This is a genomic window from Reyranella sp. (assembly GCF_044224635.1).
Taxonomy (GTDB): Bacteria; Pseudomonadota; Alphaproteobacteria; order Reyranellales; family Reyranellaceae; genus Reyranella.
Genome location: NZ_JBGAKA010000021.1, coordinates 1 through 55,726, shown reverse-complemented (window position 1 = coordinate 55,726; position 55,726 = coordinate 1). Strand labels below are relative to the sequence as shown.

General features: G+C 66.7%; 55 protein-coding genes. 25 read left to right on the top strand and 30 right to left on the bottom strand.

All coding sequences use genetic code 11. The annotated features are described in order from the left end of the window. Positions 1-128: 128 nt before the first annotated feature. Both ACILR9_RS19175 and ACILR9_RS19170 read left to right on the top strand, forming a co-directional pair. Positions 129-1,661, top strand: a complete 1,533-nt coding sequence (locus ACILR9_RS19175) for an ABC-F family ATP-binding cassette domain-containing protein (RefSeq protein WP_395711558.1) — start codon at positions 129-131, stop codon at positions 1,659-1,661. 266 nt (positions 1,662-1,927) lie between these two features. Next, positions 1,928-5,161, top strand: a complete 3,234-nt coding sequence (locus ACILR9_RS19170; RefSeq protein WP_395711557.1) for a hypothetical protein — start codon at positions 1,928-1,930, stop codon at positions 5,159-5,161. Between the two features lie 58 nt (positions 5,162-5,219). Here ACILR9_RS19170 and ACILR9_RS19165 read toward each other — a convergent pair whose 3' ends face one another. Next, a complete protein-coding gene (locus ACILR9_RS19165) occupies positions 5,220-5,909 on the bottom strand; it encodes a PAS domain-containing protein (RefSeq protein ID WP_395711556.1) in 690 nt (229 codons plus the stop codon). A 179-nt stretch (positions 5,910-6,088) separates the two neighbouring features. On the opposite strand from ACILR9_RS19165, the gene ACILR9_RS19160 reads away from it, so the two are divergent. Together ACILR9_RS19160 and ACILR9_RS19155 are read left to right on the top strand one after the other, a co-directional pair. Continuing rightward, entirely contained in the window at positions 6,089-7,069 is a 981-nt protein-coding gene (locus ACILR9_RS19160; RefSeq protein WP_395711555.1) for an LLM class flavin-dependent oxidoreductase, read from the top strand. A 46-nt stretch (positions 7,070-7,115) separates the two neighbouring features. Continuing rightward, a complete protein-coding gene (locus tag ACILR9_RS19155) occupies positions 7,116-8,156 on the top strand; it encodes an LLM class F420-dependent oxidoreductase (protein ID WP_395711554.1) in 1,041 nt (346 codons plus the stop codon). Positions 8,157-8,305: 149 nt separating this feature from the next. Here the strand turns inward: ACILR9_RS19155 and ACILR9_RS19150 are convergent, their stop codons facing one another. From ACILR9_RS19150 to ACILR9_RS19130, 5 genes are all read right to left on the bottom strand, one after another. Next, positions 8,306-9,082 carry an ABC transporter permease gene (locus ACILR9_RS19150; protein ID WP_395711553.1) on the bottom strand — a complete coding sequence of 259 codons (777 nt, stop codon included), beginning with the start codon at positions 9,080-9,082 and terminating at the stop codon, positions 8,306-8,308. Beyond that, complete coding sequence (locus ACILR9_RS19145) at positions 9,079-9,864, bottom strand: ABC transporter ATP-binding protein (protein WP_395711552.1); 786 nt, start codon at positions 9,862-9,864, stop codon at positions 9,079-9,081. The genes ACILR9_RS19150 and ACILR9_RS19145 overlap by 4 nt, the downstream gene beginning before the upstream one ends. A gap of 66 nt (positions 9,865-9,930) precedes the next feature. After that, positions 9,931-10,944 (bottom strand): ABC transporter substrate-binding protein, encoded by a 1,014-nt coding sequence (locus ACILR9_RS19140; RefSeq protein WP_395711551.1) that lies wholly within the window; start codon positions 10,942-10,944, stop codon positions 9,931-9,933. Between the two features lie 71 nt (positions 10,945-11,015). Beyond that, positions 11,016-12,776, bottom strand: a complete 1,761-nt coding sequence (locus ACILR9_RS19135) for a glucan ABC transporter ATP-binding protein/ permease (protein WP_395711550.1) — start codon at positions 12,774-12,776, stop codon at positions 11,016-11,018. Positions 12,777-12,994: 218 nt separating this feature from the next. Then, a complete protein-coding gene (locus ACILR9_RS19130) occupies positions 12,995-14,170 on the bottom strand; it encodes a M20 aminoacylase family protein (RefSeq protein WP_395711549.1) in 1,176 nt (391 codons plus the stop codon). Positions 14,171-14,217: 47 nt separating this feature from the next. Between ACILR9_RS19130 and ACILR9_RS19125 the strand changes: the two genes are divergently transcribed. Then, positions 14,218-15,171, top strand: a complete 954-nt coding sequence (locus ACILR9_RS19125) for a threonine dehydratase (RefSeq protein WP_395711548.1) — start codon at positions 14,218-14,220, stop codon at positions 15,169-15,171. Here the strand turns inward: ACILR9_RS19125 and ACILR9_RS19120 are convergent. The 3 genes from ACILR9_RS19120 to ACILR9_RS19110 form a co-directional block, all read right to left on the bottom strand. After that, positions 15,147-16,295 (bottom strand): GNAT family N-acetyltransferase, encoded by a 1,149-nt coding sequence (locus ACILR9_RS19120; protein WP_395711547.1) that lies wholly within the window; start codon positions 16,293-16,295, stop codon positions 15,147-15,149. The two genes, ACILR9_RS19125 and ACILR9_RS19120, sit on opposite strands and share 25 nt — an antisense overlap. 10 nt (positions 16,296-16,305) lie before the next feature. Next, positions 16,306-17,124, bottom strand: a complete 819-nt coding sequence (locus tag ACILR9_RS19115) for a methyltransferase domain-containing protein (protein ID WP_395711546.1) — start codon at positions 17,122-17,124, stop codon at positions 16,306-16,308. 128 nt (positions 17,125-17,252) lie between these two features. Next, entirely contained in the window at positions 17,253-17,726 is a 474-nt protein-coding gene (locus ACILR9_RS19110; RefSeq protein WP_395711545.1) for an Lrp/AsnC family transcriptional regulator, read from the bottom strand. Between the two features lie 112 nt (positions 17,727-17,838). Between ACILR9_RS19110 and phhA the strand changes: the two genes are divergently transcribed. Next, entirely contained in the window at positions 17,839-18,588 is a 750-nt protein-coding gene (phhA, locus tag ACILR9_RS19105) for a phenylalanine 4-monooxygenase (RefSeq protein ID WP_395711544.1), read from the top strand. A gap of 60 nt (positions 18,589-18,648) precedes the next feature. Here the strand turns inward: phhA and ACILR9_RS19100 are convergent, their stop codons facing one another. Further along, complete coding sequence (locus tag ACILR9_RS19100) at positions 18,649-20,745, bottom strand: acetate--CoA ligase family protein (protein WP_395711543.1); 2,097 nt, start codon at positions 20,743-20,745, stop codon at positions 18,649-18,651. Between the two features lie 187 nt (positions 20,746-20,932). On the opposite strand from ACILR9_RS19100, the gene ACILR9_RS19095 reads away from it, so the two are divergent. Both ACILR9_RS19095 and ACILR9_RS19090 read left to right on the top strand, forming a co-directional pair. Beyond that, positions 20,933-21,337: a RidA family protein gene (locus ACILR9_RS19095; protein ID WP_395711542.1), complete on the top strand. Its 405-nt coding sequence runs from the start codon at positions 20,933-20,935 to the stop codon at positions 21,335-21,337. Positions 21,338-21,341: 4 nt separating this feature from the next. Further along, complete coding sequence (locus ACILR9_RS19090; RefSeq protein WP_395711541.1) at positions 21,342-22,298, top strand: cation diffusion facilitator family transporter; 957 nt, start codon at positions 21,342-21,344, stop codon at positions 22,296-22,298. A gap of 130 nt (positions 22,299-22,428) precedes the next feature. Here ACILR9_RS19090 and ACILR9_RS19085 read toward each other — a convergent pair whose 3' ends face one another. The 7 genes from ACILR9_RS19085 to ACILR9_RS19055 form a co-directional block, all read right to left on the bottom strand. After that, on the bottom strand, positions 22,429-23,388 hold the full coding sequence (locus ACILR9_RS19085; protein WP_395711540.1) for a tripartite tricarboxylate transporter substrate binding protein: 960 nt from the start codon (positions 23,386-23,388) through the stop codon (positions 22,429-22,431). A 24-nt stretch (positions 23,389-23,412) separates the two neighbouring features. Beyond that, positions 23,413-24,324, bottom strand: coding sequence for an oxaloacetate decarboxylase (locus ACILR9_RS19080; protein ID WP_395711539.1), 912 nt, complete (start codon positions 24,322-24,324; stop codon positions 23,413-23,415). A gap of 10 nt (positions 24,325-24,334) precedes the next feature. After that, positions 24,335-25,642 (bottom strand): TRAP transporter large permease, encoded by a 1,308-nt coding sequence (locus ACILR9_RS19075; RefSeq protein WP_395711538.1) that lies wholly within the window; start codon positions 25,640-25,642, stop codon positions 24,335-24,337. Beyond that, positions 25,639-26,133 carry a TRAP transporter small permease subunit gene (locus tag ACILR9_RS19070; RefSeq protein ID WP_395711537.1) on the bottom strand — a complete coding sequence of 165 codons (495 nt, stop codon included), beginning with the start codon at positions 26,131-26,133 and terminating at the stop codon, positions 25,639-25,641. Before ACILR9_RS19070 ends, ACILR9_RS19075 begins: the two co-directional genes overlap by 4 nt. Then, positions 26,133-27,125 carry a TRAP transporter substrate-binding protein DctP gene (gene dctP, locus ACILR9_RS19065; RefSeq protein WP_395711536.1) on the bottom strand — a complete coding sequence of 331 codons (993 nt, stop codon included), beginning with the start codon at positions 27,123-27,125 and terminating at the stop codon, positions 26,133-26,135. Before dctP ends, ACILR9_RS19070 begins: the two co-directional genes overlap by 1 nt. A 219-nt stretch (positions 27,126-27,344) precedes the next feature. Next, positions 27,345-27,716: an AAA family ATPase gene (locus ACILR9_RS19060; protein WP_395711535.1), complete on the bottom strand. Its 372-nt coding sequence runs from the start codon at positions 27,714-27,716 to the stop codon at positions 27,345-27,347. A gap of 359 nt (positions 27,717-28,075) precedes the next feature. Beyond that, entirely contained in the window at positions 28,076-29,476 is a 1,401-nt protein-coding gene (locus ACILR9_RS19055; RefSeq protein ID WP_395711534.1) for an aspartate aminotransferase family protein, read from the bottom strand. A 98-nt stretch (positions 29,477-29,574) separates the two neighbouring features. Between ACILR9_RS19055 and ACILR9_RS19050 the strand changes: the two genes are divergently transcribed. Genes ACILR9_RS19050 through ACILR9_RS19030 form a run of 5 tightly spaced genes read left to right on the top strand, consistent with a single transcriptional unit; the run spans position 29,575 to position 33,513 of the window. Continuing rightward, a complete protein-coding gene (locus ACILR9_RS19050) occupies positions 29,575-30,753 on the top strand; it encodes a pyridoxal-phosphate-dependent aminotransferase family protein (RefSeq protein WP_395711533.1) in 1,179 nt (392 codons plus the stop codon). 45 nt (positions 30,754-30,798) lie between these two features. After that, positions 30,799-31,539: a carbonic anhydrase gene (locus tag ACILR9_RS19045; protein WP_395711532.1), complete on the top strand. Its 741-nt coding sequence runs from the start codon at positions 30,799-30,801 to the stop codon at positions 31,537-31,539. A 16-nt stretch (positions 31,540-31,555) separates the two neighbouring features. Further along, positions 31,556-32,335, top strand: coding sequence for an enoyl-CoA hydratase/isomerase family protein (locus tag ACILR9_RS19040; protein ID WP_395711531.1), 780 nt, complete (start codon positions 31,556-31,558; stop codon positions 32,333-32,335). Positions 32,336-32,358: 23 nt separating this feature from the next. Beyond that, entirely contained in the window at positions 32,359-32,760 is a 402-nt protein-coding gene (locus ACILR9_RS19035; protein WP_395711530.1) for a hypothetical protein, read from the top strand. 48 nt (positions 32,761-32,808) lie between these two features. Further along, a complete protein-coding gene (locus ACILR9_RS19030; RefSeq protein WP_395711529.1) occupies positions 32,809-33,513 on the top strand; it encodes a TIGR02281 family clan AA aspartic protease in 705 nt (234 codons plus the stop codon). A gap of 94 nt (positions 33,514-33,607) precedes the next feature. Here ACILR9_RS19030 and ACILR9_RS19025 read toward each other — a convergent pair whose 3' ends face one another. Continuing rightward, positions 33,608-34,351, bottom strand: a complete 744-nt coding sequence (locus ACILR9_RS19025) for a 2-keto-4-pentenoate hydratase (RefSeq protein ID WP_395711528.1) — start codon at positions 34,349-34,351, stop codon at positions 33,608-33,610. Positions 34,352-34,390: 39 nt separating this feature from the next. On the opposite strand from ACILR9_RS19025, the gene ACILR9_RS19020 reads away from it, so the two are divergent. Both ACILR9_RS19020 and ACILR9_RS19015 read left to right on the top strand, forming a co-directional pair. Next, complete coding sequence (locus tag ACILR9_RS19020) at positions 34,391-35,572, top strand: amidohydrolase family protein (protein WP_395711527.1); 1,182 nt, start codon at positions 34,391-34,393, stop codon at positions 35,570-35,572. After that, positions 35,569-36,399 carry an enoyl-CoA hydratase gene (locus ACILR9_RS19015; RefSeq protein WP_395711526.1) on the top strand — a complete coding sequence of 277 codons (831 nt, stop codon included), beginning with the start codon at positions 35,569-35,571 and terminating at the stop codon, positions 36,397-36,399. Before ACILR9_RS19020 ends, ACILR9_RS19015 begins: the two co-directional genes overlap by 4 nt. A gap of 169 nt (positions 36,400-36,568) precedes the next feature. Here ACILR9_RS19015 and ACILR9_RS19010 read toward each other — a convergent pair whose 3' ends face one another. Next, positions 36,569-36,832 carry a glutathione binding-like protein gene (locus ACILR9_RS19010; RefSeq protein ID WP_395711525.1) on the bottom strand — a complete coding sequence of 88 codons (264 nt, stop codon included), beginning with the start codon at positions 36,830-36,832 and terminating at the stop codon, positions 36,569-36,571. On the opposite strand from ACILR9_RS19010, the gene ACILR9_RS19005 reads away from it, so the two are divergent. After that, entirely contained in the window at positions 36,831-37,610 is a 780-nt protein-coding gene (locus ACILR9_RS19005; protein ID WP_395711524.1) for a restriction endonuclease, read from the top strand. The genes ACILR9_RS19010 and ACILR9_RS19005 overlap by 2 nt on opposite strands. 35 nt (positions 37,611-37,645) lie before the next feature. Here ACILR9_RS19005 and ACILR9_RS19000 read toward each other — a convergent pair whose 3' ends face one another. From ACILR9_RS19000 to ACILR9_RS18990, 3 genes are all read right to left on the bottom strand, one after another. After that, on the bottom strand, positions 37,646-38,446 hold the full coding sequence (locus ACILR9_RS19000; RefSeq protein WP_395711523.1) for an ABC transporter permease: 801 nt from the start codon (positions 38,444-38,446) through the stop codon (positions 37,646-37,648). Then, entirely contained in the window at positions 38,443-39,285 is an 843-nt protein-coding gene (locus ACILR9_RS18995) for an ABC transporter permease (RefSeq protein WP_395711522.1), read from the bottom strand. Before ACILR9_RS18995 ends, ACILR9_RS19000 begins: the two co-directional genes overlap by 4 nt. Before the next feature lie 71 nt (positions 39,286-39,356). Further along, complete coding sequence (locus tag ACILR9_RS18990; RefSeq protein WP_395711521.1) at positions 39,357-40,463, bottom strand: extracellular solute-binding protein; 1,107 nt, start codon at positions 40,461-40,463, stop codon at positions 39,357-39,359. 200 nt (positions 40,464-40,663) lie between these two features. On the opposite strand from ACILR9_RS18990, the gene ACILR9_RS18985 reads away from it, so the two are divergent. Then, positions 40,664-41,083, top strand: coding sequence for a hypothetical protein (locus ACILR9_RS18985; RefSeq protein ID WP_395711520.1), 420 nt, complete (start codon positions 40,664-40,666; stop codon positions 41,081-41,083). A gap of 40 nt (positions 41,084-41,123) precedes the next feature. Further along, a complete protein-coding gene (locus tag ACILR9_RS18980) occupies positions 41,124-41,852 on the top strand; it encodes a hypothetical protein (RefSeq protein WP_395711519.1) in 729 nt (242 codons plus the stop codon). Positions 41,853-42,084: 232 nt separating this feature from the next. Here ACILR9_RS18980 and ACILR9_RS18975 read toward each other — a convergent pair whose 3' ends face one another. Continuing rightward, complete coding sequence (locus tag ACILR9_RS18975; protein ID WP_395711518.1) at positions 42,085-42,867, bottom strand: IclR family transcriptional regulator; 783 nt, start codon at positions 42,865-42,867, stop codon at positions 42,085-42,087. A 65-nt stretch (positions 42,868-42,932) separates the two neighbouring features. On the opposite strand from ACILR9_RS18975, the gene ACILR9_RS18970 reads away from it, so the two are divergent. From ACILR9_RS18970 to ACILR9_RS18960, 3 genes are read left to right on the top strand one after another with little or no spacing between them, the layout of a single operon-like run. Then, entirely contained in the window at positions 42,933-44,492 is a 1,560-nt protein-coding gene (locus tag ACILR9_RS18970) for an acyl-CoA synthetase (RefSeq protein WP_395711517.1), read from the top strand. Positions 44,493-44,512: 20 nt separating this feature from the next. After that, positions 44,513-45,652 carry a MaoC family dehydratase N-terminal domain-containing protein gene (locus tag ACILR9_RS18965; RefSeq protein ID WP_395711516.1) on the top strand — a complete coding sequence of 380 codons (1,140 nt, stop codon included), beginning with the start codon at positions 44,513-44,515 and terminating at the stop codon, positions 45,650-45,652. A 24-nt stretch (positions 45,653-45,676) separates the two neighbouring features. Continuing rightward, positions 45,677-46,645: a Bug family tripartite tricarboxylate transporter substrate binding protein gene (locus ACILR9_RS18960; RefSeq protein ID WP_395711515.1), complete on the top strand. Its 969-nt coding sequence runs from the start codon at positions 45,677-45,679 to the stop codon at positions 46,643-46,645. Positions 46,646-46,837: 192 nt separating this feature from the next. Here ACILR9_RS18960 and ACILR9_RS18955 read toward each other — a convergent pair whose 3' ends face one another. Further along, on the bottom strand, positions 46,838-47,713 hold the full coding sequence (locus tag ACILR9_RS18955; protein ID WP_395711514.1) for a LysR family transcriptional regulator: 876 nt from the start codon (positions 47,711-47,713) through the stop codon (positions 46,838-46,840). 108 nt (positions 47,714-47,821) lie between these two features. On the opposite strand from ACILR9_RS18955, the gene dapA reads away from it, so the two are divergent. Beyond that, complete coding sequence (gene dapA / locus ACILR9_RS18950) at positions 47,822-48,697, top strand: 4-hydroxy-tetrahydrodipicolinate synthase (protein ID WP_395711513.1); 876 nt, start codon at positions 47,822-47,824, stop codon at positions 48,695-48,697. 114 nt (positions 48,698-48,811) lie between these two features. Here the strand turns inward: dapA and mscL are convergent, their stop codons facing one another. From mscL to ACILR9_RS18935, 3 genes are all read right to left on the bottom strand, one after another. Beyond that, positions 48,812-49,234, bottom strand: coding sequence for a large conductance mechanosensitive channel protein MscL (gene mscL / locus ACILR9_RS18945; RefSeq protein WP_395711512.1), 423 nt, complete (start codon positions 49,232-49,234; stop codon positions 48,812-48,814). Positions 49,235-49,264: 30 nt separating this feature from the next. Further along, positions 49,265-50,203, bottom strand: coding sequence for an AEC family transporter (locus ACILR9_RS18940; protein WP_395711511.1), 939 nt, complete (start codon positions 50,201-50,203; stop codon positions 49,265-49,267). Positions 50,204-50,277: 74 nt separating this feature from the next. Then, a complete protein-coding gene (locus tag ACILR9_RS18935; RefSeq protein ID WP_395711510.1) occupies positions 50,278-50,688 on the bottom strand; it encodes a hypothetical protein in 411 nt (136 codons plus the stop codon). A gap of 78 nt (positions 50,689-50,766) precedes the next feature. On the opposite strand from ACILR9_RS18935, the gene ACILR9_RS18930 reads away from it, so the two are divergent. From ACILR9_RS18930 to ACILR9_RS18920, 3 genes are read left to right on the top strand one after another with little or no spacing between them, the layout of a single operon-like run. Then, positions 50,767-51,633, top strand: coding sequence for a sulfurtransferase (locus tag ACILR9_RS18930; RefSeq protein WP_395711509.1), 867 nt, complete (start codon positions 50,767-50,769; stop codon positions 51,631-51,633). Positions 51,634-51,660: 27 nt separating this feature from the next. Continuing rightward, the gene (locus ACILR9_RS18925) at positions 51,661-51,954 is read left to right on the top strand and encodes a DUF1330 domain-containing protein (RefSeq protein WP_395711508.1); all 294 of its coding nucleotides are present in this window, start codon (positions 51,661-51,663) and stop codon (positions 51,952-51,954) included. Beyond that, complete coding sequence (locus ACILR9_RS18920) at positions 51,954-53,027, top strand: hypothetical protein (RefSeq protein ID WP_395711507.1); 1,074 nt, start codon at positions 51,954-51,956, stop codon at positions 53,025-53,027. The genes ACILR9_RS18925 and ACILR9_RS18920 overlap by 1 nt, the downstream gene beginning before the upstream one ends. Positions 53,028-53,197: 170 nt before the next feature. On the opposite strand, the gene ACILR9_RS18915 is transcribed toward ACILR9_RS18920, so the two are convergent. The 3 genes from ACILR9_RS18915 to groES form a co-directional block, all read right to left on the bottom strand. Beyond that, complete coding sequence (locus tag ACILR9_RS18915) at positions 53,198-53,599, bottom strand: NUDIX domain-containing protein (protein ID WP_395711506.1); 402 nt, start codon at positions 53,597-53,599, stop codon at positions 53,198-53,200. 80 nt (positions 53,600-53,679) lie between these two features. Then, complete coding sequence (groL, locus tag ACILR9_RS18910; RefSeq protein ID WP_395711505.1) at positions 53,680-55,317, bottom strand: chaperonin GroEL; 1,638 nt, start codon at positions 55,315-55,317, stop codon at positions 53,680-53,682. A gap of 56 nt (positions 55,318-55,373) precedes the next feature. Continuing rightward, the gene (gene groES / locus ACILR9_RS18905) at positions 55,374-55,691 is read right to left on the bottom strand and encodes a co-chaperone GroES (protein ID WP_395711620.1); all 318 of its coding nucleotides are present in this window, start codon (positions 55,689-55,691) and stop codon (positions 55,374-55,376) included. Between the last annotated feature and the right edge of the window lie 35 nt (positions 55,692-55,726).

Below are 55,726 nucleotides of genomic sequence, written 5' to 3'. Positions count from 1 at the left end.
CGGAGGGGTCAGGAGCCTCAGTGGGGCTCTCGACCCCTCCGTCCGCGATTACGCGGACACCTCCCCACGCTTTGCGTGGGGAGGAGAATGAGGCGACGCTCGCGGTCCGGAAGGGCACGAGGATCACGATGGCGTCGCGGCAGGCCGTGCTCGGGATGGAGCGCGGTAGTTTCTTCTTCGGCTCGGTACGCGTCTTCAAGGACGTGTCGTTCCTGCTCGACGGCGCGCGCACGGCTCTGGTCGGCGAGAACGGCGCCGGCAAGTCCACGCTTCTGAAGTGCCTGAGCGGCGAGCTCGAGCTGAATGGCGGCAACGTCATCCGCTCGCGCGGCATGCGGGTCGGCAGCGTGCCGCAGGATGTCCCCGACGGCCTGGCCGGGCGCACCGTGCGCGACGTGCTGAACGACTCCCTGAACAAGGTCGGACTGACCGGCGACCACTGGCGCATCGACATCCTGATGGACGAGATCGGTGTCGAGCCGGCAACCCTGGACGAGCCGTTCGGCAGCCTGTCCGGCGGCTGGCAACGTCTGCTGCTGATCGCCGGCGCCGCCCGCCTGGAGGAGCCCGACATCCTGATCCTCGACGAGCCGACCAATCATCTCGATCTCGCCAATATCAACACGCTCGAGCGCTGGCTCACGGTCGAGTTCACGGTGCCGATGCTGATCGTAAGCCACGACCGCGAGTTCCTCGATCGCGTCACCGAGCGCACCCTGTTCCTGCGCAGCGACGGCGTGCACGCCTTCAAGGCGCGCTTCAGCCAGGCGCGCGAGGAGCTGCTGCGCCGCGACGCGGCGGCGGCCGCGCGCGCCAGGCTGGAGGACAAGGAGATCCGCCGCCTCGAGCAGGCTGCCGCCCGCTACAAGGTCTGGGCGGTCAAGAACCCCGACCTCAACAAGCGCAAGAACGCCGTCGAATCGCGCATCGCCAAGATCGAGAAGGAGCGCACGCAGACCTACGTCGCGCGCGAGCGCCGGCTCGAGCTCGCCGACGGCGACATCGACGCGCGCGTCGCGCTCCGGCTCGCCGGCCTCGAGGTAAAAGCGCCCGGAAGCGAACGCAAGCTGATCGGCATCGAGCGGCTGACGGTCGGCGCCGGCGACCGGATCGCCGTTCTGGGCGTCAACGGCGCCGGCAAGTCGACCCTGCTGTCGGCTCTGGCCGCCGCCTACAACCCGGCGCGCGAGCACTACGACAGCCAGGCGGCGGTGCGGTTCAATCCGGCCTGCCGGCTGGTCTATTTCGACCAGACGATGCGCGACCTGCCGCTCGGCTCGGCGATCCTCGACTACGTGCTCGAAGCGCCCGGCATCACCGAAAAGGACGCGGTCCGCGCGCTCGCCGCGGCGGGCTTCGTCTTCCGGCGGATCGGCGATGCGATCGCGGGGCTGAGCCACGGCGAGCGCGCCCGACTGGTCTTCCTCAAGATGAAGCTGTTGCACCCAAACATGTACCTGCTCGACGAGCCCACCAACCATCTCGACATCGAGGGCCAGGAGGACCTGGAGGAGCAGCTGGAGAAGAGCGACGTCTCGTGCCTGTTCGTGTCACACGACCGCTTCTTCACCCGCAGCGTGGCGACCCGCTTCCTGGAGATCCGCCGCAGCCGCCTGGTCGAGATCGACGACGCCGAGGCCTTCTTCAAGGCTCAGCAATAGGTGCTCGTTCGGGCGATGCCGGCTGAGCCTGAGCAGTGGATTCGCACTCGCCAGGAAAAGCCGTCATCCCGACCCAAGCCACCCGAAGGGCGGCTCTGCTCAGAAAGGAAAGGTCCCCCCGTCTATGCTCGGGATGACAGCAATGTTGTCATCCCGAGCATAGCGGCGCCTTTCCCTTCTTCATTCTACCGCCGAAGACGTGCCTCTTACCTGTCTCCCGCCCTTGTTCGACGGTTGCGGAAGCGACATCATTCGTCGTCAGGACCATGGCCCTCCGGCACGACGCCTTCATCTCCTACAGCCATGCTGTGGACGGGAAGCTCGCCGCAGCCCTCGAGAACGGGCTGGAGAAGCTCGCCAAGCCGCTCCTCAAGCTGCGCGCCCTCGACGTCTTTCGCGACCAGACCAGCCTCACGGCGAGCCCGGCGCTGTGGCACGGCATCGTGGCGCACCTCGAAGTCTCCGAATGGTTCCTGCTGCTTGCCAGCCCGGCGTCAGCCGCCTCCATCTGGTGCAACAAGGAGGTGAGCTGGTGGCTCGAGCACCGCTCCGCCAATCGCATGCTGGTGCTGCTGACCGAGGGCGACATCCTGTGGGACCCCGTCAAGCGCGACTTCGACTGGACGCGAACGACGGCGGTGCCGCGCATCCTGGAAGGACGATGCGAGGACGAGCCGCTCTACGTCGACGCACGATGGGCGCGCGATTCGGACCTGCTGTCGCTGCGCAGCGCGCAGTTCCGCGACATCGTGGTCAATGTGGCGGCACCCATCCGGGGCGTCCCCAAGGACGAGCTGGATGGAGCCGATCTGCGCCAGCTGGCCCGCAATCGACTGCTCGTCCGCAGCGGCGTTGCGGCCGTCACCCTGGCGGCGGGCATTGCCATCTGGCAGGCCGTCGTCGCCGACGAGCAGAGAGTCGAGGCCGTGCGGCAGCGCGACATTGCGATCGCCCGGCAACTCGCAGCCCAGGCCGAACTGATGCGCGCGCAGCAGCCCGATCGCCTGCCGTTGGCCCTGCTGATGGCAACCGAGTCGGCACGCTCGCAGCCGGAGTCGATCGAGGCTCAACAGACATTGCGGGCTTTGCTGTCGCAGTTTCCCCTGCCAGCGACTGTGTTGCAGCACGGCTCGCTCGTCGAGTCGGCAGTCTTCAGCCCCGACATGACCCAAGTTGCGACAGCCGCAGAGGACGGAGCATTGTGGAAGCTGCCGGAAGCGACTCGTATCGCTCCCCTGGCCGGCGCCAGGCACAAGGTCATCTTCTCGCCTGATGGCAGCCGTATCGCCGGGTGCTGCACCAAAGTTGGCGTATGGGATCGCACAGGCGCGCAACAGCTCCTGCTTTCCCCGGCCGACCTGCAGGGGGAACCCGAGAACATCGCCTTCAGTGCTGATGGCCGGCTGCTGGCGATCGGCCTGCGTGCCGCCCAACCTGGTTTTGCCATTTATGATCTGGCGAGCCGCCAGTTCCCTCTGCGCTATGCCATCAAGCTGTCGGGCTACGGGACTGCAATCGCGTTTGCACGGGATGGCACTCTGTATTTCGGCCCGCGCGACAAGATCGAGGTGCACTCAGGCAGTCCGCTTGAACACAAGAAGACCCTGGATCCGCAAATCGGTGCGCTGGATCTGCTCGCCGTCGATCCGACTGGCCGCTATCTCGCCGCCGGCGCGGACCGCAAGATCACCGTGTTCGATCTGACCAAGGAAACGATTGCGGCCCGCTTGCAGGTCCGCGGCTCCGGGCCGGGGCGAATTCGGCAGATTGCATTCGACGCCGCCGGTCGTCACCTCGGCGCGGTCGGCGAGCACGACGTTGGTGCAATCTGGCGCGTAAGGGACTGGGGCGAAGCCGCCATCCCCTCCCATGGCGAGTTCCAGACAATCCACTCCCTCTCATTCGATCCATCCGCGCCGAAGGCCATGACGTGCGGCACTGACGGCAACTGTAGCGCCTGGTCCTTGGTTTCGGGACGCAAGATCCATCAGTTCGCACACGTCTATGCGTTTGAAGGCGCACAAGATAACAAGCGGCAGATGCTCAGCGGCATCTATGGGTCGACCGGCTCCGTCGTCGTCACTGCCGGCACGGACGGCACGGCACGGACGTGGCAAACCTCGACGCCGAGCGAGGCAGGACGCAGCGGCTGCATTTTCGACGAAGTCCTGGTGCGCACCTTCGTCAGCACCGGACGCAGCTGGAGCGGCGAGCTTCTCGCTCCGGTCCAAAGGAATTGCTCGGCCGAGCTTGCCGGGAGGGAACGGTCGCGCGACCTGAAGGTCAGTTCGACGGAAAACGTCGCTGCCTCGCCGCTCCCTGTCGACCTCGTCGAGGTCTGGGACGTGCGCAACGGTGACTCCATGGCTCGACTCGCCCACACCGACCCTGTGGACTGGGATGCAGTGCGAACGATGCTGCGAGGACAAGCTCGCGGCGACCGTGCCGTCTTGTCCATGGTCCGGAGGATGCAGAACGAAGGCAGTGTCAGCGTCCGGGCAATCTCGACCTCCGGCAAGCGAGTGGCCACCGTGCGTGATGCCGACAGGAAGCTGCGGCTCTGGGATACGGGGACCGGACAAGTCACCTATTCCGAAGTTCTGCCGAATAGCGATCCATTGCTGCTCGAGTTCCTGTCGGACGCGTTGCTCCTGCGTGTCGACCCATCCGGCTTGCTGTCGGTGCAAAATTTGCCCAAGGGCGAGGTTGCCTGGTCGGCCCCGGTGGGCAAGATGACTGCTCTGACGTTCAGTCCGGACACACGCCGGATCGCCACGAGCAGTGAATCTTCCACCGTGAAGGTTCATGTGTGGAATGCGACGACAGGTGCCATGCTCCTTGAGCAATCCCCTGAGTCGAAGATCGGCGATCTGGTATTCGATCGATCCGGGCGCTACCTGGTGGCGTTTGGCCCGGAAAGTGTCGTTCCTTCCGGGCTGCCGCAGGGTGTCGCGGCAACCGTATGGGACACTGAAACGAAGAGAGTCGTGTTGTCGGTGCCGAAGGAAGAGGGAATTGTCGCGATCGCCTTCGCTGCGGACGGTGCTCGCTTCGCGATCGTGGGCGACAAGGGCGATGTGAAAGTGTGGGACCTGACGACAGGTACAGTCCGCCGCACTGTCACGGCGGATCCTGGCCCCATCGCGTTCAGCACCAACGGACAATGGCTCGCCCTGGGCAACCGATCCATTCGCGTGCTCGACACGGAGTCCCTGCGGGCGGTCGCGCAGCTGGACATCGGCGGTGAGATCCGGGACCTTGAGTTTCGGGATGAAGATACGCTCATCGCGGCACGCCGCTTCGACAGCGGCGCCACGAAAGGCGTTGTCGAGCTTTATCGCTGGAAGGCCGCCGACTTGCTGGCAGAAGCCTGCCGGCGCCTGCCGGTCAAGGCGGCCGAGGGGCAATGGCGGCAGTTGCTGCCCGACCAGCGCATGCCGACGCCGTGCGCCAACACCACCTCCGTCCCACACTCGAATGGCGTCGTGACGAAAAACTAAATCGGCAACATCATCCGATACGCTCGATGTCGGGCCGCTGAAGGTCCAGATCACCCCTTTATCCAAAAATTGCAGGGTAGGTGCGCGGGCCACGCCGCCCGCGCAGCGTCGTCTCGAGGTCGCTGAAGCGACCCTCGCTGGTCAGCCGATCGCGGATGATGCCGGCCGTGACCGGGTCGTTGTAGAAGCCGAGGTCGCGCACCGTGCGACCGATCACCTGCTCGCGCGCCAACCCGCTTGCCGCGAGCCCCGCCTGATTCATGTCGACATAGCAGCCCTCGCGCAGGGTGATGATCGACATCGGGTGGGCGGTGGCGTTGAATGCCTTGGAGAAGCGTTCCTCGCTTTCGCGCAGTCGCTCCTCGGCCCGCTTGCGCTCGGTGATGTCGATGTCGACGCCGCTGTAGCGGACCGGCTTGCCGGCGGCATCTCGGATGACGCGGCCGCGGCCGAAGATCCAGCGCTGCTGGCCGTCGGACGGCCTCACGATGCGATACTCGACCTCGTAGAGATCACGTCCCTCGGCAAGCGCTTGGCGGAACCCATCGACCACTTTCGGCGCATCTTCCGGATGGCGAATCGCCCTGACTCGATCGTTCGGGAAGGGCTCGTCCGACGGCGGCAGCCCCATGAGCTGGAAGAAGGTGGGCGTGGCTCGGCACAGGTCGGTCGCCAGATCGGTATCCCAGATGCCGATGCCGGCAGACTGCTCCGCCAGTGGCGTGGCTCTCGCTAAGCGCCCGGGCAAGACGCTGCGAATCCCTCTCGTCCTGCGCGAAGACCGGCTTGTCGCCATTCGTCATTGACCGGCGCGCCCCTCCAGTGCACCCGTTGGCAGGGTAGCAGCGGTCGGCGGCGATGGTCACGTCCGATGCTGCGCCGGCCACCTTTCCTCATGGAGGCCCGGCTTCACGGAGGAACCTATCGATGGATCTGCCCCTCGACGATCGGCTGCGCATCGGCATCCAAACGCTTCACCGCCGCACCGAACCGGCCGAAGGACCCTGGCTGCCCGCGATCGACGAGCTTCAGCGCCAGGTCGAGCTGGTCGACCGCTGCGGCTACGATTCGCAGTGGGTCGGCGATCACATCGCCTTCGCGATCCCCATGCTCGACCCGTTCCTGCAGCTCGCACAGGCGGCCATGGTGAGCCGGCGCCTCCAGCTCGGCACCGCGGTCTACCTGGTGCCGCTGCGTCAGCCGGCGTCGATCGCCAAGCAAGTGGCGACGCTCGACCACCTGACCGAAGGACGCCTGGTCTTCGGGGTCGGCGTGGGCGGCGAGTTTGCCAAGGAGTTCGAGGTCTGCGGCGTGCCGGTGGGCGAGCGCGGCCCGCGGCTGGCCGAAAGCCTCGCCGTGCTGCGCAAGCTGTGGACCGGCGAGCCGGCCTCGCACAGCGGCAAGTTCTTCCAGTTCGAGCAGGTGACCATGCAGCCCCCGCCGCGCCAGGCGGGCGGGCCACCGATCTGGTGCGGCGGCCGCTCCGACGCGGCGCTGAAACGTACCGCGCGCCTGGCCGACGGCTGGATGTCCTACGTCGTGACGCCCGACATGTATCGCCAGGGTCTCGACAAAATCGCTGCCGCCGCCAAGCAGTGCGGGCGTGTGTTCGACCGCGGCTTTGCCGCGAGCCATCTCCTGTTCACGCGTGTCGACGATACCTACGAGAAGGCGCTCGACGCAGCGACCCTGTCGCTCAGCACGCGCTACGCCATGGATTTCCGCAAGGCCGCCCAGCGCTACTGCGCCCTCGGAACGCCCGAGCAGGTGGTCGAGCGCATCCGCGAGTTCCATGCCGTTGGCGTCCGCCATCTGATCCTCGATTTCGTCGGCCCCTACGAGGAGCGCTACGACGTGATCGAGCGCTTCGCACGCGACGCGCTGCCGCTGCTGGCGGACCTGCGCTAGGCTCGTTTCGCCACCAAGCTTCATCGCCAATATGGGGACCACATCCATGCGGCTCGGCATGCTGCTGAAATACTCGGGCGCTCCCAACAGCCTGCATCTCGAGGAGGTGCTCGAGGCCGAACGTCTGGGCTACGATTCGGTGTGGAGCGGAGAGGCCTACGGCACCGACGCGGTCACGCCGACCGCCTGGATCCTGGCCCGCACGACGCGCATCCGCGCCGGCACCGGCATCATGCAGATGTCGGCCCGCACGCCCGCCTGCACGGCGATGACGGCGCTGACCCTGCAGGCGCTGTCGAACAACCGGCTGCTGCTGGGCATCGGCGCCTCCGGGCCTCAGGTCGTCGAGGGCTGGCATGGCATGCCGTTCGGCAAGCCGATGGCACGGACCCGCGAGTACATCGACATCCTGCGCAAGATCCTGAGGCGCGATGCGCCGCTGCAGCATCAGGGCGAGCTCTATCAGATCCCCTATGCCGGCCCCGACGCGACCGGCCTCGGCCGGCCGCTCAAGAGCATCCTGCACGGCGACCCCGACATGCCGATCTACGCCGCCTCGATCACGCCGATCGGGCTGCGCACCGCCGGCGAGGTGGCGGACGGCGTGCTGCCGATCTTCATGTCGCCGGAGAAGGCCGATCTGATCACCAAGCCGCTGCGCCAGGGCATCGCGCGGCGGCCGCCCGGCGGCAATCGCCCGCCGTTCGACATCGCGCCCTATGTCCGCATCTGCATGGGCAACGACCTGCAGGCCTGCCGCGACGCGCTGAAGCCCGAGATGGCACTCTATATCGGCGGCATGGGCGCGCGCGCCAAGAATTTCTACAACGACTTCATCAAGCATTTCGGCTACGCCGACGCCGCGGTAAAGATCCAGGACGCCTATCTCGGCGGCCGCCGCAGCGAGGCGATCGCCGCCGTGCCGGATGCCCTGGTCGACGAATGCTCGCTGGTCGGCAGCCCCGACCACATCAAGGACCGCCTGCAGGCCTGGAAAGAGGCCAGCAAGCGCGACGAGGTCGGCTCGCTGCTGCTGAGCGGCGTCACGATCGACTCGCTGCGCATGGTGGCGGAGGCGGTGCTGTAGGCTCTTCTCAGTCTCCTCCCCAGCTTCGCTGGGGAGGTGTCGGCGTAATCGCCGACGGAGGGGTCGAAAGCCCCACTGAGACTCCTGACCCCTCCGTCTCGGATTACCGAGACACCTCCCCAGCGACGCGCTGGGGAGGGGAATGAGATTCAGCTCACCAGCTCGCCTCTGAACGCCCAGCGGGTCATGCGCTTCTCGACCAGGGCGCACACGGCGTACATCAGCACGCCCATGATGGCGATGGCGAACAGGCCGGCGAAGGTGGTCGGCGCATCGTTGCGGGCGCTGGCCGACAGCATCAGGAACCCGATTCCATTGTTGCCGCCCACCGTCTCGGAGATCACCGAGCCGATGAAGGCCAAGGTGATCGCCACCTTGAGGCTGGCGAACAGGTAGGGCATGGCGCGCGGGATGCCGACCTTGGTCAGGATCTCGAGCCGGCTGGCGCCCAGGCTGCGCAGCACGTCGCGCATCTCCGGCTCGATGGTGGCGAGGCCGGTGGCGACATTCACCACGATGGGAAAGAAGCTGATGACGAAGGCGGTGATGACGGCGGGCAGCGAGCCGACGCCGACCCAGATCATCAGGATCGGCACCAGCGCCACCTTGGGAATGGCGTTGAAGGCGATCAGCAGCGGATAGAGGCCGGAATAGACGAAGGGCGAGGCGCCGATCGCCAGCCCCAGCACCAGGCCGCCGGCGATCGCCAGCAGGAAGCCGACGACGGTGGTCCACAGCGTGTCCCAGCAATAGGCCATCAGGATGCCGAAGCGCTGGAAGAAGACGACGAAGATCTTGCTCGGCTTGGGCAGGATGATCTCGGGAACGTCGAAGACGATGCAGGCGATCTCCCAGATCACCAGCAGGCCGACCGTGACCAGCCACGGCATGGCGATGCGCAGCGCCTCGCGCCGCAGATCGGTCATGGCGCGTGCTCCTGGTGGATGCGATCGCGCAGCTCATGGACGAGATCGACGAAGTGCGGTTCGAAGGTGGTGGCGAGCGTGCGCGGCCGCGGAATGTCGATCTTGCGGGAGAGCACGATGCGGCCGGGCCGGCGGCTCATGACGTAGACCGTATCGGCGAGATAGACGGCCTCGCGCAGGTCGTGCGTCACCAGCACGGCGGTGAACTTCTTCTCCAGCCACAGCGCCTGCATGACACCCCACAGCTCCTCGCGGGTGAAGGCATCGAGGGCGCCGAACGGCTCGTCGAGCATCAGCAGGCCGGGCTCGTGGATCAGCGCCCGGCAGAGGTTGGAGCGCTGCTGCATGCCGCCGCTGAGCTGCCACGGATATTTCTCGGCAAAGTCGGAAAGGCCGACGATGCGCAGCAGCGCCATGCCGCGCGCCTCGTACTCGGTGCGATGGCGGCGGAAGCGGCGCTTGTGCGGCTCGACCACCTCGAGCGGCAGCAGGATGTTGCCCATGGTGGTGCGCCACGGCATCAAGGTTGGATTCTGGAATGCCATGCCGACGCCCTTGATCGGCCCGGTCACCTTCTCGCCCGCCACCCGCACCTCGCCGCCCGAGGCGGGCAACAGGCCGGTGACCAGCTTCATGATGGTCGACTTGCCGCAGCCCGACGGGCCGACCACGGCGATGAACTCACCCTTGTCGATACCGAGCGTCGCGTCGGCCAGCGCCAGCGTCGTCTCCTTGCCCAGGCGATAGGTGAGACTGACGCCCTTGAGATCGACGAACGGCATCAGAACTCAGACACCTCCCCAGCGGAGCTGGGGAGGAGAGCTTGCATGACGTCCAACCTCACCGTCCTACTTCACGACCATGCGGTCGGCCTTCGGCGGGAGGTACTTGTTGCTGAAGACCTTGTCGGGCGCCGGGGCAGCCGGCAGGCCGAAGGCTTCGGAGACCAGCTTGACCGAGCGGGCGAAGCGCTCCGGCTCGACGTCGCCCATGCCGTTGGCCTTAACGTAGGGCGTCAGGATGTTGGTCTGCAGCGAGATCTGCAGGCGCTCGGTCTCCAGCGCCTCGTCGATCAGCGGATCGCGCTTCTTGGCGGCGGCAATGCCGAGCTTGTTGTCGGCAATCACGTCCCGCCAACCCTTGAGGGTGGCGGCGATGAAGCCCTTCACGGCCTTCTCGTCCTTGGCCATCTCGGGCGAGATCACGATGCCGTTGCCGTAGACGTCCATGCCGAAATCGACGTAGCGCATGGCGACGATGTCGTCGAACTTCACGCCGCGCGCCTTGAGGTCGAGCATCGAGGAGAAATAGTGGCCGGAGATGAAGTCGACCGTGCCCTGCACCAGGCTCTGCTCGCGCAGCTGCGGCGTCAGATTGACGTGCTCCCACTTGGTGATGCCATTGATCCTGGCGAAGGCCGGGAACAGGCGGAAGCTGGCATCGAACACCGGGGCGCCCAGCTTCTTGCCCTCGAGGTCCTTCGGAACCTTGATGCCGCTCTTCTTCAGGGCATAGACGCCGAACGGCGCGAAATCGTACGCCATGAAGACGCACAGCACTTCCTTGCCGGGGTTCTTGGCATTGTACTCGATGGTGGCATTCACGTCGGCGAAGCCGATCTGGTAGGCGCCGGTGGCGACGCGCTGCACGGCGCCGGCCGAGCCCTGGCCCGGGTCCATAGTGACGTCGAGCCCCTCGGCCTTGTAGTAGCCCTTCTCCAGCGCCACCAGGAACGGCGAGGTCGGCCCCTGGAACACCCAGTCGAGCGTGAATTTGATCGGTGTCTGCGCCGCGGCGGGCAGGCCCAGCACCAGGACGGCAGCCGCCGCCGCAGAGCCCAGCCAGTTGGCGAGTTTGCTCATCTGTCTCATCCCTCGTGAAGTTCCCCGTGCGCCGACTATTAGGCGGGCCGATACGGTCCGCCAAGGGGATATCAGGCAGATTCTATGCCAGCCTGCTGGGTGGCGACGAGGCGGGCAAAGGCGCCGTTGCGCTGGATGAGCTCGCGGTAGCTGCCCTGCTCGGCGATCCGCCCATGCTCCAGCACCACGACCAGGTCGGCGTCGCGGATGGTCGACAGGCGATGGGCGATGATGAAGGTCGTGCGGCCCTGCATCAGGGTCTTGAGCGCCTTCTGGATGCGCGCCTCGGTCACCGAATCGAGGGCGCTGGTGGCCTCGTCGAGGATCAGGATGGGCGGGTCCTTGAGCAGCGCCCGGGCGATCGCCAGCCGCTGGCGCTCGCCCCCCGACAGGGTGGTGCCGCGCTCGCCGACCATGGTCTCGTAGCCCTGCGGCTGGCGCGAGATGAAGTCATGTGCCTCGGCCAGCCGGGCCGCCTCCTCGAGCTCGCCTTGCGTCGCGTCGGGCTTGCCGATGCGCAAATTGTCGGCGATCGAGCGGTAGAACATCGTGCTATCCTGGAAGACGACACCGATATTGCGGCGCAAGGATTCGAGCTTGATGTCGCGATGATCGACGCCGTCGACGCGGATGACGCCGGACTGGGCGTCCCACATGCGATGGAGCAGCGACAGAGCCGTGCTCTTGCCGGCGCCGGTCGGGCCGACGAACGCCACCGTCGACCCTGCCTGCACCTTCAGCGAGAAATGCACCAAGGCTGGCCGCTTGCCGTCGTACGAGAAGTCGAGATCGTCGAACTCGACATCGCCCCTGGCACGACCGATATCGATGCCGCGCGGATTGTCCGGCACGGTCGACTGCGAATCGATGACACGGAAGAAGTCGGCCAGCGCCGGCATCTGGAAGAAGATGCGGCTGACGAAGCCCGAGGCCTGGTCCATGCGGCTGATCAGCAGGGTGGCGAAACCCATGAAGCTCACGATCTCGCCGACCGTCGCCTCGCCACGCACGTAGAGCCAGGTGCCGAGCACGAAGATCAGGATCACGGTGATGGTCGAGGCGGCGCGCGTCAGAACCGAGAGCAGCGCCCACCAGTTGAGCACCGGGAACTGCGCCGCCAGGGTCTCGCGGATGATGCGGTGCATCTCGCCGGTCTCGGCGGCCAGCCGGACGAAGCTCTGGATGAGATGGATGTTGCCCAGCGCGTCGCCGGCGCGACTGGCGAGCTGGCTGTGGTAGTCCTCCACCTCGTGCTGCAGCCGGTCGGTCTTGCCCACCACCCAGGCATTCGCCACGGCGAAGAACAGGATCAGCACGATCAGCAGCGAGCCCAGCCGCCAGTTCATGAACAGGCTGAGCGGCAGCATGACGAACAAAGCGACGAAGGTGGCGAGGTTCTCGCGGAAGAACGACAGCCAGATGCCGAACAGATGGTCGGCGCCGGTCAGCATCACCTTGAGCAGCCGGCCGGAATGCTGGCCGTGGTGGAAGGCGAACGGCAGGATCAGCACGTGCTCGAAGAAGGTCGCCATGGCGCCGAGCCGCCGGCGGTGCGCCATGCGGTCGGCCTGCAGCGACACCACGATGTTGGCGACGATGCCGCCCAGCCCGACGGCCGCCCACAGCACGAGCAACTGGCGCGCCTCGTCCCACAGCTGATCAGCGGTCTTCTCGCGCGCCGTGCTCAAGAGATCGACGACCTTGCCGAACAGCACCGGCTCGTAGAATTGCAGGCCGGCCACGGCGATGTTGGCGATCGCGAGCGCGATCGCGAGCTTGCGCTCGGCCCGCAGCAGCCCGATCACCCGGCTGTAGACGCGGAAGAATTCCATCAACCCTCGCCAGCGATGCCGCTACTCTCTCATTCTCCTCCCCAGCTGCGCTGGGGAGGTGTCGCGTCATACGTGACGGAGGGGTCATGAGCCTCAGTCCCGCTGCTCATGACCCCTCCGCCCCGTATGACGGGGCACCTCCCCAGCGCAGCTGGGGAGGAACATGAGAGAGCGAATGCCCGGCGCAACCGCGGGAGGCGAGCGAGACAAGGCGTGTATCACGCCGCCGGCTCCCCGAGGTAGCGTTCGACCGTGCGCACGAAGAAGCTGACGCCGAACGGGATGGCGAGGTCGTTGAAGTCATAGCGCGAGTTGTGCAGGCTGACCGCCTCCGGCCCGCCGCCATTGCCGAGCCACACCATGGCGCCCGGCACGCGCTCCAGCATGTAGGAGAAATCCTCGGCGCCCATGCTGGGGCGCGAGTTGCCAGATACGGCATGCTCACCGCACACGCCGGCTGCGACGTCGATGGCGAAGCGCGCCTGCTCGGCATTGTTGATGGTCGGCGGATAGCCCGGCTTGTGCTCGATCTCGATCTTGACGCCGTACATCTGCTCGGCGCCGCGGCAGATCTCCTCGATGCGCCGCTGCACCATCGTGCGATTCTCCGGTGTCGTCGTGCGTGTCGTGCCGCCGATATGGGCGTCACCCGGGATCACGTTGTAGGCCGAGCCGGCCTTGAAGAAGCCCACCGTGACGACGGTCGCGTCGATCGGATCGATGTTGCGGCTGACGATGGTCTGCAGCGCCAGCACAATGTTGGCCCCCACGACCATCGGATCAGCGGTGAGATGCGGATGGGCGGCATGCCCACCCTTGCCGGTGATACGGATGTCCCAGCGATCGGCCGCCGCGAGCAGCGGTCCGGGCTTGGTGACGATGTGTCCCAGCGCGATGCCGGGCTTGTTGTGGATGGCGAACACGGCATCGCACGGAAACTTCTCGAACAGCCCGTCGGCGATCATCTCACGCGCGCCGCCGCCGCCTTCCTCGGCCGGCTGGAAGATGAAGTGGACGGCGCCCTCGAACGCGCGGGTTTCACTCAGCACCTTGGCGGCGCCCAGCAGCATCGCCGTATGCCCGTCATGCCCGCAGGCATGCATGCGGCCAGGGTTCTGGGAGCGATGCTCGAAGGCGTTGGTCTCATCCATCGGCAGGCAATCCATGTCGGCGCGCAGGCCGATCGCCTTCAACGAGTTGCCTTTGCGCAGGGTTCCGACCAGCCCGGTCCGGCCCAGCCCGCGCGTCACCTCGAGGCCCCATTCCTGCAGCTTGGCGGCGACGATGTCGGACGTCCTCCTCTCCTCGTAGGCAAGCTCGGGATGGGCGTGGATGTCGCGGCGGATGGCGGCAATCTCGCCCTGGATCTCGAGGGCACGCGGCAAGACAGGCATCGGGAACTCCGGTTGGAACTCGGCGCATCCTAGCCCAAAGTGGCGCGATGTTGTCTCTATCGGAAATCGAGCGCGCGGCCGCCATCGTCTATGCCGCCATGCCGCCAACCGCGCAATATGCCTGGCCGTTGCTGGCGCGGCGCACCGGCTGCGAGGCCTGGGTGAAGCACGAGAACCACACGCCGATCGGCGCCTTCAAGGTGCGCGGCGGCCTGGTCTACATGGACCGGTTGCGGCACGCGACGCCGGGATCGAAGGGCGTGATCAGCGCCACGCGCGGCAATCACGGCCAGAGCATCGCCCTCGCGGCAGCCCGCGTCGGCATTCCTGCCACCATCGTCGTGCCGCTCGGCAATTCAGTGGAGAAGAATGCCGCCATGCGCGCCTTCGGTGCCGAGCTGGTCGAGGCGGGACACGATTTCGACGCCGCGCGCGATGTCGCGGTCCAACTTGCCGGCGAGCGCGGCCTCGACATGGTGCCGTCGTTCCATCGCGATCTGGTGTCCGGCGTGGCGACCTACGCCTACGAGCTGTTCCGCGCCGCGCCGCCGATCGACACGGTTTATGTGCCGATCGGCCTCGGCTCGGGCATCTGCGGCACCATCGCCATGCGCGATGCGCTCAGCCCCGCGACCAGGGTGGTGGGCGTGGTCTCGACCGAGGCGCCGGCCTATGCGTTGTCGTTCGCCGCCGGCAAGGTCGTGCCGACCAACAGCGCCGACACGATGGCCGACGGCATGGCGGTGCGCGGGCCGCACGAGGAAGCGCTGGCGGTGATCCTGAAGGGCGCCGACCGCATCGTGCAAGTGAGTGATGCCGAGGTCATGGCGGCCATGCGCGCCTACTACGAGGATACCCACCAGCTCACCGAGGGCGCCGGCGCGGCGGCGCTGGCCGCCCTGTTGCAGGAACGCGAGCGCATGAAGGGCAAACGGGTCGCGCTGGTCCTGAGCGGAGCCAATATCGACCGGCCGCTCTATCGGTCGGTGCTCGAAGGCTGACCAAGCCTGGCCCGCAGCCTTGCCGGGACGAAGCGTCCCAACCCGAGCTTGAAACGGGCTCGCTTGACGGCAGCCTTGGCATGCAGAAAGAGAAACAACGGCCAGCCGCAGGCACCCGTCAGAACCTGGAACGACGCGATATCGCGCCGGCGCCTGGCCCACACCAACTTGAACGATTGGTCGCCCAGCCGGAAATCGTAGTCGAGCCCGCGCTCCAGGGCCCAGCGCAGACATTCCTCGTTGATGATGTTGCCGACCGAAAAGCGGCTGTAACGCTCGTCGTAGGTCGCGATGAGCGATTCCACGCGCGTGCCGTCGACGATGTTGAACTGCGCTGCCACCAGGACACCGTCGAGGGTGAGAACGAACAGACCGATGCGGCCCAGCGGCAGCGGGCTCGAGGCGAGCGCAACCAGGAAGTCGCGGTAGTCGGAGCGCTGCAGCCATGCGTTCGCGAGCTTGCGTCGCCCCAGCCAGCGTCTCTTGTGGTCGAGGATCCAGTCAACCAGCCCGACTGCCTGGTCCATGCCGAGCTCGGAGAAGCTTACGCAGCCATGGTCGGCGAGCCGGCGCCGCTTGCGCCGCAGTTCGGCGCGGTGTTGAGCACTGACCGACGACTCATAGCTTTTCCAGCTCGGATAGTCGCCGTGCGCAACCCATATGGCTTGGGACGTTGCCGAAGCGAAGACTGGCCGGGTCTGCCGGTGAAGCAGCACGCTCAAGGCCGAGCCCACGGGCAGGTACGGCAGCATGACGATATCGGAATGCCGAATAGCGGCCTGCCACAGCGCCAACAGCCAGGCATCGTGGTCGGCTCCCGGCTCGACGAGGGGCGCACAATATTCGGTCGCTTCCGGGCCGAGCGGTCGGACGATCCGTGCCCCCAATTCGCGATAGGCGACCAGCGGCCAAACAGCGACCAGCCGCCCCTCGGAGCGCAGGGCGACGCCCGCCAGCTTGCGGCCGCGTGGTCGGGCGATGACCTGCCAGGCCACCTCGGCCCATCGATGCGTTTGCGACAACAGGCAACCCGGGCAGCGCCGGGCCAGGGCGTTCCACTCATCGCCAAGGACCATCAGGTCGTCCGCCGAGCGGATCGACAGATACTCCAGCGCAATCACCACCGACCTACCATCAAAGACGCTTGAACAGGAATCCGGCTCCCGTCGTATCTTCAGGTGCGCCCTTGTAGGGCACGACGCCCCACGACATCACCTCGCGCTCGAGGGCAAATCCACAGCCCTTGAAATGCTCGATCAGCTCGTCGCGATTGAGCACATGCGAATAGAAGTCGCCCTGATAGCCCTGGCTGCGCAGGCGCTGGACGACGACGTAGCTTGCGACGCGACGAACGATCGGCTGGCAATTGATGAGCAGCCAGCCACGGGCCGCCGCAGCGAGCCGGGTGGCGATCAACTTCCAGTCCTCGACGTAATGCATCGAGCCGTTGGCCACCACGACGTCATAGGAACGTGCAAAGCAGGCATCGTCGGAGGACACGAACTCGACGCCCGGATTGAGCTCGGCGCCGAGGCGGCAGTTCGTCTCCATTTCCTTGACGACATAGTCGAACGTCACCTCGGGCAGCAACCGACGCGCGACCAGGCCGTAGTGTCCCAGCGCCCCACCCCAATCGAGGACCGACAAGCGATCGCGCCGATGCGCGGCCCGCGCCAGAACGAAGAGGAAGGTGAAAAGCATGTTGTGCGCCGTGAGGTCGGGCTGTTCCGACTTGTACGGCAGCATCGACAATGCCTCCGCCCCCGCGATCCGGTCGGCGATGGTCGGCCAGTTGCGGCGCATGGCCGCCTCGGTCGTTGCGTCGTCCCATCCTTCCTGCAGGTCGCGTGGCCATCGCGGCCCGAAATAGACGCGCTCCGCCGGTCGCATCCTGTCGACCAGTTCGGGCACCAAACCGGGCAGCAGCAGACGCAGCAGCCTCTTGATCCTCATTTCGCTCGTTGCACCGACATTGAGTTCCTCACTTCTCAAAGACCGATCGGGCCGTTGCAAGTGAAAAGCGGTAGACGCCCACGTCCTCGACTTCATCGACCACAACGGCAAGCGTTAGACCGCGATGGTCAGCGCGACAGGACCGGCGCCCAGGCGAGATCGCTCTTCACCGCCTGCATGATGAAGGACGAACGGGTGCCGCGAACACCGGGCATGCGCAGCAGGGCCTTCAGGGCGAACTCGCTGAAGGCCGCGAGATCGGGCGTCTGCACCATCAGCAGGAAATCCATGTCGCCGGTCACCGCATAGCAGGCGACCACCTCGGTGCGCGCCCGGATCGCCGCCTCGAACGCCTCGACGGTCTTCTCGGAATGATCGTCGAGCGTCACCTGGACCAGCGCCTGCAGGCCGAGGCCCAGCGCCCCGGGCGAGATCAGGGCGGCATAGCGGGTGATGACCCCCGCCTCCTCCAGCCGCCTGACGCGCCGCTGGCAGGGTGTTGCGGACAAACCGACCTTTTCGGCCAGGTCGACGATCGGCAGGCGGCCGTCGGCCTGCAGCGCGGCCACAATACGTCTGTCTATGTCATCCAGCTCATTCATAGAGAATATCACTGATTGTTCATAAATTAGTGGATGATATCCCCAAAACTGGACTGCCGAGAGCCGATCTTTGCCGGGATTCACTCCACCCCCCGACACTATATACGGGAGCATGAACGCGCACCCGTTCGAGACCCTGCGAGGCGACTACGCGACCATGACCGCCGACTGGACGGTGGTCCAGCAGATCGACCGCTACAGCGGCGAGGATCAGGCGGTGTGGCGCCTGCTGGCCGAGCGCCAGACGGTGCTGGCGCGGCGGCATGCCTGTCACGAGTTCATCGACGGGCTGGAGATGCTCGGCATCGCTGACACCATCCCCGACTTCGACGCTGTCAACGCCAGGCTGGAGCCGTTGACCGGCTGGCGCGTCGTCGGGGTGCCGGGGCTCATTCCGGACGCCGTCTTCTACGAGCATCTGGCGCATCGGCGATTTCCGGTGACGGTCTGGATCCGCACCCGCGCCGAGCTCGACTATCTGGTCGAGCCCGACCTGTTCCACGATTTCTTCGGACACGTGCCGCTGCTCGGCAATCCGGTGTTCGCCGACTACATGCAGCTCTACGGCAAGCGCGGGGTCGAGGCCGGCGCTTCGATCGATCTGCTCGCTCGCCTCTACTGGTACACGGTCGAGTTCGGCCTGATCCGCACCGCCGACGGTCTGAAGGCCTATGGTGCCGGCATCCTGTCGTCCGCCGCCGAGGTCAGGCATGCGATCGAGGACACCACGGTGGAGCGGCTCGCGTTCGCGGCCGCCACGGTGATGCGCCGGCCCTACGAGATCGACAAGCTGCAGAACACCTACTTCGTGCTCGACGATTTCCGCCAGCTGTTCGAGGCGGCGCAGACGCGGCTGGCGTAGCGATCATCGCTCATCTCATTTTCTTCCCCAGCTTCGCTGGGGAGGGGAATGAGAAGAGCGTCATGGGCGCAGCACGATCAAACCATCCACCGCAACGACGCCCTCGCCGTCGCGCTTGACCAGCAGCGGGTTGATCTCGGCGTCGGAGACGGCAGCGAAGACTTCGTGCGCGAGCGTCGAGAAGGCGGCGACGGTGCGCGCCAATGCTGAAACATCACCGCGCGGCAGGTTGCGGTAGCCGCGCAGGATGGCGAACCCCTTCACCTCCTCGATCATCTGCCGCGCCTCGTTCTCGTCGACCGGGGCAAGCCGCGTGGCGGCGTCCTTGTAGAGCTCGGCCAGCACCCCGCCCAGGCCGACGGTCACGGTCGGCCCGACCAGCGGATCACGCCGGAAGCCCAGGATCACCTCGGCCAGACCGCGCTCCATCTTCTGCACCAGGAAGCCCTCGAGCCGCGCCTGAGAGTTGTGCGCGCGCACCCGCCGCTCCATGTCGCGCGCGGCGGCGGCGGCATGCTGGCCATCCGGCAGGCCCAGCGCCACACCGCCAGCCTCGGTCTTGTGGGCGATGTCGGCCGACAGGATTTTCAGCGCAACCGGACCGCCGATCTCGTCGACGGCGGCAGCGATCCGCCGGGCATCGGCGACCGCGATTGCCTTGGCCATCGGCACTCCCAGCGCTGCGAACAGCGCAGCCGCGCGCCGCTCGTCGAAGCCCGCGCGGCGACCGTCCTCGAGCGCCTCGCGCGCGGCCGCGCTCGGCTTGGACAATTCTGGGACAGGCTGCGGTGTCGGCCGCAGCAGGCAGACAGCCATCGCCTCGGCGCAGGACTCCGGATGACGGAACACCGGCACACCGGCCGCGGTCAGCAACGCCACCGACTTCTCCGCCGATGGCGTGAGCGACACGGCGAACGGCTTGACCGAGCGAGCAAATTTCAGCAGCGGCTCGACGGCGAGCTCGGGATTGAACTGCGCCGACGAGCCGACGACGAAGATCACCGCATCGTTGCCGTCGTCGGCCAGCAGGCGATCGATGGTGCCGGCGACGATCTCGGGCTTGGCGCCGGCCAGGGTGAGATCGACCAGCCTGCCCTCGCCCGCCGCGATGCCGAGCGGCTTCAGCCAGTCGACCAGCTCCCGCGGCGGGCCCACGATGTCGAGCCCGGCCACCGCCATGTTGTCGACCACCATGGCGGCACCGCCGCCCGTCGTGGCGGCGACGGCAACGCGTTTGCCGCGCGCCTTGGGCCGATCGACCAGCAGCGCCGGCACGTCGACCAGCGATTCGAACATCGACACGCGCGCGATGCCATGCCGATGGCAGAAGGCGTCGAACGTCGCATCGGAACCGGCGATCGCGCCGGTGTGCGACTTCGCCAGCTCCTGGCCGATCTCGGACCGGCCGAGCTTGTAGGCGACCATCGGCTTGCCGGCGGCGTGAGCGCGGCGCGCCGCGCGGGCCAGCCGCTCGCCGTCACGCAGGGTCTCCATGAACAGCAGGATGGCGTCGCTGGCCGGATCGTCGACCAGCAGGTCGGCGATCTCGCCGACCGCGAGATCGACCTCGTTGCCGACGGAGATCAGGCGTGAAAATCCGATGCCGCGCGCATCGGCGCGCGACAGCAGCGCGCCGATCAGGCTGCCGCTCTGGCTGACGACGGCCCAACGGCCCTTGCGCAGATGCTCGACCGCGAACGCGGCGTTGGCCGTCAGCGCGACCGGCGGATCGGTGCTCACCGTACCGATGCTGTTGGGCCCGACCAGGCGGATGCCGGTGTCGCGCACGATGCGTACGAGGCCGTCCTGCATCGAGGCGCCCGACGCCCCGGCATCGGCGAAGCCACCGGCCAGGATCGAGGCCACCTTCACGCCGCGCTTGCCGCACGCCGCCAGCGCGTCGACGGCGCCACGGCCATTGAGCAGGATATAGGCATGATCGATGTCGCCCGGCACGGCATCGAGACTGGCGTAGGCCACCTCGCCCAGGATCTCGCGGCGCGACGGATTGATCGGCAGGATCTCGCCGGCAAATCCATGCTTGCGCAGAAAGCGCTGCGGGCGCGATGTCGTCTTGGTGACGTCGGCCGAGGCGCCGATCAGGGCGATGCGCCGGGGTGCGAACAGGGCGTCGAACAGCGTCTTGGGATCGTTCATCAGCCGAGTATACTCGGCGTATGCCGTCCCGCCGTAGCATCATTGCCGCCGTTCCCGTCATCGCCGCCCTGCCCGCGCGCGCCCAGGCCTGGCCGTCGAAGACGCCGGTCGTGAAAGCTTCCGGCGCCAGGCCGGAGTAAGGAACCGTAACAGAATATTCGCTTCAGAGTCCGACATTGGAGGGACCATGACCATCAAGCGCGTGACATCTCCTGCCGCTCCCGAACCGCCGCCCGAGCGCTGGTCCAATTGCCTGCTGGTCGACGGCATCGCCTATGTCTCGGGCATGGTGGCGCGCGGCGACGACGTCAAGGCGCTGGCCGGCATGGACGAGTACGAGCAGGCCAAGGTGATCTTCGGCAAGATCAAGGGCCTGATCGAAGCGGCCGGCGGCACAATGGCCGACGTCGTCAAGATCATCGTCTACGTCGTCGACATCAAGAACAACGTCAAGGTTTGGGCGGCGCGCCGCGAGTTCTTCACCGGCAACTTCCCGACCTCGACCCTGGTCGAGGTGCGTGCGCTGGCCTCGCCGGAGATCCTGGTCGAGATCGAGGCGATCGCACACATCGGCAAGGGCAACTGCGCCTAGCACCGTGTCCGACAAGCACGATCACAAGGACCATGGCCATGGCCATGGTCATGCGCATGGCCATGGAGGTCACAGCCACGGCCCGGCCAACTACAACACCGCCTTCGCTTTCGGCATCGGGCTGAACCTCGTCTTCGTCGTCGCCGAAGCGGCGTTCGGCTTCCTGGTCAACTCGCTCGCCCTGGTGGCCGATGCGGCGCACAACCTGTCCGACGTCGCGGGCTTGGTGCTGGCGTGGGGCGGCGCCTGGCTCGCCCAGCGCCGGCCGACGGCGCGCCGCACCTACGGGTTCCGGCGCGCCTCCATCCTCGCCGCCGTCGCCAACGCCACGCTGCTCATGGTCGCGGTCGGCGGCATCCTGGTCGAATCGGTGCAGCGCTTCCGCTTCCCCGAGCCGGTCGCCAGCAACACCGTGATCTGGGTGGCGACGCTGGGCATCGTCATCAATGGCGTCACCGCGCTGATGTTCATGCGCGGCCGCGAGAACGACATCAACATCCGTGGTGCCTTCCTGCATCTGGCCGGCGATGCCGCGGTGTCGCTCGGCGTGGTGATCTCGGCGCTGATCGCCCAAGCCACAGGATGGCTGTGGCTCGACCCGGCGACCGGCATCGGCATCTCGCTCGCCATCCTGTACAGCGCCTGGGGACTGGGACGCGATTCCTTCAACCTCGCCTTCGACATGACGCCGCCGGGCATCGACCCCGACGCGGTCAAGCGCTATCTCGGCGGCCTGCCCGGCGTGGTCGACGTCCACGATCTCCACATCTGGCCGATGAGCACGACCGAGACGGCACTCACCGCCCATCTGGTGCGGCCGGGCGCTGCGGTCGACGACGCCTTGCTGGCGCAAGCCAGCAGCGAGCTCGAGAAGAAATTCGGCATCCAGCACGCGACGCTGCAGATCGAGGCGGGAGACCCGGCGCATCCCTGCCGGCTCGCGCCGGCGGATGTGGTGTAGGACTGCCAAAAGCTACCTTATCTTGTCATCCTGAGCGAAGCGAAGGATCTCATCGCCAGAAGTTTCCGTAGTCATTCTTGGCGAACGGCGATGAGGTCCTTCACTTCGTTCAGGATGACATGAAAGATCGTCAATCGAGCTTCACGCCGACCCGCGTGACGAGCGCCTGCCCCTTGGCGATCTCGGTGTGCAGGATGGCGGCGAAGTCGGCCGGGGTGTTGAGGACGATCTCCGAGCCGTCGCTGCCCAAGGCATCGCGAAAGGCCGGGTCCTTCGGCGCCTCGGCCAGGGGCGCGTAGAGTCGGGCCACGATCTCGGCTGGCGTTCCGGCAGGCGCGGCAAGCGCCAACCAGCCGTCCAGGGCGAAGCCGTCGGGCAATGCCTCGAGCAGGGTCGGCACGTCGGGCATCACCCTGGCGCGCTTGACACTGGTGACAGCGAGCGGGCGCAAGGTGCCCTGCTGGGCCGGCCGGAATGCCGTCGGCATGGTCGGAAAGCCGACATCGATCTGATTGCCAATCAAGCCAAGGAGGATGTCCGGCGCGCCTTTGTAGGGCACGTGCACGTAGTCGATGCCAGTGGCGACGCGAAACGCCTCGGCCGACAGGTGCGCCAGGCTGCCGACGCCGCCCGAGCCATAATTCAGCTTGCCCGGTTTCGTCTTGGCCAGCGCCACGAACTCGGCGGCGCTCTTCACCGGCAACGACGGCGGCACCACCATCAGCGACGGGATGCGCGTGATCATGGTGATCGGCACGAAATCCTTGGCGACGTCGTAATTCACCTTTGTGTAGAGAAACCGGCTGATCGCATGGCTGTTGGTCAGCAGCATCAGCGTGTAACCGTCGGGCGCGGCGCGGGCGGCGACCTCGGCGCCGATGTTGCCGGCGGCGCCCGGCTTGTTCTCGACCACGAATTGCTGGCCGAGGCTCGCCGTCAGCCGCTGGGCGACCTGCCGAGCAGCGACGTCGGGCGCGCTGCCGGCGATGAACGGTACGACGATGCGCACCGGCTTGTCGGGATACTGCGCCTGGGCCGCATCGGCCGTCAGCAGCACCAGGAACGCAGCAATCGAGGCGAGCCAGCGCATATCAGGTCTCCCGTTGGCGACGCATCAGCTCTGGAAGCGCTTTTCCAGCGTCTGCCAGCGCTCGTTCTCGAACAGCGACCAGAGCTGGCCGTGATCGAGCATCTGGTTGGCCATGGCGGCGGTGTTGCCGGTAGCTTTGAGCGAGCCCAGCAGATCCTGGCCGGCACGGGCAAACAGGCGGGTCAGCGAATTGGGATAGATCGCCACCTTGAAGCCGAGCCGCTCGAGCTCGGGAAACGGCAGCACCGGCGTGCGGCCGCCTTCGACCATGTTGGCGAGGCACGGCGCGCCGAGCCGTTTGGGCACCTCCGCGAGCTCGGCTTCTCCGGGCGGCGCTTCGACGAACAGGATGTCGGCACCGGCCTCGCGATAGCGCGCCGCCCGCTCGAGCGCCGCCTCGAAGCCTTCCGAGGCGATCGCATCGGTGCGCGCCACGATCAGCACGTCGGCGTCGACGCGGGCATCGGCCGCCGCCTTGATGCGCTGCTCCATCTCGCTCGACGACGCGACCCGACGGCCAGGCTCATGGCCGCATTTCTTCGGCCATTCCTGATCCTCGAGCTGGATGGCGCTGACACCGGCGCGCTCGAACTCGCGCACGGTGCGGATGACGTTGAGCGGGCCGCCATAGCCGGTATCGGCATCGGCGATGACCGGAATCGCCACCGCGTCGCAGATGCGGCGCACGCGATCGAGAATCTCGCCGAAGCTCAGCGCACCCATATCGGGCGCCCCAAGAGCGCTCATCGAGACGCCGGAGCCGGTGACGTAGAGCGCCTCGAAGCCCGCGACCTCGACCAGGCGGGCCGTGATGCAGTCGTAGGCGCCCGGCGCCACGACGATGCCCGGCGCGGCAAGCCGTCGACGCAGGGCACGATGCCGGCCGGGCACGTCCTTGAGGCCGGTCGGATAGGCGACGTGACGGTCGGATGTCATGACGGTTCACTCATGAAGGGCCACTCATGTGATGCGGCAGCCAGAGTGCGATCTCCGGCCAAAATACCAGCATGACCAGCAGCACGAACATCAGCAGATGGAACGGGATGGTGCCCCAGACGATGTCGGACAGCTTGCCGTCCCAGATGCTCTGGATGACGAACAGGTTGATGCCGATCGGCGGCGAGATCTGACCCAGCTCGATGAACAGCACCAGGATGATGCCGAACCACACCGGGTCGATGCCGTATTTCAGCAGGACCGGGTAGAGCAGCGGCACGGTGACCACGATCATCCCGAGGCTTTCGACCAGGCAGCCGAGAACCGTGTAGAGCACGAACAGCGCGAAGAAGAACTCGAGACGCGACAGCTTCAGCTCGACCAGCCAGCTGGTCAGCGCCTCGCCGACGCCGGCCACGCTGATGGCGTAGGAGAATACGAAGGCGACATAGACGATCAGCAGGATGTTGCCGCTGATCATCACCGACGACGTCATCGCCGTCTTAAGCTCGTTCCAGCCTAGCCGGCCCCAGATCGACGACACGACGAGGGCCGCCAGGCAGCCGACCGCGGCGGCCTCGGTGGGCGTCGCCCAGCCGAAATAGAGGCTGCCCATGGTGCCGCCGATGACCACGACGAAGGGCACAAGGTCGGCCAGCGCCGAGACGAACTCGCCGAGGCTCTGTGGTCCGCGCTCGCGCGGCGCGATCTCCGGGCGCAGCAGGGCATGCACCAGGACGTAGGACATGAACAAGCCGGTCAGCACCAGACCGGGCACGATTCCAGCCATGAACAGGCGCGACACCGAGGTCTCGGTGAAGGTGCCGTAGACGATCATGGCGATCGAGGGCGGGATCAGGATGCCCAACGTGCCGCCGGCAGCCAGCGAGCCGGTGGAAAGCCGCCGGTCGTAGCCGCGCTGCAGCAGTTGCGGCAGGGCCACGGTGCCGATGGCGGCGGCGGTGGCGACCGACGAGCCGGAGATCGCCGCGAACAGGGCGCAGCCGGCGATATTGGTCTGCAGCAGGCCGCCCGGCACGACGCAGACGAGCTTGCTGAGGCCACGATAGATCCGGAAGCTCAAGCCGGAGTGCTGCATGATCTCGGCCATCAGGATGAACAGCGGGATCGCGGTCAGCGCGAAGCTGTTCATCGAGCCCCAGCTCATCAGCCCGATGCCCTTGAGTGCCGGCACGCCACCATGCAGCAGCAGGTAGACGATTGCCGGGACGCCGATGGCGAAGGGGATAGCCATGCCCGCGGCCAGCAGGCCGAGGAAGATCGCCAGGACGATGAAGATCTCGAGGCCGCCGCTCACGACACCACCTTGCGGACATCGTCGACGATCGCCTTGCCGAGCATGATCAGCAGCATGGTCGCGCCGACGATCATCACCGATTCGGGAATCCACAGCGGCGTCGCCAGCACCGTGCTGGCCATCGCCTCGCGCCGGTAGGAGCTTATGACGAACTGGATGAAGTACCAGTTGGTGAGTGCCACGTAGGCGAAGGAAAGAATGTCGAAGACCAGGTTCGAGATCGCCCTGCCGTGCGGCCCGAGCCGCATCTGCACCATCTCCACGCGGTGGAAGGCACCGCGGCTCTGGCACAAGGCGAGGCTCAGGAACGAGATGCCGACCAGCAGGTAGCCGACCAGCTCGTCGCTATGCTCCGTGGTGAGATTGAAGACGCCGCGCACCACGACCTCGGCCAGGATCAGAACGACCATGCCGATCATGCAGAAGGCCGAGGTCCACAGGCTCACCCGCTCGATCGGGCCGAGCGGTTGGCCGTCCGCAGGACCGGACATCAGCGCCCCAGCACCTCGCGCACCTTCTTCAGCGCTTCCTGCGTTTCCGCGCCCTTGGTCTTGGCCCAATCGTCCCAGTAGCTCGCCATGCGCTCGGCGCCGAGCTTGATCTCGGCCGGCGTGGCCGTGGTCTGGACCATGCCCTCGGCCTTGCGCTTGGCCTTCTCCTCGCTTTCCTCGTCGGCCAGCATCCTGGTGATCTTGGGCGACAGGTCGACCACCGCCTTGGTGAGCACGTCGCGATAGTTGGCCGGCAGCTTGGCGTAGGCCTCCTTGTTGGCGATGACGTTGCCTTCGAAGTAGTTGAGAGGAATCTCGTAGCAGTATTTCAGCAGGTCCTTCCAGATCTTGCCGCCGCCGGCATTGGCGGTCAGCACGCCATCGACCACGCCGCGCTCCAGCGCCGACGGCACCTCGGGCGCACCGACCGTGAGCCCGTTGGCGCCGAAGCGCTTCAGGAACTCGATCTGCTCGGGCGAGGTGGCGCGGATCTTCTGGCCCTTGAGCTCGTCGAGCGAGGTGAGCTTCTTGCTCGACCAGGCGATCTGCACCGGGAAGTAGTAGGTCGACAGCAGCACGGCGCCGCGCTTGTCGTAGGCGCGTTCGACATAGGGCTTCATGATCGCCAGCACCTTCTCGAATTCCTGGGCGTTGGTGATTAGCATGGGCAGGCGCAGGATGCCGGTGATCGGCACGTTGCCCTGCTGGAAACCGTCGTCGGCGAGCTGGACGACGTTATCGCCCACCGCGGTGGTGATGTCGGTGACCTTGATCGAGAGCGACCCGCCCAGGTGATACTTGATCTGGAAACCGCTGCTGGTCTCCTTGGCGATGCGCTCGATGATCTCCTGGAACACGCGCGCCGGCGCCAGGGTAGCCGCCGGCACGTAGCTGTAGGCCAGCCAGTTCACGGTCGACTGGGCGCGCAAGCCCGCCGGTGCAGCGATGGTGCTCGCAGCCAGCGTGGCAAAGGTGTGACGACGCGTGATCATGCTGTCCTCCCGATCGATCCTGGCTTGCTCTCCTCCATCGGGAGATGACCCAAAGCTTAGACCTGCCTCGGCAGGATTGTCAGGCACGCCAACGGAGACCTTCCGCCTAACGGCATCGACTTGGTGCGGATGAAATCCTGGCGCCACTTGAAGCTCAGTTCGTCATCATCGGCCAGGAAGCTCCGGGGAAAGCCTCCTCGCACCCACAGAGTGTCGAGATCAGCTCGCGACACTTCCAGCGCGTCGAAGGGGCGCAAGCTCGAGATAGGAGATGCGGCCCGCCAGCGTCTCGCCGGACTGCTTCAGAAGGTCGATGGCCGCCGAGCCAAGCAGCAGGAACCGGCCCGCCTTCTTGCCGCTTCTGCGTCCGCGATCGATGACGCCGCGCAACGTTCGAAAGAGTTCCGGCGCGCGATGCACTTCATCCAGGATGGCCAGCTCGCTGTCATGATCTGCGAAGTATCTATCCGGGTCGGAAAGCCGGGCTCGATCCGGAACGGACTCGAGGTCCAGGTAGACCGAGCGGCGGTCCCCGGCGATCTCCAGGGCAAGCGTCGTCTTCCCGACTTGTCGAGGTCCGAGCAGGCCCACGGCGGGGTAGCGATTGAGCGCGAGGGGTCATGAGAGTCGTTGCTCATGGCTCATGACCCCTCCGTCGGCGAAGACGCCGACACCTCCCCAGCAGAGCTGGGGAGACCCCCAGCACGCCGGCGCGCACCACGATGCTGAGAAAATCGGGGCGGTGCCCGCCCCGATTTTCATAGGAGGAAAATGAGAAGGTCGGCGGAGAAGTCATTCCTCATCCTCCTCCCCAACTTCGTTGGGGAGGTGTCCGCGTCATCGCGGACGGAGGGGTCGAAAGCCCCAATCGCGCTGCTCATGACCCCTCCGCCCCGTATGACGGGGCACCTCCCCAACGAAGTTGGGGAGGGAGATGAGAGGCGAATCGACTACGCCGCCTTGACTTCGCGCTCCGCCTTCAGCGCGCGTACGGTCTGGCGCAGCGCATGCACCGTCTTCTCGATCTCCGCGCCGCCATGGGTCGCCGAGACGAAGCCGCCGGGAGCGCCCATGACGTCGACGCCGTGACTCATCAGGCCCATGCGGATCTTGCCGGTGAGCGGGCCGGAGCGCGCGCCCTTCAACTTGGCGAAGCCCAGCTTCAACGGGTCGAAGGTCGCGGGGTCGACCTTCTCGCCGGTCGGGTTCGGATAGATCAGGAAGGTCGAGGACTGGCCGTAGATGCCCCACGGCACGCTTTCCTGAACCAGCACCTCGCGCAACGCATCGCGCAGCTCGGCAGCCGTGCGGTTGGCCTTCTCGGCGAGATCCTCGTCGCGCACCAGCGACAGCGCCGTCACCGCTGCCGCGGCCGACAGCGGGTTGGCGTTGTAGGTGCCAGGATGGGCGATCTTGTCGCGCTTCTTCGCCGCCGAGGCGGCATGGTCGATCTGGTCGAGGATCTCGCGCTTGCCGGCGACCGCGCCGCCCGGCAGGCCGCCGGCCACGATCTTGGCCAGGATGCAGAGGTCCGGCGTGACGCCCAGCGCCTTCTGCGCGCCGCCCGACGACCAGCGAAAGCCGGTGATGACCTCGTCCATCAGCATGACGATGCCGCGCTTGGCCGTGACGTCGCGGATCGCCTGGGCGAAGCCCGCCGGCAGCGGCACCTGGCCCCACGAGGCGCCGGACGGCTCGAACATCACCACGGCGATGTCGTCGCGGCTCTCGAGCAGGCGCACCACGGCGCCGACATCGTCGGTCGGCATCAGGATCGACAGGTCGGTGACGCTCTGCGCTACGCCGGGCGGCGAGGAGCCGTCGTAGTTCGAGGTGGCGCCGGCGGCGACCGCGTCGTGCCAGCCGTGGAAATGGCCGACGAAACGCACGATCTTGTCCTTGCCGGTATGCGCACGCGCCAGGCGGATAGCCATGTGCGAGGCTTCGGTGCCCGATGCCGTGAAGCGCACCTTCTCGGCCGACGGGATCAGCTCGCACACCAGCTCGGCCCAGCGCACCTCGAGCTCGTGGCTCGAGCCGTAATGCGTGCCGAGCTCGATCTGGCGCTTCACCGCCTCGATGATGGCGGGATGGGAATGACCCAGCAGCATGGCGCCGTGGCCGCCGAAATAGTCGACGTACTCGTTGCCGTCGACGTCCCACTTGCGCGGGCCGCTGGCCCGAGAGACATGAATCGAATAGGGGTCGAGATAGCGGGCGTCGTGCGTGATGCCGCTCGGCAGCACCTTGCGGGCACGCTCGAACAGGGCGCCCGAGCCGCCGGTCCGGGCGCGATAATCGGCCACGATGGCGGAATTGGTTCCGGTCGAATCGGTCTTGTCTGCGGTCATTTGCCCTCATCCAACTAATGCCGGAGCATCGCAAGCCTCGCTTGCTTCGCCAAGAGGCAGGAGACTATGTTCGCGCCCTTCGCAAACCGGAGCATTTCGTGAACGCCAAGCCTCGCGGACGCCAGTTCTTCAACAATCCCGGCCCGACCAACATCCCGGACCGCGTGCTGCGGGCGATGGACCGCCCGGTGATCGATTTCATGTCGGACGAGTTCGTGGCCATCCAGCATGCCTGCCATGCCGGCGTGAAGCGGGTGCTGAAGACCGACCAGACGCTCTACTTCTACAATTCGAGCGGTCACGGGGCCTGGGAAGCCGCTCTCGCCAACCTGTTCTCGGCTGGCGACAAGGTGCTGATCGTCGAGACCGGCTACTTCTCCCAGAGCTGGGAGGAGATGGCGGTCAATCTCGGCATCATCGTCGAGACCTTCGCCGCCGATTGGCGCAAGGGCGCCGACATCACCAGGCTCGCCGAGCGCATCGCCGCGGACAAGGCGCACGAGATCAAGGCGGTGCTCACGGTCCACAACGAGACGGCGACGGGCATGGTGCTGCCGGTGGCGGAAATCCGCCGCGCCCTCGACCAGGCGCGGCACCCTGCCCTGCTGCTGTCCGACACCATCTCCTCGCTGGGCTCGATCGACTACCGCATGGACGCCTGGGGCGTCGACGTCACGGTGGGCGGCAGCCAGAAGGGCCTGATGCTGCCGACCGGTATGGCGCTGACCGGCGTCAGCAACAAGGCGCTCGATACGGCGCGCAAGAACAAGGCGCCGCGCCATTACTGGAACTGGGAGCTGATGAACGGCCGCGCGCCGCAGAAATTCATGGGCACCGCGCCGGTGCACATGTTCTTCGGCCTGCAGGAATCGCTCAAGATGCTGGAGGAAGAAGGCCTCGACGGCGTGTTCCAGCGCCATACGCGCCTGGCCGAGGCGACCCGTGCGGCAGTGCGCCAGTGGGGCAGCGACGGCAAGGGGCCGCAGCTCTACTGCCAGGCGACCGACCGGCTCTCCAATTCGGTGACCGCCGTGGTGATGCCCGAGGGCACCAGTTCCGATCCGCTGCGCAAGGTGGCGATCGACCGCTACAACCTGTCGCTGGGTGGCGGCCTCGGCCCGCTGATGGGCAAGGTGTTCCGCATCGGCCATATGGGCGATCTCAACGAGCCGATGCTGCTGGGCTGCCTCGCCACCACCGAGCTGGCGATGAAGACGGCGGGCGTTCCCTTCGTGAAGGGCGGCGTCGATGCGGCAATAGAGTCGCTCGCTGGCTAGGCGCCGCGTCTGGACGGAGAGGGGGGAGCATCGCTACATCCTCTCATGGCGCTGGGCAGACTGCTTCAAGGCTTTGCCGACTTCCGGCTGGGCTATTATCGCAACCACCTCGACCTGTTCGAGCGGCTGGCAAACGAAGGCCAGTCGCCGAAGATCCTGATCATCGGCTGCGCCGATGCCCGGGTCGATCCGGGAATCCTGACCCAGACCAAGCCAGGCGACATCTTCACGGTGCGCAATGTCGGCGCCCTGGTCCCGCCGGCGCAATTGCCGCCCGACCAGCGCCATCACGGCACCTCGGCCGCCATCGAGTTCGCCGTACGCGGCCTCGAGGTCGAGCATGTCGTGGTGCTGGGCCATGCGCTGTGCGGCGGCATGGCCGCCCTGGTCGACGGCAGCAACAGCGAGTTCGCCCGGTTCGACTATCTCTCGACCTGGACCAGCATCGCCCGTGAGGTGCGGGACGAGGTGGTGCAGGCGCTCGACGGCCAGCCCCGAGAGCAGGTTCTGCGGGCGGTCGAGCAGGCAGCCGTGGTCAACAGCATCCGCAACCTGCTTGGTTTCCCGTGGCTCGCCGAGCGTGTCGCGGCGGGCAAGGTGGTGCTGCACGCCTGGTGGTTCAACCTGACTGAAGGACAACTCTATGCCTTCGAGCCCGACTCGGCCCGCTTCAAGCCGGTGCTGGGCGTCGAGCTCGCGCCCGCGGTCGGGCAGGCAACGCCGCTCTCCGCGATCGCGCCAGCCCGACTGGTCGCGGCGCTCGCCGGCAAGCCGCCGGCGTTCTAGGTCTCAGGAAAGCGCCATGACCGAAGAGCTGCTTTACGAGACCCGCGGCGAGGCGGGCTGGATCACCTTCAACCGGCCGGCCCAGCGCAATGCCCTCACCTTCGCCATGTATGAAGGCGTGGCCGAGATCTGCAGCAGGGTCGACCGAACCAAGGAGGTCAAGGCCCTGGTGATCACGGGCGCCGGCGAGAAGGCGTTCGCCGCCGGCACCGACATCGCCCAGTTCCTCGACTTTCGCGACGGCGAGGACGGCATCGCCTACGAGCGCAAGATGGATCGCACCCTCGATGTCATCGAGCGGTGTGCCGTACCGACGGTGGCCGCCGTCGCCGGCTTCTGCACCGGCGGCGGGGCGGCGATCGCGGCGGTCTGCGACTTCCGGATCGCGACCGCGAACGCCCAGTTCGGCTTTCCGATCGCCCGCACCCTCGGCAACTGCCTGTCGCTTGCCAACTATGCCCGTCTGGCAGCCCTGATCGGCCCGCAGCGGGTCAAGGAGATGATCCTGCTGGCCCGGCTGTTCGACGCCCCGACCGCCCTCCAGGTCGGGCTGGTGAGCGAGGTCCTGACCGACGTCCAAGCGCTGCACGCCCGTGCCGGCGAGCTTGCCGCCACCCTCGCCGGCCATGCGCCCTTGACGATGCAGGTCACCAAGGAGGCGCTGCGCCGCCTGCAAGCAAGGATGGCAGAAGACAATATCGACGACCTGATCCGGTTGGCTTACGGTAGCGCCGATTTCCGCGACGGCAGGACGGCTTTCCTGGGCAAACGGGCGCCGAGATGGACGGGTACCTGAGCGGCCAGTTGAGGAGGAATCGAATGTATCGTGTCGTGACCATGGCTACCGTGATGGCCCTGAGCGTCGGCTTGGCCGCCTGCGAGACCAAGCAGGAGAGGGTCGCCAACAAGGAGGACATGCTGGCCGCCGCCGGCTTCAAGTTCGTGCCGGCCAACACGCCGGCCCGCCAGGCCTCGTTCAAGCAGCTGCCGCCCTACAAATTCTCGCGCCAGATCCGCAACGGCCAGGTCTTCTATGTCTACGCCGATCCAACGGTCTGCGTGTGCGTCTATGTCGGCGACCAGACGGCTTACGGCACCTTTCGCAAGAACATGTTCGACAAGCAGGTCGCTGACGAGCAGCTGATGGCCGCCCAGACCATGGAAATGTACGACTGGGATTGGGGTCCCTGGGGCGGCTGGCCTTACGGCTGGTACTACTAGCGAACGGACGGCCCAGCCGCTTCCCAGCACAAGCCCGGCTTGAAGAGCATGAAGATCCTCCTGCCGGTGGCGGTGATCGCCACCGTGCTGGCGGTGCTCGCGGGGTTCGCGAGCAGCCAGCAGATGGATGGCGGTGGCGATCCCCAGCAGCTGATCGCGCAGTGGCAGGCGACCGACGCCACCTGTCGCAATCCGCAGACTTCCGCGATCGCAGCCATCGGTGCCTGCGAGCAGCGTGACGTCTTCTCCAAGCTGCTGACCTTGCAGCGCTACTGCCATCGGCCGTCGGAGAGCACGGCCAACGCCGGATGGGCGCCGTGCGGCCCCGACGCCGCCGCGCTCCAGGCGGCGGCCCGCACCACTGCCCAGTTCCAGCGCATGGGCGGGGTGTTCCTGTTGCCCGCCACGGTCAACGGTTCGTCCAACGTCTATTTCATCGTCGATTCGGGCGCGACCAACGTGCAGATTCCCGAGGACATCGCCGAGCAGATGAAACAGGCCGGCACGCTCACCGACGCCGACTTCCTCGGCCAGCGCCGCTTCATCCTGGCCGACGGCAGCGGTGTCAACCAGCGCATTTTCCGCCTGCGCAATCTCAAGATCGGCAACCGCTCGATGGAGAACGTGCTGGCCGCGCTCAGCGCCCCGCGCAGCCGGCCCTTGCTGGGCCAAAGCTTCCTGCGCCGCCTCGAATGGTGGAAGATCGACAACGTCAAGAACTCGATCGAGTTCGAGTTCACGGGGGCGTTTTAGATCTCATCGCGGGGAGGGCGCCACGCCTGTGGCGCTCATGGGCTTTGAGATCAACAAGAAGAGCACCTCTGGAGTGGCGCGGTCCCAGTGAAGATCAGAACGTCGCCTCCACGGCGCCAAGTCCCGCGAACTCCCCGCGCGCGCGGGCGCCCGGCGGAAAATAGCGCAGTCCGGTCCAGGATCCCGTCGTGATCGCCTGGCCGGCGCGGATGCCGCCGCGCTGGCGAACGGCGTGGTCGATCATCCAGGCCAGCGGCCGCACCGGGTCGACGGCGCCGAGCCCGCCCTTCTGGTCGAGCACGACGCCGCTGTCGATCACGAGCTTCACCTGGAGGTTGGGCCAATCCAGGCCGCGCCAGCTGGCGATCGGATCACCGACCACCAGCGCATGGTTCATCTGGTTGTCGGCCAGCAGCCATTCCGGATCGGCTTCGCGAAAATTGGCGAGCCGCGTGTCGACCACTTCCATTCCGACGAAGGCATTGCCGACGGCGGCCAGCGCCTCGTCGCGGCCGACCGGCGCGCTGCGCGCCGCGATGTCCTTGGCGATATGGAACGAGATCTCGATCTCGACACCGATCATGTGCATCGCCCTGCCGTCGAAACGCGCCGGCGACGGCACCAATGCTCCGGCCAGCAGCGGCGCCGGATTCGGTTCGGCCTCGGGTGTGCGCGCGCCGACCTTCCAGCCGGCGACCGGACCGGTGGCCGCCGCGACGCCATCCTGGATGGCATAGACCGCAGAGCGATCAGGCAACGGAAAGGGCGGCGCCACCTGCGTGCCGGACCGGCGCGCTTGAAGCAGGCTGTTCACGGCGTACGAAAGGTCAACTGTCATGCTAGGCTCGCGCAAACGACGAAGAGAACCGGAGGGACAATGCCCTACGCCAGCGGCCGCGTCATTCACGACGCCGACGCGCATATCATGGAAGTGCCGGGCTTCCTCGACCGGCATCTCGAAGCAAGGTATCGTGCCAGCGTCTCCGATGCCGTGCTGTTCCCGCGACGCGAGGGCTTTCATGGCCATCTCCGCGACGAGCACCGGGCGAGTGGCACGGCGGGCGACATCGACGAAGGTCAGATCATGCTGCGCAAGAACTGGGATGCGCTCGGCGCCTATGCCGCGCCGGACCGGCCGCGCTCGATCGACCTCCTGGGCTTCGCCAGCCAGCTCATGTTCACCACGGCCCTGCTGAACTATTCCAACGTGCTGGAAGGCGGCCGCGACGTCGACCTCGCCTATGCCGTGGCGCGCGCCCACACCCGGCACATGGTCGAATTCTGCTCGATCGATCGACGCCTGCTGCCGAGCGGCTACGTGCCGCTGATCGATTTCGATCGCACCGCACGGGCGGCGCGCGAGACCATCGAGCTTGGCGCCAAGGCGCTGCTGATCCCGTCACGCTGCCCCGACGGCCATTCGCCGAGCCATATTGGTTTCGATCCGCTGTGGGGAGCCGCCCAGGAAGCCGGCCTGCCGATCGTGTTCCATGTCGGCGGCGGCGGGAAGCTGCTGGAGGATGCGTACTTCGAGAACGGCCTGCCGCCGGTACCGGACTTCCACGGCGGCGACGACAATTTCCGCTCGATCGACTACATGGCCATCGCCTACCCGCCGATGAAGGCGCTGACCGCGCTGATCGTCGACCGCGTGCTCGACCGTTTTCCCAACCTGAAGTTCGGCGTCATCGAGCAGGGTGCTTCGTGGGTGCCGGGCTGGATGCGCAACATGGATTCCGCGCACAACGCCTTCTACAAGAACGAGGAGCGGCTGCAGAAGATGTCGCTCAGGCCCAGCGAGTTCGTGCGCCGCCAGGTCCGGGTGACGCCCTACCCGCACGAGGACGCGGGCTGGATCATCGCGAACGCCGGCGGCGAGGTCTGCCTGTTCTCCTCCGACTACCCGCACGTCGAGGGCGGCCGCAATCCGATCAAGCGCTTCGAGGCCTCGATGGAGGCGGCCGGCATCGACGAACGCCGCAGGCAGCGCTTCTACTGCGACAATTTCGTCGACCTGATGGGCGCCGGCCTTTCCTCCGACCTGCGAGTTGCCGCATGAGCTACACGACTCTTCTCACCGAACGCACCGGACCGGTGCTGAAGATCACGACCAACCGGCCGGAAGTGCTGAACGCGCAAAGCCGCATCCTGCTCGAGGAGCTCGACGACGCCTTCCTGCGCGCCGTCGACGACGAGGCGGTGCGCGTGATCATCCTGGCCGGTGCCGGCAAGCACTTTTCTGCTGGCCACGATCTCGGCAGCCCGCAGGAGATGGAGGACCAGAAGAAGACGCCGCTCGAGCCCGGCTTCAAGGGCGAGTACCGGCGGCTGTGGGAGCGCTTCTTCGAGAACACGATGCGCTGGCGCGACCTGCCCAAGCCGACCATCGCCCAGGTCCAGGGCTACTGCATCATGGGCGGCATGATGATCGCGTCGGCCTGCGACATCATCATCGCCAGCGAGGACGCCCAATTCGCCGACCGCGCGGTGAAGTGGGGCGGCTCGCACGTGCAGTATTTCTCGATGCCGTGGGATTTCGGGCCGCGCAAGACCAAGGAATATCTCTTCACCGGCGACTTCATCGGCGCTGCCGAGGCGGAGCGAGCCGGCCTGGTCAATCGCGTGGTGCCGCGGGCGAAGCTGGAAGAGGAGACGATGGCGCTCGCCCAGCGCATCGCCGAGCGCGATCCCTATGCGCTGAAGCTCGCCAAGGCGTCGGTCAACGAGACGCAGGATGCGCAAGGCTGGCGGGCAGCGATGGAGAACGCCTTCAAGAACTACATGCTGACCATCCCGCACCGCATCGAGATGGGCACCTATGGGCCGAAGGCCCGCGAAAAGGCCCCGAAGGACCGCTTCGCGGTGCTCAACGAGAAGCGGCGCTAGAGCGAGTCTCTGCAGGGGCGCTCATCTCATTCTCCTCCCCAGCAAAGCTGGGGAGGTGTCGCGTCATACGCGACGGAGGGGTCATAGGCCTCCTCACGTGACTCATGACCCCTCCGCCCCCGACTACGGGGGCACCTCCCCAAGCTACGCTTGGGGAGGAAAATGACACTCACGCCGCGCGGCGCTTGCGCTCGGCCATCTCGACGACCATCGCCTGGGCGACTGCCGGCCGGGCGAGATGCTTGGCCTGGTAGGCGGCGATCTTGGGCCACTTCTTGAGGTCGACGCCGATGAAAGCGTACCAGTTCAGCATGGTGACGAAGTAGGCGTCGGCCACGGTGAAGTGCGATCCGACCAGATAGTCGCCATCGCCGAGGCGCCGCAACGACTTGGGCGGCGCGTGGTTTCCCCACTGGTTCGACGGTGACGGCATGATCTCGGCCATCCGCTTCGACGATGCCGGCACCCACTATCGCAACCGCTTCATCACGACGGAGAACTATCGCGACGAAACGCGCGCCGGCCGGATCCGCCATCGCGGCTTCCAGCTTCTCGAAACCAATTCCCCCGCAATCAGCGTGGATACCCTTAGGCAGTACCCCGAGTTCATGGCCTTTATGGGCAAGACATCGGCGGACGGGGCGTCTCCGGAGATCCAAGCGGACGGAATACACGAGAAGGATGACACACCCGAGGAGACTCTCGAGGCGGCCTACAGTACGGTGCGCGCGTCTCTGGGTCAGCAGCTCCTGGCGACCATCATGGCGGCAACGCCGGCATTCTTCGAGGGGCTGGTGTTGGACCTGATGCTCGCGATGGGGTACGGCGGCTCGCGCGCCGACGCTGCCAGGAACGTTGCAAAGTCCGGTGACGGCGGGATCGATGGGATCATCAGCGAGGACCGGCTGGGATTGGATATCATCTACCTCCAAGCCAAGCGCTGGACGGCGTCCGTGGGTAGCGACGAGGTACGCAACTTTTCAGGCAGTTTGGACGCCCACGGCGCGCAAAAGGGGGTGTTCATCACCGCGTCCACCTTCACCGCCAGCGCCACCAAGTACGTTCATGACGTGAAGCATAAGAAGATCGTGTTGATCGATGGCGAACGGCTTTCCCAACTCATGATGGACTTCAACGTCGGCGTGTCGCCGGCCAAGACCTTTGAGGTCAAACGGATAGATCTCGAATACTTCGAGGAAGAGAGCAGGTAAACCGCACCTTGCTCAGGATGAAGGTCGAAGTGCCCTCACCCTGCCCGCGCGCGGCGGCGCAGGTACAGCAGATGGGCGATGATGAACAACAGCGTCAGCACGATGAGGACCGTCGCCATCGCCGCGACCGACGGGCTGATGTTGTCCTGGATGCCGTCCCAGATCTTCCTGGGCAGGGTGTAGACCCGCCGGCTGGTGATGAACATGGTCACCACAAGCTCGTCCCACGAGGTGATGAAGGCGAACACCGCGCCGCTCAGGATGCCCGGCCGGACCGATGGCAGCACCACGCGCCATAGGGCGGAGCCGACCGTCGCGCCCAGGCTGCGCGCTGCCTGCTCGAGGCGGACGTCGAAATTGGCGAGCGACGCCGACACCGCGATCACGACATAGGGCACGCCCTTCAGCGCGTGGGCGATGATCAGGCCGGGGTAGCTGTCGATGAGGCCGAACTGCACCCAGGCCTGGTAGAAGCCCAGCGCATGCACGATCGACGGCACGATGATCGGCGCCAGCATGAGGAACCGGATGGCTTCCGACAGGCGCGAGGAGATGCGCCAGCAGCCGATGGCGCACAAGGTGCCGAGCAGGAGAGCGAGCACGGTCGAGCTCGAGGCGACGACGACGCTGTCGAGCACGCTGTTGCGCCAGGCCGGGTCGACCAGGATCGCCTGGTAATGGCGCAGCGACCAGCCATCGGTCGGCAGCGAGAGGTAGCGGTTGGCGGTGAAGGAGACCGGCACCACGACGGTCACCGGCAGGATCAGGAACAGGAGGCCGATCCAGGCGATGAAGCTCGCATTCGAGCGGCCGGCGGCGAGCGGGTCGGGGTTCACGCCTTGGCTCCGAAGACTTCGCGCAAATTGGCGAAGCGCGACAGCAGCGCCAGGATGGCGATGACGGCCAGCAGCAGCGCGCCCGCCAGCATCGAGCCCGTGCCCCAGTTCAGCGTATCGAGGACCTGCACGGCGATGTATTCGGCGATCATCACCGTCTTGCCGCCGCCCAGCAGCGCCGGCGTGATGTAGAAGCCGAGCGAGAAGATGAACAGCAGGATGCCGGCGCTGACGATGCCGGGCAGGCTGAGCGGCAGGAAGACCCGCCAGAAGGCGCCGAAGCGGCTGGCGCCGAGGCCGCGCGCCGCCGGCACGAGGCGCGGATCGATACCCTGCATGTTGGCCCAGATCGGCAGCACGGCGTAGGGGACGAGATAGTGCACCATGCCGAGCACGACGCCGAACTCGTTGCGGGCCAGCGGCAAGGGAGAGTCGATCACGCCCAGCGTCATCAGGGCGCTGTTCACCACGCCGCGGCTCTGCAGCAGCGTGATCCAGGCGAAGCCGCGCACCAGCACCGACAGCCAGAACGACAGCAGCACGATGAACAGCATCCAGAGTCGCGTCGACGGCCGCGCCTGCATCATCGCGTAGGCGATGGCATAGCCCACGACCAGGGCGACCGCCGTCGTGATCAGGCAGATCCTGAGCGTTGTCAGCAGGATGCGCTGGATGGCCTCGCTGGTGAGCAGCCGCTCGTAGTTGCCGAAGCCCGGCGCCGGCACGGTGACGCTGAGCCACAGTACCTTGAACAGCGGATAGAAATAGAAACAGGCAAGCACGGCGAGCGGCACCAGCACGAACGCCCAGTAGGTCCGCCTCGCCTTGGCCGAATCCATCACTTATCTCATTCTCCTCCCCAGCTTCGCCGGGGAGGAGAATGAGAAGAGGCCATGAATTCCTCGTGTCGTCAGGACACCGCCTCGATGTAGGCGGTGAGCGCGGCGGCGCTGTTCTTGGCGTACCACTCGACATCGGCCGGAACCTGCATGGCGTAGTTCGCGGGCGAGCCGGGGTCGATCGGCCGCAGGTCCTCCGGCACCATCGGCGCGGCGGCGGGATTAACCGGGCCGTTGCCGAGCAGCTTGAACAGCTCGACCTGCCGTCCCGGGTCCTGTGTCGAGGCCATGAACTTGAAGACATCCTTGCCGGCCGGATTGTTCTTTGGAACGATCCAGGCGCCGACCCACAGCGACGCCTCGTTGAAGTGAAAGTCGATCTTCTGCTTGCTCTCGCGCCGAAGCACCGTTGCCCGGGTGTTCCAGAGATTGGCCATGACCACTTCCTTGTCGCGCAGCACCTGCTGGCTTTCCGCGCCGGTGCTCCAGAAGATGCAATGCGGCTTCAGCTCCTTGATCTTGGCGAGCGCGCGCTTGAGGTCGATCGGATAGATATCCTTGGGCGGCACGCCGTCGGCGAGCAGCGCCGCCTCGAGCTGGCCGTCGATGTGCTTGCGCAGGGCGCGCTTGCCGGGGAAGTCCTTGACGTTCCAGAAGTCCTTCCAGGTCATCGGCTTGCGCCCGCCGAACGCATCGGCTTGATAGGCCAGCACGTTGGAGTAGACATAGCTGCCGCAGCCCCACTTGCCGGCATGCTCGGGCCGGAGCTTGTTGCGGTCGACGACCATGTAGTCGATCTCCTGCAACAGGCCCGGCTCGCCGAGCTCGAGCGCCGCCGTCAGGTTGCGATCGCAGATGTCCCACGTCGTGTTCTTCGCCTCGACCATCGCCTTGATCTTGGCCGACGACGGGAAGGTGCCGTCGATCACCACCTTGGTGGCCGGCACCTGCTTCATGTAGGGCTCGCCATAGGCCTGCCCCATGGCGGTGACGGCATCGCCGCCGGCATTGGCCAGCACGATCTCCTTGGCCTGCGCCCAGGCTGTGCGGCCCACGGCGGTCGTGGCGCCGAGCAGGATCGCGCCCTGCAGGAAGCGCCGGCGATCGATCGCCCGTTTTGCCAGCTGCTCGCCCAGCAGCGCGACGCTGTCTTCCGAATGGGTCTGATGTCGGCTCATGTCCGCCCCCTCCTGTTGAAGCCCCGCCGCCATTCTTCACGGCCCTGTCACACGCTTCAATCCCGCAACACGATGATCAGTCACGAGCCGCCGCGCGCCGACATGGCACGAAGCTTGCGGCGGCGACCCTCCCCAAAACTATGATTTGTGATTCGTGCGGGCTTGAGCCTAGCATGACCGCGTCAACGTCGGGAGGATCGATGGCCAAGGGGCGTCAGTCATTGCGCAATCTGGCGAAGTTGCTGCCGTCCGGAGCGGCCGGACTTTCGATGAGTCTTGCCTGCGCCGATGCCTCGGCCATGGCCGTTGGCGAACCTGCGACCAAAGATGCTGCATCGGTGAACGAGCGGCTGGAATCCATCCGTCGTGACGTGACGAGCGTCATGGAGCAGTACGCCAGGGATCGCGAGCCCGTGGTCGGCGTCGATCCCGAAGAGCGCCTCGCGTGGTGGGGCAACGCCTGGCGCAATGGCGGCGGCGGCTGGCACAATGGCGGATGGGCCAATGGCGGCGGTGCCTGGCACAATGGCGGCTGGGCCAATGGCGGCGGCGCCTGGCACAACGGCGGCTGGGCCAACGGCGGCGGCGGCTGGCACAATGGCGCCTTCCGCAATTGGTAGGCCTCGGTCCCCTGCTCGCGGTTCAGACATCGAGGCTGCCATGATCCCGCTGAAAGCTCTCACCCTGGCCGGCCTGCTGGCTGCAACGATGCTGAGCGCTCCGGCGCTGGGACAGCAGCAGCAGTCCGGTCCGCCGCCCGGCCAGCAGGGCGGTCCGCCGCCGGGCTATGGCGGCCCGCAATCGGCTCCACCGTCCGGGGACGGTCCCCCTTCGCCGGTGCTGATCGTGACCAGCGTCGAGGTCCTGCGTTCCGAGCGCGGGCCGGGCGGCCTCGACCTCGTGCGGGCCCGCGGCCTCGTGACGTCGGGCGGCTGGGGCCAGCCCCACCTGTTGCCGATCACCCAGGGGCGACCGCTCGACGGCGTGCTCGATCTCGTGTTCCAGTCCACTGCGCCCGGTAGCGCCGCACCGCTCGGACCGTTCTTGCCGGTGGAGGCCATTCTCCAGGTCGAGCCCGGCCATCCCTACTCGGGCGTTCGCGTGCGCGCCGCCAACAACGTGGTCGCGCTCAAGGCCATGCCTGGTTATGCCGAGACGGCACCGCCCAAACAGGACTGCGCCAAGTGCATGGGCAAGCACTTCGTCGCCAAGGGGGCCGGCCTGCCGGCGGGAGCCACGGCGGAAAATTCGGTGCGCGAAGAGGACCTGCCCTACAAGCTACGCGTCATCAAACCGACCGACGGCATCGCGAGCTACACCCTCGACGCCAACCGGCTGACCCTGGTGCTGGCGGAGGACGGCCGCATCATCGACGCGGCCTGGGATTGAGATAGCCGGGAGCGCTCCCTCTCGTCCTTGTTCCCAACTTTGCTGGCGAAGTGTCCGCGTAATCGCGGCGGTTTTCTCTTTCTCCTCCCCACGCAAAGCGTGGGGAGGTGTCTCGGTAATCCGAGACGGAGGGGTCATGAGCCTCAGTCTCGCTGCTCATGACCCCTCCGCCCCCGCTTACGGGGGCACTTCCCCAGCGAAGCTGGGGAGGAGAAAGAGGAGCGCGCCAGCTCTAAATCATCTGCGAAGCTACCGTCGCGGCGGCGCGCTGCATGTCGCGGACCAGCGCCAGCGACGCCTCGCGTCCCAGGCGGCTGCCGAGGCCGACGGCAGCGAGGGCGTGGCTGATCGTTCCCTGCGCATTCAGGATCGGCACGGCGGCGATGGTCACGCCGGCGATGTAGTTGCCGCGATCGATGCTGAAGCCGTGGCGGCGCGCCTTGTCGACCTCCCTGCACCATGACTCGTAGGTCGGCGGATCCTCCCAGCGCAGCGCGCGGAACCGTTTCTCGACCTCGGACCACGGCTGTCCGGTGAAGGCCGCCACACAGCGGCCGGTGGCGCTGATCAGCGCTGGAAAACGGCTGCCGACATCGACATGCATACGCACCGGCGCCTGCGCCCGCGACAAGGCGACCACCAGCATGTGATCGAGGTCGGAGAGCTCCACGCCGATCGCCGTGATGCCATGACGTTGCGACAGCAGATCGAGCTCGGGCTGCACGATATTGCGAAAGCCGCTGTTCTCCAGCACAGCGCGCGCCAGCGGCAGCATGCCCGTGCCGAGGCCGTACTTGCGCGACACCGGGTCGAGGCTGACCAGCTGCTCCGACACCAGCACCCGCAGGATGTGCAGGGCCGTGCTGGGCACGATCTCGAGCGACTCGGCAATCGCCTTGACGCCGAGCGGCGTGCGCGCGCGGCCGAGCAGGCGGAGGATGGCGATGGCGCGGCTGACAGCCGGCACCGGCCGCACGCGCGACCCCGCGGCGGCGCGTTTTGGTTTGTTGGACATTTTTGTACATATACAAACATATACGCTATTGTACAAGCAGAGCCGGTTGGCCATAGTCACCCCCGATGACCAGGCTGACCGAGTACACGAGCTATGCCGACGCGCAGGCGCAGTTTTCGCCCGCGCGACTGTGGGATCTGTTCGACGGCGATCGCCGGCATCTCAACATCGCGCACGAATGCATCGACCGTCACGTCGCTGTCGATCGCCCCGCCGTCATCGTCGTCCATGCCGAAGGGCCCGACGAGATCATGAGCTATCGCGAGATTTCCGAGGGCTCGGCGCGCTTTGCCAACTATCTCCTGGCCCAGGGCATCCGCCCGGGCGACCGCGTCGCCATCATGCTCGACCCGTCGCGCGCCTTTTACGTCGCGCTGTTCGGCACGATGAAGGCGGGCGCGATCGCCGTGCCGTTGTTCACCCTGTTCGGCCCCGACGGCGTGGCGCTGCGCATCGAGGACTGCACGCCACGCCTGCTGATCACCAACGAGGCCAAGGCGGCCACCGTGGCGCCGCGCGCCGACCTTCGCGTCGTCGTCGCCGACGCGGCCTTCATGACAGGCCTCGATGCGTTCGCGCCATCCTTCACGCCGGCCACCGAGGCCGATTCACTGGCGATCTTCCAGTATACGTCGGGGACGACCCGCCAACTGCCCGAGGCGGTCAAGCACTCGCACCGCGCCCTGGTCACGGTGATGGTCGCGGCACTCTACGGCACCGGCCTGCGCCCTGGCGATCGTTTCATTTGCCCGTCCTCGCCGGCCTGGGGGCACGGCCTGTGGCACGGCACGCTGCCGCCGCTCGCCATGGGCCTCACGGTCGGCGTCTATGCTGGAAAGTTCGACGCCGAACGGCTGCTGCGCGCCCTTGAGGAGCACCGCTTCACCAACATGTCGGCGGCGGCCACGCACTACCGCATGATGCGAACCTCCGGGGCCGCCGCGCGCTATCGCTACGCCATCGAGAAATTGTCCTTCACCGGCGAGCCGATCGACAGCGAGACCGCCCGTTTCGTCGAGGCGACGTTCGGCCGGCCAGTGTGCAGCATGTACGGCACGACGGAGATCGGCGTGATCCTGGTCAGCTATCCGGGCGCCGCCGATTTCGTGGTCAAGCCCGGCTCGCTCGGCAAACCGGTGCCAGGCAGCCGCGTCGAGGTGCACGATGCCGCCGGCAATCCCTGCCCGCCCGGCGTGACCGGCGAGCTCAAGGTCTGGCGACGCAACAGGTGGATCGCGACCAAGGATCTCGGCCGCGTCGACGAGGACGGCTACTTCTTCCACGGCGGCCGGGCCGACGACGTGATCATCTCGGCCGGCTGGACGATGAGCGCCGTCGAGATCGAGGACGCCATCCTGAAGCATCCCGACGTGCGCGAGGCCGCCGCGATCGGCGTGCCCGACGCCTTGCGCGGCCAGGTCGTCAAGGCGTTCGTCGTCGCCCGGCGCGCCGGCGACGAGACGTTCACGCGCGAGATCCAGGATCGGGTGCGCCAGCGTCTCAGCCAGCATGAGTATCCCCGCCTCGTCGCCTTCGTGGCGGAGCTGCCCAAGACGCCGGCCGGCAAGGTCAACCGCAAGATCCTGCGCGAGCGCGAGAGCAGCAGCGCCGACGCGACCACTTGAGCCATTCCGAGGAGAAGCCGATGCCCGATACGACAGAACGCCGATTTCCCAAGATTACCGAGCAAGGCCTCGACCTGCTGCGCAAGCGCATCGGCGTCAAGATCGGCACCACGATCGAGCCGTGGTGCCACGAGGCGACGCGCGACAATATCCGCCACTACGCGCACGGCATCGGCGACGACAATCCCCTGTGGTGCGTGCCGGAGTATGCGGCGAAGACCAGTCACGGCGGCATCATTGCCCTGCCGAGCTTCCTGTTCAGCACCAGCCGCATCATCTCGGGCTATGTCGGCGGCCTGCCCGGCATCCACGCCATGTGGTCGGGCGCCGACTGGACGTGGCACAAGGCGGTGCGGCGCAACGACGAGATCTCGACCGATGCCTGGCTGAAGGACGTGATCGAGCACAACACGCGCTTCGCCGGCCGCGCCGTGCAGCAGATCTATCATGTTGACTTCTTCAATCAGCATGGCGACCTGGTCGCCGAGGCCGACAGCTGGTGCTTCCGCACCGAGCGCGACCACGCGCGCGAGCAGGGCACCAAGTACCAGGGGCTGAAAGCGCGTCCCGTTCGGCGCTACAGCGACGCCGAGCTGGCCGACGCCTACAAGCTCTATGCCGAGGAGCAGATCCGCGGGGCGACGCCGCGCTACTGGCAGGATGTCGCCGAGGGCGAGGCGCTGCCGGTGATGCTCAAAGGTCCGATGACCGTCACCGGCTTCATCGCCTACGCCCAGGGCTGGGGCGGTCTCTACATTCGGGCCAACAAGCTGGCCTGGAAGCTGATTGACGCGCATCCCGGCACCGGCATCAAGAACCGGTTCGGCATCCCCGACTGTCCGGAGCGCGTGCATTGGGAAGAGGAATTCGCCCACGAGGTCGGCGCGCCCGGCGCCTACGACTACGGTCCCGAGCGCTGCTCCTGGCTCACCCATCAGCTCACCAACTGGATGGGCGACGACGGCTTCCTCCGCCGCGCGACCTGCAAGATCCGCCGCCACAACCCGGCGGGCGACATGCTGTTCATCAGGGGCAAGGTGAAACGCAAGTACGTCGAGGACGACCGCCATCTCGTCGAGATCGAGCAAGAGGCGCGCAACCAGGACGACGAGCTGTCGATCCTGGGCAACGGCGTGGTGGAGTTGCCGAGCCGCACCTGAAACCGAGCGACACCGGAGGAAACAATGCGAATGAAGATCGTCGGGCTGGCCGCCGCCATGCTGGCCACGCTGCTGGCCGCCGTGTCGGCGTCAGCCCAGACCTATCCCGCCAAGACGGTGCGGATCATCGTCCCCTACCAGGCCGGCCAGGGCACCGACGTGATGGCGCGGTACTTCGCCGAACGCCTGACCAAGGCGCTGGGCCAGACCTTCTACATCGACAACAAGCCCGGCGCCGGCGGCAACATCGGCACCGAAGCGGGTGCCCGCGCCACGCCAGACGGCTACTCGCTGACCATGGGCACCAACGGCACCCACAGCATGAACGAGTTCCTCTATCCGTCGACCGGCTTCGACCCGGAGAAGGATTTTGCGCCGATCATCCTGATCGGCATGCTGCCGATGGTGATCGCCGCCAATCCGTCCTTCGCGCCGAGCTCGGTGGCCGAGCTGATCGCGACCGCCAAGGCGAAGCCCGACAAGATCGACGTCGCCCTGCCCAGCACGACGGCCCGCATGGTCTTCGAGCTGCTGAAGGCGCGCAGCGGCGCGCCGCTGTTCGGCATTCCCTACAAGGGCTCGGCGACCGCGCTCACCGAGGTCACGGGCGGCCAGGTGCAGACCCTGGTCGACACGGTGGCGGCGGCGCGCGGCCAGATCGCCGCCGGCAAGCTGAAGCCGCTCGGCATCACCACGCTGAAGCCGAGCGAGCTGCTGCCTGGCGTGAAGACCGTCGCCGAGCAGGGCCTGCCCGACTTCGAAGTGACCGGCTGGATGGCGCTCTACGCGCCCAAGGGAACGCCTGCGCCGGTGATCGAGACCCTGAATGCGGAAGTGGCCAAGATCCTGGCCGATCCCGAGACGCGGGCGCGCATGCTGCAGCTCGGCGTCGAGCCCGCCGGCGGCGCGCCGCAACAGCTGGCGCAATTCGAGCAACGCGAGCGCGCCAAGTGGGGTCCCTTGATCAAGGCGGCCGGCATCAAGGGCGATTGAGCGCCACTGTCAGGGTCGGAAAAAGACGGGCCCGGAGTCACACGCTCCCATCGTGCGGCTCCGGGCCCGACGCCCCCTCGGCAATCCTGCGGAAGAAGGTTCTGATCCGCTGCTTCCGTCTCGATCCGCTTCTTCCGTCTCGATGGCCGCATGATACGGAAGCCGCTGCCGACGAGACAGCGCCGGATGGTATCAATTGTTGTGTGGCCGTCGGTTGCGCTCGGCGAAGCTCGCGCGAACATGGTCGGCGAGATCGCGCGCGGCCGGGCCAAGGCCGGGCGGTGCGTAGAGATTGATGCGGAACTCGGGCAGCGCCGGCAGGCGGGCGTCGCGACCCAGGATGTCGAAACGCTCGGGCACGGAGGAGCGCAGCAGCGGCGCCACCGCCAGTCCCGCCTCGATCGCCGCATAGACCGGCTCCATGCGACTGACCTCGCACACCGCGCGCCAGTCGCGGCGCGCCTTGCCCAGCGCCTCGACCGCGACCGGCCTGAACACGCAGGTCGACGCGCCGAGCGACACCGGCAGCGGATCCTTGAGATGGGCGTCACCGCCCGGCACACCGACCCAGACCAGCCGATCGGTGCGCAGGGTCTCGCCATGCCGGCCGCACTCGCGCTCGGTGGTCAGGGCGAGATCGACCTGCCCGGCAGTCAGCTGCTCGCGCACGATCCGCGAATCCTCGCAGACCAGGCTGACGCGGACGAGCGGCTGGGCCTTGGCAAAGCGGCGCAGGATGGCCGGCACGAAACTCGCGATGATGTCGTAGGGCACGCCGAACCTGACCTCGCCTTCGAACGACGGCGTCCGCATCGACGACCACACCTCGTCGTTGAGCGCCAGCAGGCGGCGCGCCTGGGCCAACAGCCGCTCGCCGGCCGGCGCCAGCACGAGCCGGCGGCCAGCACGCTCGAACAGGCGGCAGTCGAGCGATTCTTCCAACCGCTTGACCTGCTGGCTGGCGGCTGCCTGCGAGACGCCGAGCGCCGCGGCGGCGCGGGTGACGCCGCCGGCATCGACGATGGCGGTGAAGGCCCGAAGGAGCGAGATGTCGAGGTCGTTGCGCATGCCGAACACATAAGCATATCAGAATGAATATATCAAAAACATTAGATTTTTTTATTGATCGAAGCCTGCCACTCTGTGGTTCGACTTCCTGGCAAAGGGGCTCCGCACATGATCACTGGCCTTTGGCTGCCGCTCGTCACGCCGTTCAAGGACGGCGCCGTCGACTATGCGAGCTACGACCGACTGATCGAGCACTACATTGCGCTCGGCGTCGACGGCCTGTTCCCGCTCGGCACCACCGGCGAGCAGCCGACCCTCGACGAGCCCGAGATCGACCGCCTGGTCGAGCGCACGGTGGCGCGTGCCGCCGGCCGGGTGCCGGTGTTCGTGGGCGTCGGCGGCAACGCCACGCACAAGGTCGAGAAGGCACTGCGGCGGCTCGAGCGGCTTGCCTTCGAGGGTATCGTCTCGGTCTGCCCGTACTACAACCGGCCGAGCCAGGACGGCCTGGTCACCCACTTCCGCCGCATCGCCGGCGCCACCGACCGCCAGATGCTGATCTACAACATCCCCTACCGCACCGCCGTGAACCTCTCGAACGAGTCGCTGCTCGAGCTGGCCCAGGTGCCCAACATCGTCGGCGTGAAGGACAGCTCCGGCAGCATCGCCCAGTCGCTCGACCTGCTGGCGCGCAAGCCGCCAGGCTTCTCGGTGCTGACCGGCGAGGATGCGCTGTTCTTCACCATGATGGCCAACGGTGCCGAGGGCGGCATCCTGGCGGCCAGCCATGTCATGACGGAGCGCTTCGTCGAGGTCACGCGACGGTTTGCGGCGAACGATCTCGCCGGCGCCCGCGCCGCCTGGGCGCCGCTCGCCGGCATGGTTCCGCTCCTGTTCGCGGAGGCCAACCCGATGCCGATCAAGCATCTGCTGTGGCGGCAAGGGCTGATCGCGTCTGCGGAGTGCCGGTTGCCCCTGACCCGGATCTCCGACGGCCTCGCCAAGCGGCTCGATGCTTTCGTCGGCGAGCGGCTGGCAGCCTAGCACACTGCCCGACATGGCAGAGATACAGCCGCCTGGCCAAGCTGGTCGGCCGGACCTTCGTTGCCCGCCGGACCGGCACCGTCGACGCAGGTATCTCGCTCGCCTGCTGGCCGGCTAAGCCCTCGCCTTCAGCAGATCGCGGATCTCCGTCAGCAGCTCCTGCTCCTTGGTCGGCGGTGCGGGTGGCGGCGGGGCCGCCTGTTCCTGGCGCAGCAAGCGGTTCATCGCCTTGATCACCAGGAACAGAACCCAGGCGATGATGATAAAGTTCACCGTGACGGTGATGAAGCTGCCGTAGCCCAGAGCGGCGCCGGCCTTCTTGGCGGCGTCGTAGTTGGAGGCTTGGCTGGCCGCCGGCGTGAGGCCGATGAAGTAATTGGTGAAATCGAGCCCGCCGAACAGCCTGCCGATGACCGGCATGATGACGTCGTTGACCAGAGAGTCGACGATCTTGCCGAAGGCGGCGCCGATGATGACGCCGATCGCTAGGTCGACGACGTTTCCCCTCAGAGCGAATTTCTTGAATTCCTGGAGCATGGTTGTCCTCTGCGGTTGCACAGCACCCTGTCACGCCACGCGCAACCATACCAGCAAAGCAGAAACCGTGATCACCGAGAAGGCTGTCGAGATCAGAACGGCGGCGGAATTCTGCTCGACCGATATGCCAAACTGGCAGGCCAGCACGAAAGCGTTGGCGGCGCTGGGCAGGGCCGCCATGAGGATCGCGATCCGGCCGGCGATCGACTGCAGATCGAGGAAGAACGGCAGGATCAGCAGGATGAGCAGCGGCTGCAGCACCAACTTGATCACAGTGGCCATGCCCGCCTCCACGAGGCCGCTGCGCACCGATTGATCCGACAGGAAGAGGCCGATGGCGAACAGCGCGCAGGGGGCCGCCGCCGCCCCCAGGAGATCGAGCCACTTTTCCACCGGGCTCGGCATCGGCAATTGAACCGCCGAGGCGGCAATGCCGAGCGCCATCGACAGCGGCAGCGGGTTGCGCGCCACCTTGAAGGCCGCCCGCAGGAAGGTGCGCAACGGACCGTGGCCGGCGGCGACCTCCAGCTCGACCAGCATGACGCCGATCACCATGCAGAGAACCGAGATCACGATCACCGACAGCATGGCGGGCGGCAGGCTGCGCTCGCCGAACGCCGCAAGGCAAAGCGGCACGCCCATGTAGCCGACATTGCCCCAGGCCGCGGCGATGCCCTGCAGGCTCATGGCCGCCAGGCTGGTGCGGCCCGCGAGCCGCGTCGACAGCATGCCGAGGGCGAAGGTCGCCAGGACCGTGAGGCTGAGGCCGGCGATCAGCGGCGGGTCCAGCACGGCTGCCACGGGGGCGCGGGCCAGGCTGCCGAAGAACAGCACCGGCAGGGCGAAGTAGCTCACGAAGGCGTTGAGCGCCGCGCTCGATTCGGCGCCCAGGATGCGCCAGCGGCCGGCCAGCCAGCCGGCCAGGATGATGCCGAAGATCGGCAGCGCGACGTTCAGAATGGCTTGCACGACGACCTTCCTTGCAGTTCCAGTGACCGATTAACAATTTGACATAAATGGCCCATACGCCATAAAATTTGTTCCTAAATCGAGGCCGTACCGTCCCCTTCCGCGAGCGGCCCGGGAGTGATTTTCATGCGTCTCTTGATTGCCGGTCTGGCCGCCCTCGCGGCCGTCTCGTTTGCTGCCCCCTCGTTCGCCCAGGATGACCCCTCGGCGGCCCCGACTCCGACGCCCAAGGCCAAGTCTTCGACCAACTGCCAGAGCCAGAAGAGCGCGTCGGCGCGCAATTCGTGCCTGAAGAGGGCCCAGACATCGACGCCCAAGGCCGTGCCTTCGACAACGTCGAAGAAGGCAAAGAAGACGACAACGACTCCGGCCACCACCCCTGCCACCGCCAAGCAGCCGGAGACCAGCCAGATGACGCCTCCGCCGAGCGCCGCGCCTCCGGCCGCTGCCTCGGTACCGCCGTCGACAGGCGGAACGGTCGCCATTCCGCCGCTGCCGCAGAAGACCATCTAGCTTTTGCCGCCGGCGGAGTAGAGTTCGCCCTCCCAACCAAGGGGGGCGATATGCCGGCTCATTCTGCTGCCTTGATCCAGACCGAGGAATTCGCCCGTCGCATGGGTGCGCCGGCGCTGCGGGTTTTCGACTGCACCGTCTACCTCAAGCTCGGCCCCGACGGCCGCTACGTCGCCGAGAGCGGGCGCGCCAACTATGACAGGGGCCACATCCCGGGCGCCGCCTTTCTCGACCTGCAGGCCGAACTGTCCGACAAGCGCTCGAAGCTGCGCTTCACCCTGCCGCCGCTCGACGAGCTCACCAAGGCGTTCGCCGCCAAAGGCATCGGCCATGGCACCTCCGTGGTGCTCTACAGCCATGCCACCCCGACCTGGGCGACACGCATCTGGTGGATGCTGCGCGCCGTCGGCTTCGACGACGCGGCCATTCTCGATGGCGGGCTCGACAAGTGGAAAGCCGAAGGACGTCCGCTCGCAACCGAGGAGACGATCCATCCGCCGGCCACCCTCACCCTGCGCGGCCGCCCCGAGGTCTTCATCGACAAGACGGTGGTGAAGGCCGCGATCGGCCAGGCCGGCACGCTCACGCTCAACGCGCTGAGCCACGACCAGCATGCCGGCCGCGGCGGCGTCACCTATGGCCGTCCCGGACGCATTGCCGGCTCATCCTGCGTGCCGGCGGCGAGCCTGGTCGGCCCCGACAAGACCTTGAAGCCGATCGCCGACCTGCGGGCCGCCTTCGATGGAGTCGGCGCGGCGCCGGACAGGCGCGTGCTGGTCTATTGCGGCGGCGGCATCGCGGCCTCGCTCGATGCCTTCGTGCTGACGGCGCTGCTCGGCCACACCAACGTCGCGGTCTACGACAATTCCATGCAGGAATGGTCGAACGACGCCAAGCTGCCGATGGAAGTCGGCTGACCAATCCCGTTCGAAGGAGGAAATATCGTGCCCGCCTACATGATCGTCGAGGTCGAGACGACCGACGAAGCCCTGATGGCCGAGTACCGCAAGCACACGCCCGGCCTGGTCGCCAAGTTCGGCGGCAAGTTCATCGTGCGCGGCGGCAAGACCCGCACGCTCGAAGGCGGCTGGAGTCCGCCTCGCATGGTGGTGCTCGAGTTTCCCGACATGGCGTCAGCCGAGCGCTTCTACGATTCGCCGGAATACGAGCCGGTGCTCGACATGCGCCTGCGCGCCGGCAAGTCGAGGGCAATCCTCGTCGACGGACACGACGGCTGATGGCGCCATCGCCGTCGGAGCTGGCCGCCTATCGCGCGGTCGGTACGCTCTACAACGCGCTGATGACGGCGCTTATCCTCGGGCTGATCATGCGCCGCGGCGAGGCGACGGCGCGCGATTACGTGTTCCGCCACTTCCGCCGTCAGCATCTCGAGAAGTTCCTGCCCGGCCTGCAGAAGCTCGGCCTGGCGGATCAGCCGGATGCCCCCGCGTGCGCGCTCTACCACTACCATTCCAACGCGCTGGGCGGCGTCAAGACGGGTTACCTGCGCGAGAGCGACCGCAAGGCGTGGGTACGCTATCCGCCGCCACGCTGGATCTGGCGCGGCACCGCGATCGCCGCCGTGCCGCATTCTGTTTCGGCCGCCATGCTGCACGGCTGGCACGGTCACAACGGCGTCTCGCTCGGCAATCCCGCCCTGGGCTTCGTCTGCACCGGCATGACGGTCGACGGCATGCCCGGGCTCGAAGGCTACTACTGCGACTACGGCCGTCCGATCGCCGAGGACGAGCGCGTGCGCTTTGCCTACGGCACCGAGGAGATGCCGCGGGTCGACTGGCAGCGACAACCAGCCCTCGAGACGGCGAGCTGGCCCGAGGAACGCCGCCAGCGCACCTTCCGCGCCTACGCGCTGGAATACCTGCGCACCATGCTGCCCACCCTACAGGAGCTGCTGGGCGCGCCGGAGGCGCAGCAGGAGCTTGGCCGCACGGCGCGCCTGATCGGGTTGCAGTTCCATGAGCAGACGGCGCGTGACATGGACCTGCCGACCGATCTGGAGCGCGGCGATCGCGCCAGCGCGCAAGACTTCGCGCGCTGGCTGACCGCGGTCTTGCGCGCCCAGGGCGAGGACGTCGCGACGCAGGAGAACGACGATGCCATCGTCGTCACGCAGAGCGGATGGCGCGCTGTCCGCGATCTTGAGCTGGCAGACCCGTTGAAGGCGTTCGACGGCTACAACGAGCTGTGGCTCGGCGCCGCCGCCGCGCATGACCGGTTTCTGCGCGTGCAAACGGCCCGCCGCCTCGACGACAGGGGCTGGCACGTCAGCTGGACGATCACGGGGCGGTAGACACCCGTTCATCACAGGGAGCGCGCCGCGCAAGACGGAGTAGTCTCCGCCGCCGTGGCGTTCATGGCCGGGAGCGGCGACTCCGTGGCGCTCAACGGATAGCGGACACAGCGATGGCGATCGGAAGAGAGCCTGAGCGCCACGGCGTGGCGCGCTCCCGGAGATGAGTCTTATGTCGGGAGCAAGGCCCGCCGCACAGCCGCGAGATAACCATCCGGCAGTCGATGCCCTGCGATCATGCCGTCGCCCAGCTCATCGACGGGCAACCAGCGCGCCTCGAGATGCTCGACGCTGAGCACGGCCTCTGCATCCGCCGTCACGTGACAGGCAAATGCCACGATGCGCACGAACCGTCCGGGCAGCACCTCGAACAGGTGCTCGCCGAGCGCTGCGCCGACATCGACGGTGAGGCCAGTTTCTTCCATGACCTCGCGGCGCAGCGCGGAGCGAGGTTCCTCGCCGGGATCCGGCCGGCCACCCGGCAGATCCCATTCGCCGCGCCCGTTCAGCAACAGCAGGACGCGGCCGTCACGCATCAGCACGCCCTTGATCGAGGTCGGCAGCTCATCCATCGGACATCTCGCCTCGGTCAAAGAAGAAAGGCCGGGGATTGCTCCCCGGCCCTTCCGCAATTTCCAAAGACGGGCTGGACTTAGAAGTCCATGTCGCCGCCCATGCCGCCGCCCGGCGGCATCGCCGGGGCCTTCTTCTCCGGCTTCTCGGCGACCATGGCTTCGGTCGTCACCAGCAGGCCGGCCACCGAGGCGGCGTCCTGCAGCGCGGTGCGCACGACCTTGACCGGATCGATGATGCCCGACTTCACCATGTCGACATAGTCGCCCTTCTGGGCGTCGAAGCCGAAGTTGGAGTCCTTCTGGTCGAGCATCTTGCCCGCGACCACCGCGCCGTCGAAGCCGGCGTTCTCGGCGATCTGGCGGACCGGCGACTGCAGCGCGCGGCGCACGATCTCGACGCCGACCTTCTGATCGTCGTTGGCCGTGCGCAGCTTGTCGAGCGCGCGGATGGCGTAGAGCAGAGCAGCGCCGCCGCCGGCGACCACGCCCTCCTCGACCGCCGCCTTGGTGGCGTGCATAGCGTCGTCAACGCGGTCCTTCTTCTCCTTGACCTCGACCTCGGTGGCGCCGCCGACCTTGATGATCGCAACACCGCCGGCGAGCTTGGCCAGGCGCTCCTGGAGCTTCTCGCGGTCGTAGTCCGAGGTCGTCTCCTCGATCTGGGCGCGGATCTGGCTGATGCGGCCCTCGAGGTCGACCTTCTTGCCCGAACCGTCGACGATCGTGGTGTTCTCCTTCTCGACGAGGACCTTCTTGGCCTTGCCGAGCATGTCGAGCGTGACGTTCTCGAGCTTGATGCCGAGATCCTCGGAGATCAGCTGACCGCCGGTCAGGATCGCCATGTCCTCGAGCATCGCCTTGCGGCGATCACCGAAGCCCGGCGCCTTGACGGCAGCGATCTTGAGGCCGCCGCGCAGCTTGTTGACCACCAGGGTGGCCAGCGCCTCGCCTTCGACGTCCTCGGCGACGATCAGCAGCGGCTTGCCCGACTGCACCACCGCCTCGAGCACCGGCAGCATCGCCTGCAGGCCCGACAGCTTCTTCTCGAACAGCAGGATGTACGGCGAGTCGAGCTCGGCGATCATCTTGTCGGCGTTGGTGATGAAGTACGGCGAGAGATAGCCGCGGTCGAACTGCATGCCCTCGACGACGTCGAGCTCGGTCTCGAGGCTCTTGGCCTCCTCGACCGTGATCACGCCCTCGTTGCCAACCTTCTTCATCGCCTCGGCGATCATCTTGCCGATCGACCTGTCGCCGTTCGCCGAGATCGTGCCGACCTGCGCGACCTCGTCGCTGCCGGTGATCTTCTTGGCGTGCGACTTGATCGAGTCGACGGCCGCTTCGACCGCGATGTCGATGCCGCGCTTGAGGTCCATCGGGTTCATGCCGGCGGCAACCGACTTCACGCCCTCGCGCACGATCGCGGCGGCGAGCACGGTGGCCGTCGTCGTGCCGTCACCGGCGACGTCGTTGGTCTTGCTCGCAACCTCGCGCACCATCTGGGCGCCCATGTTCTCGAACTTGTCGGCGAGCTCGATCTCCTTGGCGACGGTGACGCCGTCCTTGGTGATGCGCGGCGCACCGAAGCTCTTGTCGAGCACGACGTTGCGGCCCTTCGGGCCCAGCGTCACCTTCACGGCATCGGCGAGAATGTCGACGCCGCGCAGCATGCGCTGGCGGGCGTCGCCGCTGAAGCGGACTTCCTTGGCTGCCATTGCTTAATCCCCTCTATGGATGGATGTGTCTGGAATGATTGATTGATGAACGACGATCAGGCGGCCTTCTTGGCAGCGCCGGCGGAACCCTCGAGGATTCCCATGATGTCGCTCTCCTTCATGATCAGCAGCTCGTCGCCGTCGATCTTGATCTCGGTGCCCGACCACTTGCCGAACAGGATGCGATCACCCTTCTTGACGTCGAGCGGCACCAGCGTGCCCTTGTCGTCGCGGGCGCCCGGTCCGACGGCAACGATCTCGCCTTCCATCGGCTTTTCCTTGGCCGTGTCCGGAATGATGATGCCGCCCCTGGTCTTCTCTTCCTCCGCGACGCGCTTGACCACGACGCGGTCGTGAAGCGGACGGAACTTCATGTTCTTCCTCCAATATCCGTTGAGCCCGAAAAATC

What these genes read in the sequence shown, in the direction of transcription:
- ACILR9_RS19175 (WP_395711558.1), top strand. Translation starts at nt 129, where the DNA reads ATGGCGTCGCGGCAGGCCGTGCTCGGGATGGAGCGCGGTAGTTTCTTC.
- ACILR9_RS19170 (WP_395711557.1), top strand. Translation starts at nt 1,928, where the DNA reads ATGGCCCTCCGGCACGACGCCTTCATCTCCTACAGCCATGCTGTGGAC.
- ACILR9_RS19160 (WP_395711555.1), top strand. Translation starts at nt 6,089, where the DNA reads ATGGATCTGCCCCTCGACGATCGGCTGCGCATCGGCATCCAAACGCTT.
- ACILR9_RS19155 (WP_395711554.1), top strand. Translation starts at nt 7,116, where the DNA reads ATGCGGCTCGGCATGCTGCTGAAATACTCGGGCGCTCCCAACAGCCTG.
- ACILR9_RS19150 (WP_395711553.1), bottom strand. Translation starts at nt 9,082, where the DNA reads ATGACCGATCTGCGGCGCGAGGCGCTGCGCATCGCCATGCCGTGGCTG.
- ACILR9_RS19145 (WP_395711552.1), bottom strand. Translation starts at nt 9,864, where the DNA reads ATGCCGTTCGTCGATCTCAAGGGCGTCAGTCTCACCTATCGCCTGGGC.
- ACILR9_RS19140 (WP_395711551.1), bottom strand. Translation starts at nt 10,944, where the DNA reads ATGAGCAAACTCGCCAACTGGCTGGGCTCTGCGGCGGCGGCTGCCGTC.
- ACILR9_RS19135 (WP_395711550.1), bottom strand. Translation starts at nt 12,776, where the DNA reads ATGGAATTCTTCCGCGTCTACAGCCGGGTGATCGGGCTGCTGCGGGCC.
- ACILR9_RS19130 (WP_395711549.1), bottom strand. Translation starts at nt 14,170, where the DNA reads ATGCCTGTCTTGCCGCGTGCCCTCGAGATCCAGGGCGAGATTGCCGCC.
- ACILR9_RS19125 (WP_395711548.1), top strand. Translation starts at nt 14,218, where the DNA reads ATGTTGTCTCTATCGGAAATCGAGCGCGCGGCCGCCATCGTCTATGCC.
- ACILR9_RS19115 (WP_395711546.1), bottom strand. Translation starts at nt 17,124, where the DNA reads ATGAGGATCAAGAGGCTGCTGCGTCTGCTGCTGCCCGGTTTGGTGCCC.
- ACILR9_RS19110 (WP_395711545.1), bottom strand. Translation starts at nt 17,726, where the DNA reads ATGAATGAGCTGGATGACATAGACAGACGTATTGTGGCCGCGCTGCAG.
- phhA (WP_395711544.1), top strand. Translation starts at nt 17,839, where the DNA reads ATGAACGCGCACCCGTTCGAGACCCTGCGAGGCGACTACGCGACCATG.
- ACILR9_RS19100 (WP_395711543.1), bottom strand. Translation starts at nt 20,745, where the DNA reads ATGAACGATCCCAAGACGCTGTTCGACGCCCTGTTCGCACCCCGGCGC.
- ACILR9_RS19095 (WP_395711542.1), top strand. Translation starts at nt 20,933, where the DNA reads ATGACCATCAAGCGCGTGACATCTCCTGCCGCTCCCGAACCGCCGCCC.
- ACILR9_RS19085 (WP_395711540.1), bottom strand. Translation starts at nt 23,388, where the DNA reads ATGCGCTGGCTCGCCTCGATTGCTGCGTTCCTGGTGCTGCTGACGGCC.
- ACILR9_RS19080 (WP_395711539.1), bottom strand. Translation starts at nt 24,324, where the DNA reads ATGACATCCGACCGTCACGTCGCCTATCCGACCGGCCTCAAGGACGTG.
- ACILR9_RS19070 (WP_395711537.1), bottom strand. Translation starts at nt 26,133, where the DNA reads ATGTCCGGTCCTGCGGACGGCCAACCGCTCGGCCCGATCGAGCGGGTG.
- dctP (WP_395711536.1), bottom strand. Translation starts at nt 27,125, where the DNA reads ATGATCACGCGTCGTCACACCTTTGCCACGCTGGCTGCGAGCACCATC.
- ACILR9_RS19055 (WP_395711534.1), bottom strand. Translation starts at nt 29,476, where the DNA reads ATGACCGCAGACAAGACCGATTCGACCGGAACCAATTCCGCCATCGTG.
- ACILR9_RS19045 (WP_395711532.1), top strand. Translation starts at nt 30,799, where the DNA reads ATGGCGCTGGGCAGACTGCTTCAAGGCTTTGCCGACTTCCGGCTGGGC.
- ACILR9_RS19040 (WP_395711531.1), top strand. Translation starts at nt 31,556, where the DNA reads ATGACCGAAGAGCTGCTTTACGAGACCCGCGGCGAGGCGGGCTGGATC.
- ACILR9_RS19035 (WP_395711530.1), top strand. Translation starts at nt 32,359, where the DNA reads ATGTATCGTGTCGTGACCATGGCTACCGTGATGGCCCTGAGCGTCGGC.
- ACILR9_RS19030 (WP_395711529.1), top strand. Translation starts at nt 32,809, where the DNA reads ATGAAGATCCTCCTGCCGGTGGCGGTGATCGCCACCGTGCTGGCGGTG.
- ACILR9_RS19025 (WP_395711528.1), bottom strand. Translation starts at nt 34,351, where the DNA reads ATGACAGTTGACCTTTCGTACGCCGTGAACAGCCTGCTTCAAGCGCGC.
- ACILR9_RS19020 (WP_395711527.1), top strand. Translation starts at nt 34,391, where the DNA reads ATGCCCTACGCCAGCGGCCGCGTCATTCACGACGCCGACGCGCATATC.
- ACILR9_RS19015 (WP_395711526.1), top strand. Translation starts at nt 35,569, where the DNA reads ATGAGCTACACGACTCTTCTCACCGAACGCACCGGACCGGTGCTGAAG.
- ACILR9_RS19005 (WP_395711524.1), top strand. Translation starts at nt 36,831, where the DNA reads ATGATCTCGGCCATCCGCTTCGACGATGCCGGCACCCACTATCGCAAC.
- ACILR9_RS19010 (WP_395711525.1), bottom strand. Translation starts at nt 36,832, where the DNA reads ATGCCGTCACCGTCGAACCAGTGGGGAAACCACGCGCCGCCCAAGTCG.
- ACILR9_RS18995 (WP_395711522.1), bottom strand. Translation starts at nt 39,285, where the DNA reads ATGGATTCGGCCAAGGCGAGGCGGACCTACTGGGCGTTCGTGCTGGTG.
- ACILR9_RS18990 (WP_395711521.1), bottom strand. Translation starts at nt 40,463, where the DNA reads ATGAGCCGACATCAGACCCATTCGGAAGACAGCGTCGCGCTGCTGGGC.
- ACILR9_RS18985 (WP_395711520.1), top strand. Translation starts at nt 40,664, where the DNA reads ATGGCCAAGGGGCGTCAGTCATTGCGCAATCTGGCGAAGTTGCTGCCG.
- ACILR9_RS18980 (WP_395711519.1), top strand. Translation starts at nt 41,124, where the DNA reads ATGATCCCGCTGAAAGCTCTCACCCTGGCCGGCCTGCTGGCTGCAACG.
- ACILR9_RS18975 (WP_395711518.1), bottom strand. Translation starts at nt 42,867, where the DNA reads ATGTCCAACAAACCAAAACGCGCCGCCGCGGGGTCGCGCGTGCGGCCG.
- ACILR9_RS18970 (WP_395711517.1), top strand. Translation starts at nt 42,933, where the DNA reads ATGACCAGGCTGACCGAGTACACGAGCTATGCCGACGCGCAGGCGCAG.
- ACILR9_RS18965 (WP_395711516.1), top strand. Translation starts at nt 44,513, where the DNA reads ATGCCCGATACGACAGAACGCCGATTTCCCAAGATTACCGAGCAAGGC.
- ACILR9_RS18960 (WP_395711515.1), top strand. Translation starts at nt 45,677, where the DNA reads ATGCGAATGAAGATCGTCGGGCTGGCCGCCGCCATGCTGGCCACGCTG.
- ACILR9_RS18955 (WP_395711514.1), bottom strand. Translation starts at nt 47,713, where the DNA reads ATGCGCAACGACCTCGACATCTCGCTCCTTCGGGCCTTCACCGCCATC.
- dapA (WP_395711513.1), top strand. Translation starts at nt 47,822, where the DNA reads ATGATCACTGGCCTTTGGCTGCCGCTCGTCACGCCGTTCAAGGACGGC.
- mscL (WP_395711512.1), bottom strand. Translation starts at nt 49,234, where the DNA reads ATGCTCCAGGAATTCAAGAAATTCGCTCTGAGGGGAAACGTCGTCGAC.
- ACILR9_RS18935 (WP_395711510.1), bottom strand. Translation starts at nt 50,688, where the DNA reads ATGGCGACCGTTCCGCCTGTCGACGGCGGTACCGAGGCAGCGGCCGGA.
- ACILR9_RS18930 (WP_395711509.1), top strand. Translation starts at nt 50,767, where the DNA reads ATGCCGGCTCATTCTGCTGCCTTGATCCAGACCGAGGAATTCGCCCGT.
- ACILR9_RS18920 (WP_395711507.1), top strand. Translation starts at nt 51,954, where the DNA reads ATGGCGCCATCGCCGTCGGAGCTGGCCGCCTATCGCGCGGTCGGTACG.
- ACILR9_RS18915 (WP_395711506.1), bottom strand. Translation starts at nt 53,599, where the DNA reads ATGGATGAGCTGCCGACCTCGATCAAGGGCGTGCTGATGCGTGACGGC.
- groL (WP_395711505.1), bottom strand. Translation starts at nt 55,317, where the DNA reads ATGGCAGCCAAGGAAGTCCGCTTCAGCGGCGACGCCCGCCAGCGCATG.
- groES (WP_395711620.1), bottom strand. Translation starts at nt 55,691, where the DNA reads ATGAAGTTCCGTCCGCTTCACGACCGCGTCGTGGTCAAGCGCGTCGCG.